The sequence below is a fragment of the Nonomuraea guangzhouensis genome (assembly GCF_019396345.1).
Taxonomy (GTDB): Bacteria; Actinomycetota; Actinomycetes; order Streptosporangiales; family Streptosporangiaceae; genus Nonomuraea; species Nonomuraea guangzhouensis.
Genome location: NZ_JAHKRM010000015.1, coordinates 1 through 51,631, shown reverse-complemented (window position 1 = coordinate 51,631; position 51,631 = coordinate 1). Strand labels below are relative to the sequence as shown.

Below are 51,631 nucleotides of genomic sequence, written 5' to 3'. Positions count from 1 at the left end.
GGCCTGGTAGCCGTCGAGGTTGCCCGCCTCCAGGTAGATCACCGACTGCGACTTGTCGAGGCAGGTAGCGGTCCAGCTCGAACTCGGTCACCTGGCGGCGGAAGTCGCGCCACTCCGAGCGCTTGTTGCGCAGGAAGAAGTCGAAGACGTGCTCGCCCAGCGTCTCGGCGACCAGCTCGCTCCGCTCCATGACCGCGATGGCCTCGTCCAGCGACTGCGGCAGCGGCTGGATGCCCAGGGCGCGACGCTCGGCGCTGGTGAGGGTCCACACGTTGTCCTCGGCGGCGGCCGGGAGCTCGTAGCCCTCCTCGATGCCCTTCAGCCCGGCCGCGAGGATCAGCGCGAAGGCCAGGTAGGGGTTGCAGGCCGAGTCGAGCGAGCGGAACTCGATGCGCGTCGAGCCGCCCTTGTGCGGCTTGTACATCGGCACCCGCACCAGCGCGGACCGGTTGTTGTGCCCCCAGCAGACGTAGGACGGCGCCTCGCCGCCCTGGCCCGCGATGGCCTCCGCGCCGCCCCAGAGCCGCTTGTAGGAGTTGACCCACTGGTTGGTGATGGCGGTGATCTCGGCGGCGTGCTTGAGCAGCCCGGCGATGAACGAGCGGCCGATCTTGGAGAGCTGGTAGTCGGCACCGGCCTCGTAGAAGGCGTTGCGGTCGCCCTCGAACAGCGACATGTGGGTGTGCATGCCGGAGCCGGGGTGCTCGGTGAACGGCTTGGGCATGAAGGACGCCCAGATGCCCTGCTCCAGCGCGACCTCCTTCATCACCAGCCGGAAGGTCATGATGTTGTCGGCCGTGGTGAGCGCGTCGGCGTAGCGCAGGTCGATCTCCTGCTGGCCGGGCGCGCCCTCGTGGTGGCTGAACTCGACCGAGATGCCCATCGACTCCAGCATCATGATCGCCTGGCGCCTGAAGTCGTGGCCCGAGCTGTGCGGGGTGTGGTCGAAGTAGCCGCCGGAGTCGATCGGCTCGGGGCGCTGGCCCGGCTCGGGCCGGTTCTTCAGCAGGAAGAACTCGATCTCCGGGTGCGTGTAGAAGGTGAAGCCCATGTCGGCGCACTTGGCGAGCGTGCGCTTGAGCACCCAGCGCGGGTCGGCGTGCGACGGCGAGCCGTCCGGCATGAGGATGTCGCAGAAGATGCGGCCCGCCCCCGGCGTCTCACTGCGCCACGGCAGGATCTGGAACGTCGCCGGATCCGGCTTGGCGAGCATGTCGGCCTCGTAGACCCGGGCGAAGCCCTCGATGGCCGAGCCGTCGAACCCGATGCCCTCGGCGAAGGCGCCTTCGAGCTCGGCCGGGGCGATGGCCACCGACTTGAGGAAGCCGAGAACGTCGGTGAACCAGAGCCGGATGAACCGGATGTCGCGTTCCTCGAGCGTGCGGAGCACGAACTCCTGCTGGCGGTCCAAAGCATCCCCTAGCGAAGACAGTACTGAGTTCTCTATCAGGATGCCGTGTCCGTGTTTCGCACACGTTACGTGGGGCGTCGGTGCGAGCCTCGCTGACAAAGAGCCCGGCCCGACCTATCGTGATCACGCAGTCAGTCTCGGGGGAGGCATTGGTGGCTATCGACCTGCTCAATCACAAGTTTGATCGGGCTTTCGACCACATCGACGCGGGCGGCGAGGGCGTCATCGAGCGTGAGGACCTGCTGGGGTTGGGTGCACGACTACTGGTGGGATTCGGCGAGTCCCCAACCTCGGTCATCGGCAGCAGTCTCGTCGACGGCTTCGACGGGATCTGGTCGGCCCTGTCCGGCGCGCTCGGCCGGGACGCCGACTCCCGGATCTCGCGGGAGGAGTTCCGTACCGGCATGACGGCGGCGTTCATCGAGGGCGACCACTACGACACGGTGTTCCGGCCCGCCACGGTGGCCGTGGCCGACCTCTGCGACGACGACGGCGACGGGCTGATCGGGCCCCGTGAGTTCCGTACGCTGCTGAGCGCCTTCGGCACCGCCTACGATGACGTGGACGAGGCGTTCGACCGGCTCGACCGGGCCGCCAGGGGCGCGCTGACCGTGGACGAGCTGATCGTGGCCGCCTGGCAGTACTACGTCAGCGACGATCCGAGCGCCGCGGGCAACTGGCTCTTTGGGCCCCTATGAGTACCGATGTGATCACCTCGGTGCGGACGGCGCTGCGGTCCATGCTCCAGTGGAAACCGCTGGCGCCCGGACCGCGCAGAGGGGCGCCCGCCGCCGCCACGCTGCTGGTGCTCACCGAGCGGGTGCCCGCCATGGCGGCGCCGTGCCGCATGCATCCGGCCGTGTACGCGATCGAGGCCGCGGTCATCGACTGGGCGCGGCGGACGGAGCTCCGCGCCGACCCCGGTGTGGGGTTCCACCGCATGGCGGGCCGCGCGTTCGCCGAGTTCGACGCGGCCGCGGCGGCGCTGTTCGCGCAGTGGCTGACCTGGCTGTTCAATCTCGACGACGAGCTCGACGAGGGGCCGTGCCGGCTGGAGGTCTTCCAGGGCCTGCTGGCGGGCGGGGCGGCCCATCCGCTGGAGGCCGCCTTCGCCGACCTGTGGCGGGTGACCAGCGCCCGGATGAGCGATCTGTGGCGGACCAGGTTCGCGGCCAACCTGCGGCGCCAGCACGACGCCTGCCGCGTCGAGGCCGAGAACCGCGCCACCGGCCGCATCCCGACCCTGGAGCAGTATCCGGTGCTCCGCAGGGGGACCGTCGGACCCTACCTCTATGACCTGGTCGAGCCGTGCCTGCGGGTGGAGGTGCCCGCGTGGGTGCACGGCTGCGAGCCGTGGCAGCAGCTCGTCGACGCCTGCATCGACGTCACCGCCTGGTGCAACGACGTGGCGTCCCTGCCCAAGGAGCGGGGCGACGGGCACAATCTCGTCGTGGTCGTGATGCACCAGCTCGGCCTGGACCAGCCGGAGGCCACGGCCTGGGTGCTCGACCGGATCGCCGAGCGCTGCCAGGACATGCACGAGGCCGCCCGGCGCCTGCCGCTCGACACGCTCACGCCCAGGCTGGCGCGCGATGTGAGCAAGGTGGCGTGCGCCTACCTCGCCGCGCCGCGCGCCCACCTCGACTGGCTCCTGGAGTCCACCCGCTACACCTGACGCCGACCGGCCGCGCGCGCCCGGCGGCTCCTGGCAGCCACGGGGCAGGCGCGCCCGCACTTGACGGCTACCGGGCGGCTACCGGGCGGGCGTGCTCGCGGCCAGGGTGTCGCCCGCCGTCGTGCGGCGGTAGACGACCTGCTTGCCGACGCGCATCCCGATCGTCAGCCCGCCGCCGCTGAGCACGCTGAGGTGCTGGCTGACCGCGCCCGGCGTGAGCGACATGCGACCGGCCAGCGCCGAGGTCGTGCTGGGCTCGGCCAGCGCGAGCAGGATCCGCGCCCGGCTGCGCCCGATGAGCGCCGCCAGCGCCTCCGGCGCGGGCGGCGGGCCCTCCTCCCACAGCGTTCCGACGCCCAGCACCGGATAGACCAGCATCGACTGGTACGGAGCCGACATCACGGCCACCGACGGCCAGTAGAACGCGCTCGGCACCAGCACCAGCCCGTCGCCGTGCAGCCCGCCGCTTGAGCACCAGGGCCGGTTGATGTGCAGCCGCTCCCCCGTCCACGCCACCGCCGGATCGAGCCCGGCGAACAGCTCGCGGGCGCCTCCCTGGGCCAGTTGCCGTGACCTGCGCAGCACGTCGCGCTCCAGCAGCCCGTACACGCGGGGCCAGAACTCGGCGAAGCACGTCTCCCAGTAGGCCCGCAGCGCGTCAGCCACCCGGGCCACGCCCGCCGCCGGATCGGCCATGAACCGTTCGATCACTGCCGGGTCCACTCCGCGTACCATGGCCGCCTCCGCGCGGGCCCGTTCCGGCGCGGTCAGCCGTACGCGATCGAGCTCGGCCGCGAAGTCCGGCAGCGGCGTGTCGGGCGGCGGGGTGATGAAGTCCGCCAGATAGCCGCTCGGCGGGACGAGGGCGAACAACTCGGTCAGGTCCAGCCCCGCCAGCCGGGGGCGCACGCACTTGATCCACGGCAGGTGGATCGACTGCCTGGCCGGGTCCTGCAGCGTACGCAGGCTGGCCACCAGCTCCCACATCGGGGAGAACGCGAACCTGATCCGCGCGACGTCCTCCGGCCGCATCACCCAAGTCACCGGCATACGTTTTAGTGTGCCCTAAATCGTTCGCCGCCACCAAAGGCGAAATATCACTCTTTATCCGTGACTAGCACCGTTGTTGAGAAGCCGTCGTTCCTGAGATCCAAGGTGGGCGGGCTGCCCCGGCCGTTCTGGGCCCTGTGGAGCGGCACACTGGTGAACCGCCTGGGCACCATGGTGATGCCGTTCACCGGCGTCTACCTGACGCAGGCCAGAGGCGTGTCGGTGGCGGGCGCGGGGCTCGTGATGGCCGTGTACGGCGCGGGGTCGCTGATCTCGCAGCTGCTCGGCGGGTGGCTGACCGACAGGATCGGGCGGCGGGCCACGCTGTCCGGCGGCATGCTCGCCACCGCGGGCGCGATGCTGGCGCTGGGATACAGCACGTCCCTGGCCGCGATCATCGGCTCGATGTTCGCGCTCGGGCTGGTGATCGACGTTTACCGGCCGGCGTCCAACGCCCTGGTGGCGGACCTGGTCTCGCCGGTGGAGCGGCCCAGGGCGTACGGGCTGCTGTTCTGGGCCATCAACCTCGGCTACGCGGTCGGGATGACGGCGGGCGGGTGGCTGGCCCAGCTCGGGTTCGGCTGGCTGTTCTGGATCGACGCCGTCAGCAGCGTGGTCTTCGCCGTACTGGTCTGGCGGGCGGTCCCCGAGACCCGGGCGCCCGAGAGGACGTCGGCGGGCGGGTTCGGCGTGGTGCTGCGCGACCGGGTGATGGTCGCCTTCACCCTCGTCGTCCTGGGGCAGGCACTGGTCTACCTGCAGACGGTCACCATGCTGCCGGTCGCGATGGTCAAGCAGGCGGGGCTGTCCACCGGCGAGTTCGGGGTGGCGATGGCGCTGAACGGGGTGCTGATCGTCGTGGTGCAGCCGCTGGTGTCCGACTGGTTCGGCCGGCTGGACGCGGCCAGGACGTTCGCGCTCGGCCTGGCCGTCACGGGGGCCGGGTTCGCGCTCACCGCCTTCGTCACCGACGTGGTCTGGCTGAGCGTCACCATCGCCGTCTGGACGGCGGGCGAGATCGTCACGGCCGGCATCGCGGGCACCCTCGTCGCCGCGCTGGCGCCCGCGCATCTGCGGGGGCGGTACTCGGGGCTGTTCGGGTTCGCGTGGTCGGCCGCCGCGGTGCTCGCGCCGCTGGCCGGCGGGGCGCTGCTGGACATCGGCCCCAAGGCCCTGTGGTTCACGGTGGGCGGCATCGGGCTGCTGTCGGCGGTGGCCATGCTGGCGCTCGGCCCGGCGATCAGGCGGCGCGCCCTCGAACCGGTCCTGTGACAGAACGCACTTTTCATCACTTGGACGATAAAAACGCCGTCGTACTAGGCTGACCATGTGGCCCAACTGCGCATTGCCTTGGCACAGACAAACCCAACCGTAGGCGACCTCTCCGCCAACGCCGACCGGCTGCTGACGTGGACGCGCGACGCCGCCGAGCGCGGCGCGCACCTGGTCGTCTTCACCGAGATGTTCCTCACCGGCTATCCGGTGGAGGACCTGGTGCTGCGTACGTCCTTCGTGGATGCCAGCATCAGGACGCTCGGTGAGGTCGCGCTCCGGCTGCGCGAGGAAGGGCTGGGCGACCTGCCCGTGGTCGTCGGCTACGTCGACCGCACGGGGCTCGCGCCGCGCGTCGGCCAGCCCAAGGGCGCCTCACTCGACGCCGCCGCCGTGCTCTACCAGGGCGAGGTGGTCATCCGTACGGCCAAGCACCACCTGCCCAACTACGGCGTGTTCGACGAATACCGCTACTTCGTGCGCGGCGACCGGCTGCCCGTCTTCCGGCTGCACGGGGTGGACGTGGCGATCGCGGTCTGCGAGGACCTGTGGCAGGACGGCGGCCCGGTGGCCGTGGTGGGCCAGGCGGGAGCCGGTCTGCTGGTGGTGCCGAACGCCTCGCCGTACGAGAAGGAGAAGGACGACGTACGCCTGGAGCTGTGCGCGCGCAGAGCGCGTGAGGCCGGGTGCGCGCTCGTCTACGTGAACCAGGTCGGCGGGCAGGACGAGCTGGTCTTCGACGGCGACTCGATCGTGGTGGACGCGGCGGGCGAGCTGGTGGCGCGGGCCGGGCAGTTCCGCGAGGAGCTGCTCGTGGTGGACCTGGACCTCCCGGTCTCCACCGCCGAAACCGGGGCGTTCCCCCACGACGCGGGCGACGGCTCCACGATCACCGTGGACCGCCTGGTGCTGTCGTCCGAGCCGGTCGAGCCGCGCGAGCCGCTGCCCGCGCCGGTGGCCGAGCGACTCGACCTGCACGCGGAGGTCTACTCGGCGCTGGTGCTCGCGGTACGCGACTACGTGGCCAAGAACGGCTTCCAGTCGGTGATCCTGGGCCTGTCCGGCGGCATCGACTCGGCGCTGACCGCGACCATCGCCTCCGACGCGATCGGCCCCGAGCGGGTGCACGTGGTGCTGATGCCCTCGCGCTACTCCTCCGACCACTCCCTCGGCGACGCCGAGGACCTCGTGCGCAGGCAGGGCATCAATGCCCAGGTGGTGCCGATCGCCGACATCGTCGACGCCTTCGAGAAGGAGATCAGCCTGTCCGGGCTGGCCGCCGAGAACCTCCAGGCCCGCGTCCGCGGCATGATCCTCATGGGCCTGTCGAACGAGCACGGCCACCTGGTGCTGACGACCGGCAACAAGAGCGAGCTGGCGACCGGCTACTCCACGCTGTACGGCGACTCGGCGGGCGGCTTCGCGCCGATCAAGGACGTACCGAAGACGATGGTGTGGGAGCTGTCCCGCTGGCGCAACGCCCACGGCGACCCGTCCTTCCGCCTCGACGCCGAGCGGCCCATCCCGGAGAACTCGATCACCAAGGAGCCGAGCGCCGAGCTGCGGCCCGACCAGCGCGACACCGACTCGCTGCCGCCGTACGAGGTGCTGGACCGGCTGCTCGACGACTACGTCGAGAAGGACATGGGCTCGCAGGAGCTCATCGCGGCCGGCCACGACCCGGAGCTGGTGACGCGCATCATCCGGCTGGTCGACCTGGCCGAGTACAAGCGCCGTCAGTACCCGCCGGGCCCGAAGATCACCCCGAAGAACTTCGGCCGGGACCGGCGCCTCCCGATCACCAACCGGTGGCGCGAGACGACCACCTGACGACGCCCATCGGCACCGGCGTCCGGCCGCCGAAACCGTCGGTGCCGTCATCTAGCATCGGCCCCTGAGGAGGTACGTGTGATGACACCCACCCCTGTCGTACGGCTCGGTGAGATCTGCGACGCCACCGAGCGGTTGATCGAAGAGGTGCGGGAGGAGCAGTGGGCCGCCCCCACCCCGTGCACCGAGTGGAGCGTCCGCGACCTGGTCAACCACCTCGTCGCCGGCAACCGCCGGTTCACCGGCGTCCTGCGCGGCGCGGTCCCTCCGGGCAACGCGCCGCGCCCGCCGGTCACCGACGTGCTCGGCGACGATCCGTTGGCCGCCTTCCGTGACTCCAGCCGCGACATGCTGGCGGCGTTCGAGGAGCCCGGTGTGCTGGACAAGAAGGTCAGCATGCCGATCGGCACCGTCCCCGGCATCGTGGCGCTCCAGTTGCGCATCGTCGAAGGGCTCGTGCACGGCTGGGATCTCGCTCGCGCGACGGGCCAGACCGTGCGGTTCCCGGACGATCTCGTCGAGCAGGCATTGGCGTTCACCCGCGACAAGCTCGGGGACATCCCGCCCGACCGGAGCCCGTTCGGGGTCCCGACGCCGGTGCCGGACGACGCTCCGTCGCTCGACCGGCTCGCCGCCTTCCTCGGCCGTCCGGTGACCGCCGCCACGGACTAGCTCGACGGCCCTTCGACCCGTCAGACCTTCAGGCGAAGAGCAGGGTCAAGCCGCCGATCGTGTAGCAGATCATCAGGAGGAAGAGCGGGATCTGCCCCGCCACCGCCCGGTCGGGCCGCAGCAGGCGGACCGACCGGTCATGGGCGGCCACCACGCCCACCACGTGCCCGATCACGATGGCCAGCACCTGGACGGTGGCGATCGTGGCCGGGCTGACGGCGTTCTGGTCCACCGTGGCGTCGAGGCCGAGCGACAGGATGATCGCGCGCTGGCCCTCGATGACGAGCAGCGAGAAGTAGTGCGCGATCAGATAGCCGATCGCGACCGGCACCAGCGAGTGGGCGAATCGGGGCGCCAAGCCCTTGGTCCCGCCGATCAGCCCGGCCAGCCCCAGGCAGACGCCGTACAACACCGCCACCCCGGCGATGGCCACCAGCAGGCCCAGCGTGCCCAGCCCGGCCCGGCCAAGGGGTCCGGACTGCAGGGCGTTCACCCAGGCGGGGGCCGAGGAGAAGCCGTCGTAGCCGGTGCCGCCGAGCAGCACGCAGACGGTGGCCACCAGGCCGGGGGCCGGTTCGAGCGCGTCGAGGCCGTCGAACGGGTTACGCAGCACCAGTCGCCCGTCGGCCCGTCTGCCGAGGGGCGACAGCTGGCCGATGAGGGTCGAGTACACCTCGAACGGGTCGCCTCTGGACAGCCACGCGTGGCCGTACAGCAGGGTTCCGGCCAGTTGCGCCGTGCCGTACAGGACGCAGAAGACCAGCAGCGTGGCCGGTGCGGCGGGCTCGGGCGCGACCAGCTCCATCCAGGTGAAGGCGAGCAGGCCGACGGCGGCGGGCCAGTAACCGAGCCGGAACGGCAGCGGCCGGCGCGGCCGGTCGGGCAGCAGCCGGAACGGGTTGAGCACCCGCCAGACCGGCCCGAACAGCAGCGAAGCAGGCACCAGACCCACCCAGAAGAGCACATACACCAGGTACGGCCCGGCGTTCCCGTCGGCGGGCCCGGCCACGAGCCAGCCCAGCGTGTACGCCACGGCCAGCAGCGTGAACACCCGCAACGGCCCGGCGGGCCACCGCAACGGGATCACCCGCCCCGCCCGATCGCCCCGGAACCGGGAGTCCGCCCAGAGCAGCCCGAGCGCCAGAAAGGACACGACAAGCGCCGCGAACGCCCCGGCATAGGCGTAGAAAAGCGGAATCGGCAGATCACTACGGTCACCAACCCCATGCGCGAGCACACCGGTCACCTGCGCGAACGCCAGCTGAGCCACGCCGGTCATCGCACCGCCACCTGCGTGAGCACGAGCTTGCTCCGGTGCGTCTCCACCTCGAACACGCCGGTCAGGTCCGCGGTGAACCGCACGGTCACCGGCACGCCGGGCCGCAGCTCGGCCTCGATGTCGTACCCGTGCACGTGCACCTCGTCAGCGACGTCACTGGTCACCGTGATGCTCACCGGCCGGCCCTTGGCCACCTCCAGCCACCCCGACGGCGGGCTCACCTTGCCCCCGGCGATGGTGATCTCCGCATTCGGCCGCGCGCTGGGCGATCCCGTGGACACCTCGTGGCTGTTGCCGGGCACGTGATGGGTCTGCGACAGCGGCCCGCACCCCGCCACAAGCGCGCAGACCACCACGACCGCTGCTCGCCTCACGCGCGCACCTCGGCCTGGAGCGGCGCCTCATCCGCCGTACGGCGGCGCCGGGGCGCGAGGACGACCACCGCGCAGAGCACCCAGAACCCGGTGAGCAGCCCGCGACTCCAGCCGGGCCCCAGCGGAATCACCGGGATCAGGTAGACCACCCGGTCGAAAGCATCCACACCGGCCAGCAACCCCAGCACGATCGTGAACCACCCGAAAACCGCCCGCCCCCGCCGCAGCGCCGCGCCAAGACAGAGCCACCAGGCCGCCATGAGCAGCAACGCGAGCGCCGCCAGCAGCGTGCTCTCGGCGGCGGCAGCCAGCACGTCGAGTGCCAGCCCCACGAACCCGCACAGGCTCCCGGCCACGATCAGCCGCTGCCGGTACTCGCTGCGCGCCGCCACCGCCGGGGCCACGCCGTTGCTCGACGGATCGCCCTTGCGTAGCCGTACGGCCTGGCCGGCCCGCCGGCAGAACAGGGCCGCGATCAGCCCGAGCACCACCGAACCGCCCAGGGCGAGCTGGGTCTCCACCTTGCCGAAGCCACTGGCACCGAACCAGTCGCAGCCCGCGGGCAGCCGCGCCTGCGCGGCGCTGTAGTCGGCGCACAGGTAGAGCTTGGTGAGCTTCACGGGCTCGGCCAGCCAGCGGCTGGAGCCACCGGACAGTTCGGGCGCCTTGGCCGCGCAGACCGGCAGCGTCGCGGGCGAGGACCTGCCCACGCCGGCCTGCCAGCAGTTGCCGGTCCCCTGACCGTCCCACCAGACGTCCAAGGCGTTGGGCCGCCGTTCGCCGGTGGGGCTCACTCCGAAGACATTGCCCTCGTAGCGGTTGTAGTTGGACGTGTCGGCCTGCTTGGCCAGGTCGTTCTCGCCCCTGATGAACGCGGGGACGCCGAAGAGCCCGAAGCCCGCGCGGTTGTGGCCCCAGATCTGGTTGTTCCGGAAGACGTTGTAGTTGCCGCCCGCGACCAGGACACCGGTGCCCGGCGGGGCGCCCGTCTGGGAGCAGACCACGCCCTGCTCGTAACCGCGCTGCGCGGGCGGCTTGGCGCAGGTGCCGTTGCGCGTGTACTCGTAGTAGTCCTTGTTGTTGTCGTGGATCTCGTTGCGCTCGAACTTGGCGTGGTTCTGCGGCAGGCCGGGGTGGCTGGGCCAGAGGCTGTCCATCGTGGCGCCGACCATGTTGTCGTAGAACTCGTTGTCGTGCACCCACATCGAGTCGCCCGCGGTGCCCGAGTAGCCGAGCGCGTTGTCGTGGCTCTTGCAGCGGCGGATCTCGATGGCGTAGCGCGGGACCTCGTGCCCTCGGCCGTCGTTGATGTTGGACGCGCTGCCGGGATAGAGGCCGCCGTCGCCGTTGCCGTACGCCTCGCAGTCGGTGTAGAGGCCGTGGTCGCTGGCGAAGGTCAGGAAGCCGTACTCGTCGTTCCAGCGGGTGAGCACCTGGTCGATGACGAAGCCGTCGGTCTCCAGGATGTACAGGGAGTTGAACGTCGTGCGCTGGGCGGTGAGGTTCCTGAAGTAGACGCCGTCGGTACGGTCGGCGCGGATGGCGTTCAGCTTGCGGTACTGGGCGTCGACGATCACGTCGAGGGGAGACGCCCCGGTGCCCTCGATCTGGAGGTCCTTCTTGCCGAGGATGGCGACCAGGTTCTGGTTGTGCGGGCAGCGTTGCTGCTGTTCGAAGGAGAGGATCTGGTAGCCCCAGGTGGACCAGCGGGCCGGGAGGTGGGCGCAGTCGCCGGTCGGGGCGGCCTGGCTGGGCTCTTCCTGGTAGAGGCCGGGGAGCAGGGCGATGGTCATGCCCGGCCGGTCGACCTTGTCGACGGCCTCCTGCAGATCCCTCACCCCTGATTTCTGGCATTTCGCGAAAAGGGAGAGGTTGCGCTGCTTGAGGGGGTCCGGGAAGGCTGCGATTCTTCGGGCGAAGTCGTCCGCGTCTGTCTTACAGACCAGCAGATCGGGCTCCGCCCTGCGTAAGACAGGTAAGCTGCCCGAACCGTCGGGCAGCGTGATCGGGCGCTCCTCGTGGGCCAGCGCGGGGGCGGCGAGCAGGAGCAGCAGGGACGAGCTCAGGGCGACGACGGTGGCGAACCTGCGCATGGGGGGCATGGCCGCGACGCTAGAACACCACTCATGTTCTGCCTAGGGTCAAGATCGAAATGGCCGGGAGAATCTCCCGGCCATCCGCGTCTCAGCCTTGCGGCCCGATCCCGGTCATGGCCGCGTCGACGATCCGTTCGGCCAGGTCGGCAGGCAGATCGCCGGCGGGTGCCCACTTGGTGTTGTGCATCATGGTCCCGGACAGCATTGCCATCGCCAGATCGACGTCGAGGTCCGGCCGCAGCTCGCCCGAGGCGACACCCCGCTCCAGCGTGCTACGCATGGCCTGCTTGCGCGGCTCGACGGCGCGCTTCATGAAGCGCTCCATCAGCCGCGGGTAGCGGTCGGCATCGCTCATCGCGATGTTCATCACGCACCGGGAGCGGGCCTGGCCCGCCTCGCTGCGCATCACATCGAGCAGGATGATCAGGTCGTCGCGCACCGACTCTCCGGCCAGCGGCGGCAGCGGCGCCTTGAGTGTGGCCAGCGCGTCGACGACCAGGTCCTCCTTGTTGGACCAGCGCCGGTAGATGGTCGTCTTGCCGACGCCCGCCCTCGACGCGATCGCCTCGATGGTCAGCTCCGACACGCCCATGCCCTCGGCGATCAGGTCGAGCGTCGCGTCGATGATCGCCTTCTCGGCTTTTTCGCTGCGTGGACGGCCCGCCGGACGGGCCGTCGTGGATTCCTGGATCGTCATCGCGATCTCACACTACCGCTGGTTCTTTCTTTTCCACCTGCTGCACCGGGCGGGCCTTGCCCGGCATCCACTTCAGCACCACCAGCACACCCAGCAGCGCGATCGCCGCGGAGACCAGGGCCGTGATGTGCATGCCGTGGAGGAAGGCGTCGTAAGCGGGCTGGAGCAGCGCCTGCCCCTTCTGGCCGAGCGCGTGCGCGACGCCGACCGTCGCCATGATCGACTCACCGGCGGCGTGCTGGGCACCGGCCGGGAGGCCGGACAGGGCGGGGGCGATCTCGCCCCGGTAGCTGGAGGACAGCACCGAGCCGAGCACGGCCACGCCGAGCGCGCCGGCGATCTGGCGGACGGTGTTGCTCATGGCCGAGCCGACACCGGCCTTCTCCCTGGGCAGCGCCTCCATGATGGCGGTGGTCGCCGGCGGCATGATGTTGGCCATCGCCGCACCCTGCACGAAGAAGATGATCTCGATCAGCACGATCGGCGTGTTCTGGTCCAGGAACGCGTAGCTGGTGAGCACCGCCGTGACCACCAGCATGCTGACCGCGGAGGAGACCTTGCCCCCGAAGCGCTGGTTCACCCGCTGGCTGAGCGGCGCGAAGATGAGCTGCGCCGCGGCGAACGGGATCATCAGCGCGCCTGCCTGGATCGGGCTGAAGCCCAGCACGATCTGCATGTAGAAGGTCAGGAAGAACATCCCGCCCATCATCGCGAAGAAGACGACGCCCATCATGCCGATGGCGGAGGAGAACCGGACGTTGCTGAAGTTACGCACGTCGAAGGCGGGGTGGTCGGTACGCCGCTCCCACCAGACGAAGGCCGCCAGCACCGCCACGCCGAACAGCGTGGGCGTGAGCACCTCGGCGGAGGCCACGGTGGCCAGCTCGCCGCCGCGGATGATGCCGTAGACGATGGCGACCAGGCCGATGATGGACAGCAGCACGCCGATCGGGTCGAGCTTCGACGGCTTGGGGTCACGCGACTCCGGCACGATCGTGCCGATGAGGATCATGCTGACGATCACGATCGGCACGTTGATCAGGAAGACCGAGCCCCACCAGAAGTGCTCGATCAGCAGACCGCCGGTGATCGGGCCGATCGCCACCGCCAAGCCGACGCCACCGGCCCAAACGCCGATGGCCTTGCCCCGCTCACTCGGCGGGAAGACGTTGGAGATGATGGCCAAGGTCGCGGGCATGATGGCCGCGCCCCCGATGCCCATCGCCGCCCTGGCCAGGATCAGCTGCATCGGATCCTGGGCGTAGGCGCTGGCCAGCGAGGCCAGGCCGAACATCAACATGCCGATGAACAGCATCCGCTTGCGGCCCGTGCGGTCACCGATCACGCCGAAGGTGAACAGCAGCCCGGCGAACACCAGCGTGTAGGAGTTGATCGCCCACTCCAGCTCGCTCTGCGTCGCGCCCAGACCCAGATGGGGATCGGCGATGGTCTTCATCGCCACGTTGAGGATCGTGTTGTCGAGCACGACCGCCAGCAGGCTGAACACCAGCACGCCGAGGATGCCCCAGCGGCGTGGATGCCCTGTGTTCGCTTCCATGAAAGCACCTTAATTTCGATACGGACGAGTTTCGCAACGCTACCGTATCGCAAGCTTATTCCGATACGCAACGGTTTCGTTTCGTAAGGGTTAACTCGAGGCGACGACTGGCTCCGTCGGCGCGACCGGCGCGTCGTCAGCCGCCGCCGGCTGTGGCCGCCGCCGCCAGAACGGCAGCGCGACCAGGACCATCGCCACGCCCGCGAGCCCGGCCACCACGAACGCCCAGGCGGGCCCGTGCGCGTCGATGATCGCCCCGGCGATCGGCGCGGAGATCGCGCCACCGACCAGCAGGGCGGTGCCGTGGAAGCCCATCGCCTCACCCCTGGCGCCGGCGGGCACCCAGCGGCTGACGGTGTCGACGGTGGAGGACAGCGAGGGGGCGCAGAGCACCCCGGCGGGCAGCAGGGCCAGGATGAGCCACCGCCAGTCGCCACCGGCGAGCGCGGCCGGCGTGGTCAGCAGGCCCATGCCCGCGATGAGGGCCAGGGGCGAGGCGCCGCGCGACAGCCCACCGTACACGAAGCCGCCCAGCAACGAGTAGACGCACCAGATGCCGACCGCGAGCCCGATCCACGCGGTCTGCCCGGTGTGCTCCATGGTGCCGACCAGGGCGAGCTCGGTCGCGGTGAGCACGAACGTGGCCGAGGCCACCGTGCCCAGCAGCGCGACGAAGGCGGGCGTGAACCATCGCCGCCGCGGCACCCGCGCCGCGGGCGCCCGCAACTCCTCGGCCGACCGGGTCGGCGGATTGAGCACGACCAGCGCCACACCGGAGCCGGTCAGGCCGACCGCGATGATCGTCAGTGTCGGCCCGCTGCCGAGCGTCGTCATCCCGGCCACGGCCAGCGCCGGGCCGGCCATGTAGGAGAGCTCGACCAGCATCGAGTCGAGCGAGAAGCCCGCCCTGCGGTGCTCGACCGGCACGATGGCCGCCAGGCACTGCCTGATCACGCTGAACACCGGCAGCGCCAGCAACCCGGCCACCACCGCCGCCACGACCAGCGCCGCGTAGGGCAGCGCCCACGCGCTCGCCCAGAACGCGGCCTGCGCGCAGGTGGTGATGGTCAGGACCGGCCGCAGGCCGTGCTTGTCGACGAAGCGGCCCGTCAGCGGCGACCCGATGGCCATGCCGACCGTGCTGGCCATGGTGACCAGCCCCGCCCTTCCGAAGCCGAGCTCCAGGCCGTTGACGACGTGCAACGTCAACGCCATCCCCGTCGCGGTGGTCGGGATGCGGGCGATCAGGCCCACCAGGAGTAACGTCCGCACGCCGGGGAGCCGGAACAGCTGTTTGTAAGGGTCGAGTGCCATGTTTATTGCTTACCTCCCGACCCATTGTGACAAGCGGCACCGACAGTTCCGCCACCGGTTTGCCGCGCGTGCCATCATCGGAGTGGTCCGGGTACGCCACTGGGGCGACTCGAGGCTTCATCGGAGGGTTTGTCATGTCCTCTTCCACCACGCTGTACGGCGGCGCCGCCGGGCGCCGGGTCACCGTCCGCGACCTGATCGCGGCCAAGGAGCGCGGAGAGCGGTGGCCCATGATCACCGCCTACGACGCGATGACCGCCCGGGTGTTCGACCAGGCGGGCATCCCGGTCCTGCTGGTCGGCGACTCGGCGGCCATGGTCGTCTACGGCTACGACTCCACGCTGCCGGTCACGGTCGACGACCTGCTGCCGCTGACGGCCGCCGTCGTCCGCGGGTCCGCGCGCGCCCTCGTGGTCGCCGACCTGCCGTTCGGCTCCTACCAGGGCTCACCCCAGCAGGCGCTGGAGACGGCCTCGCGCTTCATGAAGGAGGCGGGCGCGCACGCGGTCAAGCTGGAGGGCGGCCGCCGCGTCCTGCCACAGGTCGAGCTGCTGATCTCGGCGGGCATCCCGGTCATGGCCCACCTCGGCCTCACCCCGCAGTCGGTGAACGTCCTCGGCGGCTACCGCGTCCAGGGCCGCGGGCAGTCGGGCGACGAGCTCATGTCGGACGCCAAGGACCTCGAACGGGCCGGCGCCTTCTCGGTGGTGCTCGAATGCGTGCCCGCCGAGCTGGCCGAACGGGTGACCACCTCGATCGCCATCCCGACGATCGGCATCGGAGCGGGCCCGGCCACGGACGCGCAGGTGCTGGTCTGGCAGGACCTCATGGGGCTCACCCAGCGCCCGGCCAGGTTCGTCAAGCAGTACGCGGATCTGGCCACGGAGATGGACCGCGCCGTACGCGCCTACGCGGCCGACGTGGTCTCGGGGGCCTTCCCGGAAGCCGTCCACACGTATGGATAAGTCTGGACACATCTCGACAAATGGTGAAAACTTTATCAACAGCTTATAGTCGGGCCGACTGAGGTGCCTCATGCCTTTCGTGGGACGAGAGCGCGAACTCCGGCAACTGGCAGACGCACTGAGCCGTCCTCCTCTCGTGCTCCTGATCGAGGGCGAGGCGGGTGTCGGCAAGACCCGGCTGCTGCATGAGCTCACCGGCCACCCGATGCTCGTCGGGAGCTGCCATCCCATGCGGTTCCCGTACGGGCCGGTCGTGGAGGCGTTACGTGACGTCCGGCCCATGCGCGACCTCAACCCGATCACCGGGGCGTTACGCCCGTTCCTGCCGGAGTGCGGCCACCTGCTGCCGCCCACCCCTCCCCCGCTCCAGGACGCGATGGTGGAGCGGCACCGGCTGTTCAGGGCGGTGCTGTCGCTCCTGGGCTCGCTGCGGCCGATCACGCTGGCGGTCGAGGACGTGCACTGGGTCGATCCGGGCACCAGGGAGTTGCTGGCGTTCCTGGCCCGCTGCCTGCCGGACGGGGTCAACCTGGTCGTCACGTACCGCGCGGAGGACCTGTGCCACCCCGTGACCGAGCTGCTCGGGCACCTGCCGCCGCGCATCGACCACGCCGAGATCGCGCTCGGCCCGCTCACCGCCGAGGAGACCGCGCTGCTGGTCAAGCACCTGCTGCCGGGCTCGGCCGACCTGTGGCCGCTCACCGGGGGCGTGCCGCGCGCCGTCGAGGAGCTGACCCGCATGCTGGCCGACGGCCAGGAGCCGGGCACGCCGCCCGCGCTGCGCGACGCCGTGCTGGTGAAGCTGGCCGCGCTGCCGCGCGCGGCACGCCACATCGTGCAGGCGGCGTCACAGGTCGAGCATCCGGTGTGCGAGGACGTGCTGACGGGCGTCGCGGGCGTACCTCCCGAGCAGGGCGAACGCGGCCTGTCCGAGGCGGTGCGGTGCGGCCTGCTGCGCGAGTGGACACCCGGCAGGTACGGCCTTCGCCAGCCGCTGACCAGGCAGGCCGTCTCCGAGACGATCACCCCGGCGGCGGGTCGCCGGCTCCGCCGCAGGATCGCCGGCCCGGCCGAACCCCAGGGCACGCTGTCACCGCGGGAGGAGGAGGTGGCCAGGCTGGCCGCCGACGGCCTCACCAACAAGGAGATCGCCGAGAGCCTGTTCCTGTCGCCGCGCACGGTCGAGGTGCACATCGCCAACGCGCTGCGCAAGCTGGGTCTCACCTCGCGCAGGCAGCTCACCTTAGGCACGACCTAAATCGCCCTACGTAGTCGCATTACGTGTGCTCCACGTATGGCCGCGAGCCCGATTCTGTCTCATGTTTCAGTGATCCCCGTCCAATACCCCAGGAAGGGCTCACACCTGTCATGCGACCACGCACCCTGATGCTCGCATCACTCGTCGGCGCGCTGGCTCTGTCGGCCGCGCCCCTCCCCGTCTCGGCCGCGGCGCCGGAGACCAGCACCTACATCGTCCAGCTCAACCCCAACGTCCGCGCCGCCACGAGCGCCGCCGAGGAGCAGGTCGGCAAGTACGGCGGGCACCTGATCGGCGTCTACGAGTCCGCCTTCAAGGGCTACACCGCCACCCTGACCGCGGAGGCGGCCGAGAAGCTCAGGCAGACCCCGAACGTGCTCACCGTCGAACCGGACGCCGTCGTCACGGCGTTCGCGCAGACGATCCCGACAGGCGTCAGGCGGATCTTCGGCCCGGCCAACCCGAACCTGGACATCGACGGCGTGGACGACGTACAGATCAACACGGACGTGGCCGTCGTGGACACCGGGGTGGACCAAACCCATCCCGACCTGAACGTGGTGGCCCGTGCCAACTGCGTGACCGGCGTCTGCGTCAACAACTCGGGCACCGACGACAACGGCCACGGCTCGCACGTCGCGGGCATCATCGGCGCGCGTGACAACACGATCGGCTCCGTCGGCGTGGCCCCGGCCGCCCGCATCCACGGCGTGAAGGTGCTCAACGCGGCCGGCTCCGGCACCCTGGCGGGCATCGCCGCCGGCCTCAACTGGGTCGTGGCCCGCGCCTCCACCATCGAGGTCATCAACCTGAGCCTCGGCTGCAACGGATGCACGAGCAGCGCGATCAGCACCGCGATCACGAACGCCACCAACGCCGGCATCGTGGTCGTCGTCGCGGCGGGCAACAACCACGCGAACGCCTCGACGTTCTTCCCGGCCAACCACCCTGACGTGGTCACCGTCTCGGCGCTGACCGACAACGACGGACTGGCTGGCGGCGCCGGCGGCAGCACGCTGTCGTGCCGCTCCGAGACCGACCAGGACGACACCTCGGCGTTCTACTCCAACTTCGGCTCGACGATCGAGATCACCGCACCCGGCACCTGCATCTACTCGACGTGGATGGGCGGCGGCTACAACACGATCAGCGGCACCTCGATGGCCAGTCCGCACGTGGCGGGCGCGGCGGGCATCCTCACCGCGGGCACCCGCAAGCCGACGACCCGGGCCGGGGCACTGGCCGTACGGACCAAGCTGATCTCCACCGGCAACTCCGGCTGGACCGACGACTCGGGCGACGGCGTCAAGGAGCCGCTGCTCGACGTACACGACGCGACGCAGTACTGAGTCTCGTGATGAACGACCGGGTGCCCGGCGTGCCGGGCGCCCGGATCGGCGGGTCAGGCCAGCGTGGCGGGGTCGGTGTTCGAGCCGCACACCACCACCGCGACCCGCTCGCCGTCCGCCGGGACGTACGCCCCCGACAGCAGCGCGGCGTACGCGGCCGCGCCCGCGTGTTCGGTGACCATTCGGTGCTCCGACCAGAGGGCGCGGCGAGCGGCCACGATCGCGTCGTCGCTCACCAGCACGCTCTGGACGTCCGCCCGGGAGAGGACGTCGTACGCGATGCCGCCCAGCCGGCTGGCGCCCAGCGCGTCCGCGCCCACACCGCTCACCTCCACCGGCACCGGGTGGCCCGCCCGCAGCGCCTCGTGCAGGGTCGGGCACAACAGGGGTTCGACGGCGACGATCCGCGGCCCGCTCCCGCCGGCGGTGCCGGCGCCCACCGTGACGCCCGCGGCGAACCCGCCGCCGCCGACGGCCACCACCACCGTGTCCACGCCGCCGGTCTGCGCCATCAGCTCCAGCCCCGTGGTCCCCTGTCCCGCCACGACCTCCGGCTGGTCATAGGCGTGCACCTGAAGGGCCCCGGTCTCCGCCGCCCGCTTGCCCGCCGCCTCGGCCGCCTCTGCGTAGATGGCCCCGACCTGGTTGACCTCCGCGCCCAGCGCCCGCAGCCCCGCCACCTTCACCGGGCTGCTCACCTCCGGCACGAAGATCTCCGCCCGGACGCCCAGCGCCTTCGCGGCGTAGGCGACGGCGAGTCCGTGGTTGCCGCCACTGGCCGCGATCACCCCGCTCGGCGGCAGCTCACCGGCCGCCAGGATGCGGTTGAACGCCCCCCGCACCTTGAACGACCCCGAGTGCTGCAGCTGCTCCAGCTTGAGGAACAGCCCGGGAGAGATCTCGAGCACCGGCGTACGCAGCACGTGCCCGCCGATCCGCTCGGCCGCAGTCTTCACGTCGTCGTAGGTCACCGTCATCGTAGGCATTTAGGAAGTTTCCTAAATGCCTAATCACTCTGTCAACGCCTGCGAGATGTCCGCCCACAGGTCCTCGGGGTGCTCGATGCCCACGGCGATGCGTACGGTGCCCTCGCCGATCCCGTGCCGGGCCATCTCTTCGGCGCTGAGCGCGCGGTGCGACGTGGACGCCGGGTGCAGGACGAGCGTCTCGACACCGCCCAGCGAGGGGGCCAGCAGCGCCAGCCGGATCGAGCTCATGAACTTCTCCCCCGCGGCGCGGCCACCGACCAGGTCGAAGGAGAAAACGCCGCCGAAGTCGGGCAGGAGCTTGGCCGCCAGCTCGTACGAGGGATGCGACGGCAGCCCCGGCCAGTGCACGGCGGCGACCGCCGGATGCTCGGCGAGCCGGGTGGCGAGCAGGCGGGCGTTGGCGCAGTGGCGTTCCATGCGCAGGGCCAGCGTCTGGATCCCGCGCAGCGTGAGCCAGGCGGCGAACGGGTCCGCCGAGGCGCCCAGCTCGATCGCGAAGTGCCACGCCTTCTTGTACAGCTCGTCGGCGGCGAAGACCGCGATGCCACCCACCACGTCCGTGTGCCCGGACAGGTACTTGGTCGTGGAGTGGACGACGACGTCGGCGCCGTGTTCGAGGGGGCGGCACAGCATGGGCGTGGCGAAGGTGTTGTCCACGACCGACACGAGGCCGAGCTCCCGGGCGACGGCGCACATCCCGGGCAGGTCGGCGACCTGGGCGATGGGGTTGGCGATGGTCTCCAGGTAGACCAGCCTGGTCTCGGGGCGCACGGCGGCGCGCAGGGCCTCGGGGTCGTCCTCGGGCACGTAGCTGACCTCGATGCCGAACCTGCCGACCAGCTCGTTGATCATCGCTGCCGTGCCGCCGTACAGGGCCTTCTGGGCGATCAGGTGATCGCCGGGCTTGAGCAGGCCGAGCAGGACGGTGTTGATGGCGCCCATGCCGGAGCCGGTGGCCAGGGCGGCGACGCCGCCTTCCAGGCCGGAGACGGCCAGTTCCAGCGAGCGGACGGTGGGGTTGGTGTAGCGCCCGTACACGAACGGGCCGTCGGGGCGGCCCATCGCGTCGGCCATCACCTCCGGGTCGTCGAAGACGAAGCCGGAGGTCTGGTAGATGGGCATGGTGATCGGACGGCTGCCCTCGATGGGTGGCTGGGGCAGGTGCACGGCTCGGGTCTCGGGGTGCAGTTCGCTCATGTCCCTCAGGATGTACTGAGAACTGGCTCATTGTCAGATCCAATGGTGGATAATTGGTCCATGAATGGGGCCAATCTCGATGATCTCGTCGACCTGCTGGGCCGCTGGGCGTCCGGACGCGGGCCCCTCTACCTGCTGCTCACCGGCCGTCTGCGGGCGCTCATCGACGACGGCGTGCTGCCGCCCGGCGAGCAACTGCCGCCCGACCGGGTGCTGGCGAGGCGGCTGGCGGTCGGCCGGGGCACCGTGGTCGCCGCCTACGACCTGCTCCAGCAGGAGGGCCGGGTGGTGCGCCGCCAGGGCAGCGGCACCCGCGTCGCGCTCTGCGACCTGCCTTCCACCCGCTCCACGGACGGCGTCGTCGCGAACCCGCTGCTCATGCACATCCTCAATCCCCCGGACGGCGTCCAGCTGCTGACCTGCGCGGCCCCCGACGTCCCACCGTACGCGCTGGTCGAGGCCTACCAGGAGGCGGCCACCCGCCTCATCGGCCTGCGTGACCTGGGCTACCAACCGGCCGGGAGCCCCGTCCTGCGCGAGGCCGTCGCCGCCTACTACCGCGACCGCGGCGTGCCCACCACCGCCGCGGAGATCCTGGTGACGAACGGCGCGCAGCAGGCGCTGACGCTGCTCGCCCAGCTGCTGGTGTCGCCGGGCGACACCGTGCTGACCGGATCGCCGACGTACCCGGGCGCGCTGGAGGTGTTCAGGCACGCCGCCGCGTCCGTCCGGCCGGTGGTGCTGGCCCCGATCCCGGCCGAGGCGATGCGCGAACGGCCGGCCCTCGTGTACGCCGTGCCGACCGCCGGCAACCCGAGCGGTGCGACCATGGCATCGGCCGATCGGCGGCGCCTGGCCGAGCTCGCCGCCGAGCACGACGTGCCGGTGATCGACGACGAGGTCTGCGCCGAGCTCAGCTTCTCGGGCGTGACCCCGCCGCCGCTGGCCGCCTACTGCTCCGCCGAACAGGTGATCACGATCGCCTCGCTGAGCAAGCTGGTCTGGGGCGGGCTGCGGGTGGGCTGGATCCGGGCGTCCGCGCCGCTGGTGTCGCGGCTGGCCCGGCTGCGGGCCGTACACGATCTGGGGGGTGAGATTCTCGGGCAGTTCGCCGCCGCCACGCTGCTCGGGCGGCTCGACGAGATCAGGCGGGCGCGCGTACGGACGCTGCGGGCGCGTCACGACCACCTCTGCGCCGAGTTGCGCGAACACCTGCCCACGTGGGAGTTCGAGCCCGCGCTCGGCGGCCAGACGATCTGGGTACGGCTGCCGCGCGGGGAGGTCGACTCCTTCGCCCAGGTGGCGCTCAGGCACGGGGTCGCGGTGCCGCCGGGGCGCTCGTTCGACCCGCTCGGCGGGCACGCCGAGTACATGCGGCTGCACTTCCTGTTCCCTGAGGAGGAGCTGTCGCAGGCGGTCGCCGCCCTGGCGCGGGCCTGGCGTTCCTATGACGGCGCCCGCGAGCCCGCCGCCGCCCGCCACACGCTGATCGTCTGAGCCCGTCTCCGCCGTCAGCTGACAACGGGGTGGTCGGGTCCGCACCTGCGGAAGAGTAGACGTATGAACGTGACGTTCGTGCTCGTGCACAGCCCGTCGGTGGGGCCTTCGACCTGGACGCCGGTGGCCCGGGCCCTGGAGCGGCGGGGATACGCCGCTGTGGTGCCCGACCTGACCGAGGTGGCGCGGCGCGGCTCTCCCTACTGGCCACGGGTGGTGGAGGCGGTGCGCGCGGCGGCGCCCGAGACGCCGATCGTGCTGGTCCCGCACAGCAACGCGGGGTTCTTCGTGCCGGTGATCAAGGAGGGGCTGGGCGATCGGGTGGTGGCGTGCGTGTTCGCCGACGCGGCTCTGCCGCCCCGTGACGGGTTGGTGCGGGCGGCGCAGGAGGAGTTCCTGCCGTTCCTGCGTGAGCTGGCGGACGATGACGGCGTGCTGCCGCGCTGGACCGACTGGTGGAGCGACGACGACGTGGCCGCCCTGCTGCCGGACCCGCGGGTCCGGGCCGTGGTGGTCGAGGACCAGCCACGCCTGCCGCTCGGCTACTACACCGACCCCGTTCCCGTCCCCGCCGGGTGGGACGAGGTCAGGTGCGCCTACCTCTGGTACGGCCCGCCCTACGACAAGATCGCCGAGGAGGCGCAGGGGCGGGGCTGGCCCGTGCTGCGGACCCCCGGCCAGCACCTTCAGCAGGTCGTCGATCCCGAGGGGGTGACCGACGCGCTGCTGAAGCTCTCCCGGAAGTCGTGAATTCTTCACTGGGGCCCACCCCCATATCCCGAAATAGTCGTACGCATGACAGCGATTCGGGTGGAAGGGCTCAGGAAGAGCTACGGGGACTTCGCGGCGGTGAAGGGCATCTCGTTCGAGGTGGCCGACGGGGAGATCTTCGCGCTCCTGGGCCGGAACGGCGCGGGCAAGACCACGACGATCGAGCTGCTGGCCGGGTTCCAGCAGCCGGACGGGGGCTCCTGCCAGGTGCTCGGCCTCGACCCGGCGCGGGACCGGGCGGCCGTCAGGCGGCGCACCGGCATCATGCTGCAGGAGGCCGGGTTCTTCCAGGACCTGACGGTGGCGCGGACCGTCGACACCTGGTGTGACTTCACCGCCGCGCCACGGCCCCGCGACGAGGCGCTGGAGCTGGCGGGCCTGCTGCCGAAGGCGGGCACCCGGGTGCGCCAGCTCTCCGGCGGCGAGAAACGGCGGCTCGACCTGGCGCTGGCCCTGCTGGGCCGGCCCGACGTCCTGTTCCTGGACGAGCCGACCACCGGGATGGATCCCGAGGCCCGCAGGAACACCTGGGACGTCGTACGCGAGCTGGCCGGGCAGGGCACCACGATCCTGCTGACCACCCACTACCTGGAAGAGGCGCAGCGGCTGGCCGGCTCGATGGCCATCATGGACGCGGGCGAGATCGTCGCGTCCGGCGGGATGGCGGAGACCCTCGCCGCGCGGAGCGGGCGGGTGGCGTTCCGGCTGCCGCCGGGGACTTCACCGGCCGACCTACCGCTCCCGGTGACCCTGGAGGGTGAGACGGCCGTGTGCCGGGCGGCGGACCCCGACCTGGCCGCGCAGACGCTGCTGAGCTGGGCGGCCGAACGCGGCCTGCGGCTGGCGGGCCTGGAGGTCCGCACCGCCACCCTCGAAGACCTCTTCCTCGACCTGTCCGGGAGCCACCGATGAGCTACGCCGCCACCTACCGGCTCGGTACCAGCCTGTTCTGGCGGGACCGGGCGATGCTGTTCGCCTCGGTGATCACGCCCGTGGGGCTGAGCGTCGGCCTGCCGGTGCTCATGCGGCACGTGACGGCCGACGGGGTGGCCAACGCCACCCAGCTGTCCCAGAGCATGGCCTCGGTCCTGCTGTCGCTCACCGCGTTCATGAACGTCGCCGTGGCGCTGACGACCCGCCGCGACCAGCTGGTGCTCAAGCGGCTGCGCGCCACCGGCCTGACCGACGGGCAGATCCTCGCCGGCCAGATCGCCAGCACCGCCACGCAGACCATGCTCCTGATCGCGCTGTGCACGGTGGCGGTGCGTCTGCTCGCCGACGTGCCGTTCCCGGCGAACCCGCTGGTCTTCGCCGGTGCCGTTGTCGCCGGTTCCGTCGTCCTGGCCACGCTCGGCGTCGCCTACACCGCCGTGATCCCGCGTACCGAACTGGCCGCCGCCGCCACGATGCCCTTCTTCCTGCTGGCCGCGATCGCTACCGGCGTGATGGGACCGATCCGCGACGTCCTGCCCGCCTGGGTGGGATCCGTACTCGACCTGCTGCCCACCTCCGCCGTGGTGCACGCCGTCAGAACCGGCGAGGTGGCGCTGCCCGCGCTGAACCTGGCCGTGTGGGCGGTCGTCGGCGTCGTGGCGATCCGGCTCTGGTTCCGGTGGGAACCCCGGCGGTCATAATGGGCCGGTCATGAACTCGTCCTCCGCGCAGCGGCTCGCCCGCGTCCTGATCACGACCGTCTCGGTCGCGTACTCGCTGATCGGGCTCATCTACTTCGCCAGCGGCCCACGCAACGGGTTCGTGGCGAGCGCGGCCGTGATCGGCGTGATCGTGACCCATTACCTCAACATGCGGGCGGGGTTGCGGGGCGAGCGGCCACCCCGCTTCCCGCTCACGCTGGTGCTGCAGGCGGCCGCCACGTACGTGCCCGACTATCTGCTGCCGTCCGGCTGGTCGGCCGTGTCGGCGCCGATGCTGGCCGGAGCCCTGCTGGTCTTCCTGCCGCTGCGCTGGAGCGGTCCGCTGGTCGGCGCGATGACGCTGTGGACCGGCGGCTCGATCTTCCTCTGGTCCGCCAACCCGGTGATCGCCCTGTTCTACGGCCTGTCCGTGGCCACCACCGGCACGATGATCTACGCCATGGTCCGGTTCGTGCGCGTGACCGTCGATCTCGAACACGCCCGCGCCGAGCTCGCCGAGGCCGCCGTGCTCAAGGAACGGCTGCGCATCTCCCGCGACCTGCACGACGGGCTCGGCCGCAGCCTGACGGCGATCGCCCTCAAGGGCGACCTGGCCGGCCGCCTGATGGACCGCGACCCCGCCGCGGCGCGCGGCGAGGTGGGCGAGCTGGTGCAGGTGGCCAGGGAGGCGGCGCAGGACGTGCGGCAGGTGGCGCGGGGGTATCGGGAGTTGTCGCTGGCGAGTGAGGTGGATCGGGCGGTGGCGCTGCTGGAGTCGTCGGGGGTGGGTTGCCAGGCGCACCTGGCCGATGCCGCGCTGTCGAGGCAGTCGGAGGCGGCGTTGGCGTGGGGCGTGCGGGAGGCGGTGACCAACGTCCTGCGGCACAGTCGCGCCACCACCTGCACGATCAGCACGTCCCTGAAGGAGGGCAGGCTCCGGCTGGAAGTGGTCAACGACGGAGCCCCAGACGCCTACGACCCCGGCGGCGGGCTGACGGGGCTGGCGGAGCGGGCCGCCCAGGCGGGCGGGACGGGCGCCGCCGCCGCGGCCGGCACCGGCGGGGTCCGCCCAGGCGGGCGCGACCCCCGCCGCCGCGACCGGCACCGGCGGGTTCCGCCTGACGATGGAGGTGCCCGCGTGATCCGGGTCCTGCTGGCCGAGGACATGCACATGATCAGGGCGGCCCTCACGGCCCTGCTCCGCCTGGAGCCGGACATCGAGGTGGCGGCCGAGGTGACGCGAGGCGACGAGATCGTGCCCGCCGCGCTGAAGACCCGCCCCGACGTGGCGATAGTGGACATCGACCTGCCGGTGATCGACGGCATCACCGCCGCCGCCGAGCTCCGCGAACGCCTCCCGTCGTGCCGCGTCCTGGTTCTCACGGCGATGGGGCAGCCCGGCCAGGTACGCCGGGCGCTCGCGGCGGGCATCGAGGCGTTCCTGGTCAAGGACGCGCCCGGCGACCGCCTCGCCGACGCCATCAGACGCACCGCCGCCGGGCTCCGGGTGCTGGACGCGGAGCTGGTGGCATCGGCGATGGAGTACGGCGAGAGCCCCCTCACCCAGCGGGAGAGCACTGTACTGAGGGAGGCCGCCCGGGGCGCGTCGGCCGAGGAGATCGCCGCCCGCCTCCACCTGTCGGCGGGCACCGTCCGCAACTACCTCACGGGGGCGATCACGAAGACGGGTGCCCGCAACAAGATCGACGCCATCCGCATCGCCGAAGACGCGGGCTGGCTCCTTTGACCGCCTTTTGGGCGGTCAGACGTCGGTGACGCGTACTCCGGCGTGGGCCTTGTAACGGCGGTTGATGGAGATCAGGTTCGCCGTCAGCGCCTCGACCTGGAAGGCGTTGCGCAGCCGGCCGCCGTAGACCCCGCGCACCCCGGGGATGACCGCCGCGAGTGCCTGCACCGTGTCGGTGGCCTCGCGGTCGTCACCGAGCACCAGAACGTCCAGATCGACCTTGTCCACCGCCGGATCCATCAGCACCACGGCCGACACGTGGTGGAACGCGGCCACCACCCGGCTGTCCGGCAGCACCGCCGCGGCCTGCTGGGCGGCACTCCCCTCCTCGACGGGCAGCGCGTAGGCGCCCTGCTTGTCGAAGCCCAGCGGATTGACGCAGTCGACCACGATCTTGCCGGCCAGCTCGGTACGCAGCGACTCCAGCAGCGCCTTGTGCCCGTCGTACGGCACCGCGACGATCACCAGATCGGCCTCGGTGGCGACCACCGCGTTCTCGGCCCCCCGGGCACCGGAGCCGATCGACTCGGCCGCCTCCTGAGCGCGCCCCGCACTCCGCGAACCGATCAGCACCGGGTGCCCGGCCAGCGCGAACCGCCGCGCCAGCCCCTTCCCCTGGTCTCCGGTCCCGCCCAGAATCCCGATCGAAATGCCGTTCACAGTCATTCCGCATTCTTATCAGCCCGTTTCACGGCTGAGAACGCCGGGGCTGGTGCGTGGACCCGCTTCGTGGTACGGATCCGGCGAGATCACTTCCGTACCAGGGAGGTCTTCCTTGCGTTTATCCATCGCCCTCTTGAGCATCGCCGTTCTCCTGACTCCCACGGCCGCGACGGCCCACGCCGCCGAGCCGCCCCCGCCGGCCGTACGGGACTTCGGCAACGGTCCCGAGCGGAACGAGCAGGCGGCGGACGTGTCCGCCGAGACGCTCCGCGCCGCTACTGAGGAGCCGTTCCACGAGCGGAACCGCGGCTACCCCCGGCAGAACCAGCTCCCGATCCCCGCCGAGAACCCCGCCGACGCCTCCATCAAGCTCGGCCTCGTGCCGTACCACGGCATCGCGCCCAGACTGAACGACCTGCAGCAGCGGAGCAAACGGGTGAGCGCGGAGATCATCGGCCGCTCGTACCAGGGCCGCGACCTCTACCTCGTCACCGTCACCGCACCGGAGAGCCGCGAGGAGGCGCGCGAGCAGAGCAGGATCCGTGACCGCATCGAGCACGATTCGGCAGCGGCGGCCCGCGACCGTGGGCTGCCCAGGAAGTACAAGGCGCCGCTGTTCGTCAACAACAACATCCACGGCAACGAGTGGGAGGGCACCGACGCCACTCTGCGGGTGATCGAGGAGCTCGCCACCAGCGCGGATCCCGCGGTCGCCGACCTGCTCAGCCGCACGCGGTTGTACTTCAACGTCACCGCCAACCCCGACGGCCGCGTCAACGGGGTGCGCGTCAACGGCGCGGGCTTCGACCTCAACCGCGACTTCGTCACCGCCTCGCAGTCCGAGGTACGCGCGATGCGCCAGGTGATGATCGACACCCAGCCGGTCACCATGATCGACCTGCACGGCTACGTCAACGGCACGCTCATCGAGCCCACGACGCCGCCGCACGGAGCCAACTACGAGTACGACCTGTTCATCAAGAACACCTACGCCAACGGGCTCGGCATGGAGGCCGCCATCAAGGCCCTGGGGCACACGCCCGAGGCCGACGGCGTGTACCCGCCGCAGATCCCGTTCCGCGACTCCGCCGAAGGCTGGGACGACTGGCCACCGATCTTCAGCCCGCAGTACGCGCCGTTCCATGGCGCGGTCGCTTCGCACACCGTCGAGATCCCGCTGCGCGTCAACGGCTCCGACTACACCAATCTGCCCGTCGACGAGCTGCGCCGCCGCTCCGGGATCAACACCGCCATCGCCGCCGCCGCGATCCGGGCGACGTACGGCTTCGTGCGGGCCAGGCACGACCAGCTGATCGCCGACCAGATCGAGGTCTTCCGCCGGGGCGCCGCGGGCGAGCCGTCCAGGACCGTGCCGCTCGGCATCGTGCCCGGCTTCGGCCCCGAGGACGTGTACAACACCACCTTCCCCCGGGCGTACGTGATCCCGGCGGGCGGCGGGCAGCGTTCCGCGACGGCCGCGGCCCGGCTGGTGGACCACCTCATCGCGAACGACGTCGAGGTGGGGCGGGCCAAGGGCTCGTTCCGGGCGGGTGGCAGGACGTATCCGGCGGGCTCGTACGTCGTCGACATGCGCCAGCCCAAGCGCGGCCTGGCCAACGTGATGCTGGAGGCGGGCGCCGACATCTCCCCCAGGGTCGATGCCATGTACGACATCTCCGGCTGGAGCCACGCCCTGCTCTGGGGCGCCACCGTGGACGGCGTCACCTCCCTCCAGGCGCGTGCTTTTGAGCCGGTCAAGGCCGCCGCACCGACGGGCTCGGTCCCTAGGGGCCACGGCGCGCTCGCGCTGAAGGTGATCGACGCCAAGGAGGTCATGGCGTTGAACGCGCTGCTGGCCCAGGGGGTGACGGTGACCTGGGTTCATGACGGCACCGTGATCGTGCCGGCCGCCGCCCGGCAGGTCGCGCGCACGGTCTCCGACCACTACGGCGTGGCGTTCACCCCGGCAGGCTCTGTTGGGGGTACGCCGCTCACCCAGGTGCGGATCGCGGCGGCCACCTCGGCGGACGAGCTGTTCACCCTGCGCGAGCTGGGCTTCCCCGTCACCCCGATCTCCACGGCCACCCTCAACGGCGGCTTCGACTGGAGCGGGACCGACGTCCTGTTCGTCTCCAGCGGGCTGAGCTACACGGCGCTCAACCCGGCGGCCAAGGCAGCACTCGACGCATTCCTCACCTCGGGCGGCGTGGTCACCCGAGGCAGCACCGGCGCCGCCTTCAACACGGCCGCCGGACTGCTCACCGCGACCTCCGTCGCCGGACGCGGCGACGCCAACGGCGTCGCTCGCGTGGTCTCCTCAACCGGTCCGGTGGGCAGCGGCTCGCCCGGCTACTCGTTCGTGTACTCGCCGCGCTGGTTCACCGGGCTCGGCCCCGAGGTCACGGTCGAGCAGGCGTACGCGACCGAAGGCCCGCTGGTCTCCGGCCACTGGCGCCCCAACCCCGACGGGACCGGCGGCCAGGACGCGGCCAGAGGCCAGGCGGCCGTGGTCAGCGGCCGTGACGAGAGGGGCGCGGCCGTGGTGCTGTTCGGCACCGAACCGATGTTCCGCAACCACCCCAAGGGCCTGTTCCCGCAGGTAGCTAGGGCCCTGTACTGGTCGACGTCCGTCACGGGCGCGGCCGTCACCACACCCTGATCCCTCTCAGGCCGCCACACGAAGCGAGCCCACAGCGACCTGTGGGCTCGCCCGTGGCCGGGGCTCCTAGGTTGTCCCGTTCTTCAACGACCGCTTTCCCGGCGTTGTCCGGCCGGTTAGTTTCGATCATTAGATCTGGCATCTCATCGGACCTGCTCGAGGGCGCGATTCATCCCGCCCGCGACGCAGTCCATGCAGCGGAGGAATCCCCCTGATGCGAGTTGTCCCCCTGTTGACCGCGACGGTCGCCATCCTGGCCGGCTTGGCCGTACCGGCTACGGCACAGAGCAAGCCGACTGACACCACCCACACGCGGCCCATCGAGGTCCGCCGCGACCGCCCGGACCCGCGGCTGCCCGTCGTCGTGCGGAAGTCCGGCGAGGCACTCATCGACCTGAACGTATCCGCGCCAGGCACGGACTGGGCGTCGAAGGGCGCCGAATCGGCGGTCGTGTCCGTCTCGGTCGACAACCGATACGTCACCGACCTCGTGGTCTCCGGCAGCCAGCGCCTCCACCGGCAGCTCGCCCTGGGCCGACTCACCGCAGGTGTGCACCAGCTACGTCTGCACTTCGCCGCCGAGCGCTCCGCCGCACCGAGCAAATCCGTCGTGGTGGACACGCTGAAGGTCTCGACGCACGCGCAGGGCACCCCCGACAACCTGGTACTGCGCTACGCACCCGTCGTCTACGGCCGCAACCTCGCCGCCCTTGGCACCCCGTACCAGAACGCGACCACCGACACCCCGCTCATCGCCTGGCACGACTCGGTACCGGCCGCCACCCCCGGCCACACGAAGCTCACGTACTCGGTGGTGTGGAGCAACGAGGACGGCGGCACGAACACACCAGCGCTGATGGCCCGCTGGGGCCGCACGACCGACATCGAGTGGATCTACAGCGTCGAAGTAGACGCGAACGGCGACCGCGTCGAGGGCAGCGACACCTACCAGGCCCCCGACCACCAGACCCTGCACTTCACCGGCAAGTACGAGAACGACCACGCCCTCCTGCAGACCTGCACGTCGAACAACAACATGTGCGACACCGTGGACGACCCCATGCGGTTCTTCCTGTCGTACCTGCCGACGCTCCCGGCCGGCGAGGCCCGCGAGTACCTCATGGACGCCAACCCGTGGACGTACGAGATCATGGCCAAGGAGATGCTCCGCGAGAGCAAGATCGAGGCCCCCTCGGCCACCACACCGACCACGCCCGAGGTGAGCGACCAGCGCAACTACCTGTACGCGGTGGTCAAGAAGACCACGCAGCCGGCGAACGCGGGGTCGTCCTGGGTCGGGGTCGCGCTCGGCGTACGTCTGGTCAGCGGTGAGACCGTCTATCTGTCGAACCATGTGGACCCGACCTGGTCCATCCAGCGCGACGACCCGGCGGCGACCACGGTCGAACTGCCCGCGGGCACGACGGCTGACGACATCGCCGAGGTGACCGCCCACCGCGTCGTGGTCGGCACCGACACGGGCGCCACTGTGCATGTCACGGCGATCAAGCGCGGCTTCCTCCTGGGCCAGAACTACCTCCCCCAGCAGTCGTTCCTGACCTGGAACGGCGACGTCACCCTCAACAGCACCACCACCTCAGCCGTCCTCTGGCACCGCTGACCCCACTTGCGTGGCGGGCGCCGGTCGGCGCCCGCCACGTCAGTAATGGGCGATCGTTTTGGTTCCACGCCTCGTCTCCTCAGTGGAGGAGACCGAGCAACAAGGCGTTCCACTGCGCATCCGCCTGCTTGTCCGGCCATCGATCGCTTTCGTCGACGATCCGCTTGTCCGGCCCGCTTCGGGTACGCCGAATGAACCGCTGCCCGCCCGCCTGACACAGCACGTAGAACGGGCTGCTGCACTCGCACGTCCACGCGACGACCCGCACATCATGGCCATATGGCACGTTCCATATCAGCTTCTCGGCATGCGACCGCGCCGGGTACGGGTGCCGGCTGATGCATTGCGGAGGAAACCACGCTGGATCATCCATCCAGGACACTCCAAAGCACCTCACTTCGCGCCCTCACCTCCTTACCGCACAGGCAGATGTACCGCTTTTCGTGGACATCTCCGCCCACACCACCCGCCGCCGGTAGCCCTCATCGCGCACGCCCCATCTCGCCGCGACCGCTTCCACCAGCCACAGCCCTCGCCCGCCACACTCCTCGGCGTCGGCCTTATGCACCTCGGGAACGGTCACCGCTGACCCGTCGTCGATCACCTCGATGTAGGCCATCACGGCATCCAAGGAGGAGACCTCCACCGTGACGAACCCGCCGGGCTCGCCGGATGCGGTGTGCGCCACGGCGTTCGTCACCAACTCGCTGACCGCCAGCCGGACATCACTCACATCCTCGTGCCCCGCGACGATCAAGACCTCAGCCACACACCGGCGAGCCACCGATACCGAACTCTTCACCCCCGGCAACACGATCTCGGCCAGGAACAGCCCGCTCATTGCGCAAGCTCCCAGGTTCGACCAGACACGTTCACGTCGAGCTCGCCCACCTCTCCGAGTCGGCCCTGGCCGCTCGAAATGGTGATGAACAGCTCCCCGCCGCGTAGTAACTGAACCAGGGCGGGCACCCTCTTTTGACGCATAACACAGGCCGACCCCTCCAAACAGAGGGATTCATCTCGATCCCGAATGGGCCGCGTCCGGCTATGCCTCATCGCTCCAACCGCCCATCACCTACAGGAACCAATAGGGGCATTCACGCCGTATAAGCACAATGCCCGGGTCTGCGAAATTGCATCTTTCGTACTGCACCTGCCGGTACTCGACCAACAGCCTTAAACGCCCCGGCTCGTAGCCGTCCAGACGCGTCACGATGTCGTACGACCAGTTCAGGGGCTTGCCTCGCCGCAGATCTACCGCCATGTGCTCGCCCATGGCCAGGAGGCGCCAACCGCATGAATGAAGGAACCCGCCCGACCTATGGCCATAACATCATATAGATCACGTACGAAGAGAACTGTGCAGATTGCACCATTTCACGCATCCGCCTTTCCGTACGCAGTCATCATGGCCCTACTCTGCGCTACCCGTCAATGCACTGTGCACTTTCTAAGTGATTGAAACAATTGATGGGTCCGCCCATCGCCTACCTGGCACACTGGCCTCCATGCCATCGACCTACAGTCCGACAGTGAGATTGCGGCGACTTTCGCGCGAATTGCGCAGAATGCGAGAAGAAAAAGGATTGACCCCCGAGGCCGCCGCCGCTCAACTCGGCTGGAGCCGAAGCAAGGTAAGCCGCATCGAAACCGGCCGTACGATGGCAAGTCGTTCCGACGTTGCCGCCGTCTGCGATCTGTACGGAGCCAATTCGTCGGAGCGCGCCGGCCTGATACAGCTCGCCAGCGAGGTACGCCAGCGCGGATGGTGGACCGCCTATGCCGACGTGTTCACCGGCTCCTACATCGGGCTGGAAGACGAGGCGGCTCTGATTCGCCAGTGGGAAGTCCAACTCATCCCAGGTCTCCTGCAAACCGAAGACTATGCCCGAACCGTGATCTCTATGCATCGCCCCGAGGGCGACGCGCAGCGCCGTGTCATGGCGCGTATGGCGCGACGTACGCTGCTCAGTCAGCCGAACGCACCGAGCCTCAACGCCATCCTGGATGAAGCTGTCCTCCGCCGCCCGATCGGCGGCCGTCGAGTGATGCACGAACAACTGGAAGCGTTGCTGATAGCGGCCAGGCGGACCAACATAACAATCCAGGTCCTTCCCTACCACACAGGGGAACACGCAGGACTGGAAGGAGCCTTCACCATCCTCAGCTTCTCCGACGAGAACGACCCCAACGTTGCCTACGTGGAGAGCACGGCCGGCGACATCTACGTCGAGAGCACAGAGCAAGTCGAACGATGTACGCTCATATTCGAGCGGATCCGCGGTGCGGCCCTGTCCCCGGAAGACTCCCTGCGGCTCATCTCTGAAACCAAGGAGGATCTATCGGATGATTGATCTCTCACAGGCCGATTGGCACAAGAGCAGCCACAGCGGCAGCGGCAACAACTGCGTTGAGGTGGCTCACAGCCTTCCGAACGTTGTCGCGGTTCGGGACAGCAAGGATCGCAGCGGACCGGCGCTGATCTTCACTCCCGGTGAGTGGCGCGCCTTTCTGGCAGGCGCCAAGGACGGGGAGTTCGACCTGGCCTGAACCCGGCATGGGTTCAGGGAGCTCTGAGGTGAACGTCTGCGTCATGGGTAAGACGCGTTCGTAGCCGAGGGCGGAGCCTCGATCATTGCGCCTGCTTCGCCGCATCCGCTTCCACGATTTACGGCCCTCGATGGAAGGTAGGCAATGGCCGAGACGTGGACGGGCTCCACAGTGCCGCGTCGCCAGTTCGCCCTTACCTGCGCGACCTGCGTAACGGCTTGTACCTAACGGCCGGGGCGGCGGCGTTGAGCCTGGAATGGTCGGAAGCGAAGATATGGAAAATCGGAGGGTTCATGCAGCCTTGGGCGGCACGTTCAGCATGCTGGAGTTCCCACACACCAAGGATCCAGACATTGTTTACCTAGCGCTGGCGACAGGTGATCTGATACTGGAACTTGTGCTCACCTGAATCCTTCTGGATCGTCCCGACTTAAAAGACCTTTGACGCCGGGCTTCGATCTCGCCTGCTACCGCACCGCCGTCCGGCAGGCCCTGCCGCACGCGACCATCGTGGTCGACCACTTCCACCTCATCGCCCTGGCCAACAAAACACTCACCGCCGTCCGTCAGCGCGTCACCCGCCAGCAGCGAGGCCGCCGAGTCTGCGCCGCCGACCCCGAACGGGCCAACCGCCGCCGCCTGCTCCGTGCCCGCGAGAACCTGACCGAACAGGCCTTCACCCGCATGTGGAACGCCCTGACCGACCAAGAACCCACCGGACAGATCCTCACCGCCTGGATCGCCAAAGAAGAACTACGCTCCCTGCTGGCCTGCGCCCGCCAGCAGCAGCCCCGCTCGGTGATCTTTCACCGGCTGTTCCGGTTCTCCACCTGGTGCGCCACCTCCAACATCCCTGAGCTGATCACCCTGGCCCAGACGATCGACGCTTGGTGGCCCGAAACTGGCCTTCATCACCACAGGCGTCACCAACGCCCGCACCGAAGGAACCAACCGCCTCATCAAAGATGCCGCCCACGTGGCGTTTGGCTTCCGCCACCTCACCAACCAACGCCGACACGTACGGTTGGCCTGCACACATCAAAACGATCAACCCAGCGACTAGGGTGACTACCCCCTTCAAAATCGAAGAACCGCCTTGACCCCGCGAAAAATCCATCGATTAGACCAGCATGCCCGACCGACGACATCTTGCATTTGTCCAGCTCAAAGCAATTGTAGGTTTCCTACAACATGCCCTACAGCTTGACGGTAACGGAGGCGTACGTCAGCGCCTGAAGCGGCTCCCATCCCCGGTCCGCTCGATCCACCCGAACCGACGAAAGCCCCTCCTACGTCACTGAGACTCCAGCCAATACCTTCGAGCTGATCTGCTGCATCGGCTGGGCTGGAGCTGGCAGGTGCCGACCCGGCGGGCAGTCGAGCGCGACGAAGCAGCGATCACCGCCTGGCGCAACGATGTCTGGCCGGAGGGAAAAGAGCCGCGGCGGACCTGGACGCCTGGCTCTGTTTCCAAGACGAGGCCGGTCAAGGCCTGAGACCCCCGAAAGGCCGCAGCTGGGGGGCGTGGGGTGACGCCGGTGGTCACGGTGTCGGGCAGCGGGTCGGGTACGGTGATGATCGCCGGGTTGATCGCCACCAAGCCCGGCCGCACGCCTCGGCTGATCTACCGGATCCGGCTGCGGCGAGGCCGCAAAGGCGAGCGCAAGTCCTTCTCCGAGACCGACTACGCAGCCCTGCTCGATGCCGCCCACCAGCAACTGGGCGGCCCGATCATGCTCGCCTGGGACAACTTGAACACCCACCTCAGCGCGCGGATGCGGGACCTGGTCGAGCGCCGTGCCTGGCTGACGGTCATCCAGTTACCCGCCTACGCCCCCGAGCTCAACCCGGTCGAGGCGGTCTGGGCCCATCTGAAACGGTCCTTGGCCAACCTGGCCAAGAAGACCCCGAACGAACTCGCCCGGCTGATCAAGACCCGGCTGAAGAAGATGCAGTACCGACCCCAGCTGATCAGCGGATTCATCGCCAAGACCGGCCTCGACCTCAAGCCCCCATAACCAGCGTTTAAAGCTCTCTATCTACACTGACCATAAATCGACACCTGAGTTTATAGGTGTAGCGTTAGGGATCGGTGAAGTTCGTCGTCCGACATCTCACGCATTAGCCATTTCCAGACAACTTTGACACTTTCCCGGCTTAGCAAAAAAGCATCACGACAAGCACGTATGAAGAGGCCAGGCCTGAGCGACACGTACCAGTGATCGTTTCGCGCTATGACACAGACCCCAGCGACGGAAAGCCCCTCGGCGATCATGCGCGCCATTTCATCCACTTCATCGTCATATCTCGACCTCGAAGCGATTTCCACTCCGTAAGACGCGTAGAACTCGGCACAGAATTTCTTTGCGGCGTAAATAGGCGTACATCGCATCCACCATTCAGCCTCCGAAAAATCCGGAAAGGAATCGCGAACCAGAACTCTTTTGAGCACTTCGTCTGACATCGCGATCGACTTTCTAAGCCCGCTAGCACGCCCGTGATCTACGGGATCCAGTTCTGGAAGCGTGGTGCCAAGCAGCGACCTAAGCGACAGATCGTTGAAGTAGTCCTCAACGTCCCATGGGTATCCCCAAATACAGTCCTCCGCAAATGAATGCCAGCGCGCTACAGCCTCGGCAGGCAGCATCGAGGTCCGCCATCCCCTGCGAAAGAAGGCTTCCGAGAAGCGCTCATCGAAATTCTGGATCTCATCGCCTACTTTCGGCTTCAATATAGGCTGCTGGATTATCCGGACGGAAGAAGTTCGTAATCTTTCCGTTTTGCATTATCCCTAGTCTACCTGTTGCAGTGTCAAGTCGCAGGATTGCCCCATCGGATGAACGCACTACTTCTCTCACGCCTTCGCCTCTAGCGCCACACATCAAGGTGCAAGCATCTTGCTCATAGCGGGCGAAGCCTGGAGCGTCTGCGTATTCCGGCATATCAGCAAATTCGCCAGGGCGCTTACCAATTCCTAGCACATGCTTGTCATACTTTTCGTCGATCTTAGCAAGATCCCAACCGCATTTTGAATTGTGAACCAGGACCGGCGTTGTTCCAGCGAGAACATAGTAAGTGTGAAGGTCATCGACTGTCAGATTGTGGACACGTTGGTCACCAATGCTCCATCTCGCGATGGCTGAGACTTGCACATGGGTGCCTGCACTTGTTTGAAGCCATTGCTTCGCTTGCAGCGAACCGGCCTGTATCCAGGCATGAACTGCTGGCACCCAGAAGGGGTGGGTATCGGTAGCGGTAACGACGCCTTCGCTGCCACCTTGGCCAGCCTCAGCGGAGACGGTTATTTTGGCGAGGTTCTTACTACCCTTAGTGGTGATGATGTTTGTAACTGGCCTAGAGCCGGTTCTACCTGTCTCGGGATCTGAGGCTAAGACCTTATCGCCAGCCTTGATGTCTTCAATGGACTTCTTGGTTCCGTCTGCCATAAGGACTTTGGTTCCGGGAATGAAACTGCTACATGGTGACCCAATCCTGACTCGCCCCTTCCCTACCTTCCTTGGCCCTACAACGTCCAGCGGATTGTGGATGTTGCCATTCAATATGGCGTCGGCCGGACTGATACCAGCCTTATCCATCAGCCGGTCGATCTCCTTTGCCTTCTCGCACATCTCCTTTGTGCTGCTCTTACCGCAGTACAAGCTTTCCTGGAATCCAGGTTTTCTGTTCTTCTCAGCTTCTTTCGCCGCTCTTCTCTCAGCCAAGCCTTTCTTGTCTCGTGCCAGCGCAGAAAGCGCCTGATCCTTCTCGCGCCGACGGAAATTATTCGCCGCTTTGCGCTCACCGGCCATATACTGCTTGGTGATCTTTTTACGCTGCTTCTCGGACTTCTTGCCCCAGTTCTTGTCATGCCACGGTCGTGGTTCATCGCCGTCTGGGTCCGAGAAGTTGAGAGGGTTATTGGCAGCGTAACTGTAGGGGTTGGCCCATTCCGGCTTCTTCAAGCTGAGAACTGGATCGGTGCTGATGAATTTGGCGATGGCGGGGTCGTAGTAGCGGGCGCCGAGGTAGTCCAGACCGGTGGAGGCATCTTCGATCTTGCCAAGGAAGCCGCGGTCGGTGAAGGGCAAGTCGTCGCCGCCGCGGCGCTGGCCGTAGGGCAGGTACCGTTCGCGGTTGATGGTGCCGGTGGTGGCGTTGATGGCCAGTTGGGTGCTGCCGTGCTGGCCTGCCAGCAGCCAGGTGACGCCGGTGGCGTCGCGCATGGCGATCGGGGAACCGTCGCTGGCGCTGTAGTAGCGCTTGCCCGCGACCAGGCCGCCAGACAGGCGCAGTTCCATCGAGCCGAGGTAGAGGGTGGCGCTGCCGTCGGGGTCGCGGCGGATCAGCCGCTGGCCTGCGGCGTCATAGACCATGCTGGTTTGCTTGCCGTCGACGGTGGCCTGGGCAAGCTGGCCGAGTTGGTCGAAGTCGAAGGTGGCCTGCTTGCCGGCCACGGTGCGAGCTGACAACTGCCCGGCGTTGTCGTAGGCGTAGGTGTCGGTGCCGGTGGGGCGAGCGATGGAGGTGACGGCGTTGGGCCGGACCGCGTTGGCGCCGGGGGCGGGATAGGCGTAGGTGGCGGTCTGGCCGTTGTCGGTCAGGCTGGTGAGGTTGCCGACCTTGTCGTAGGAGTACGCCTGGCTGTAGGGGTCGAGGCCCTTGGCGTCGCCTGTCCCGGTGCACGAGGAAGCGGTGGTGGTGTAGGCGGTCTTCAACCGCAGCAGACCGTCATAGGTGAAGCATTCGGACTGGCCATCGGTGGTACCGGGGATGGCCGAGGCGGCGTCCAGGACGCGGGTGATGGTGCCCGCGACGTTGTAGCTGTAGCGATCATCTTGGACGGTGTCGGGGGCGGTCGTGTCGGCCTTGGTCTGAGTGGAGACCCGAGACAGCCAGTCGGTGGTGGTGTCACGTTCGAGGGTGCGTTTGACCTGACCGGCGGCGCCGAGCGAGCGGGTGGCGAGTTTGCCGGTGGGGGTGAAGGCGGTGTCCTTGACGTAGGTGAAACCACCCAGGTCGGAGGTCAATCCCTTGGCGAAGCCGAGGTCGGTATAGGCGTAGGTGAGCTTCTCGGCGGCCAGCCCGCCGGCCTCGGGCAGGCTCTGCTCGCGCAGGTTGCCAGCCGGGTCGTAGGCGGAGGTGAAGGTGTAGTCGCGGCCGAGGTTGCCTTCGCTGGCTGGGATGGTGAGTTTGGTGGCGGTGGGCCGGTAGTCGCTGTCGTAGGCGGTGACGGTCTGGGTGTAAGGCTGGCCGCCCGTGTAGCGGGTGGCGGCGCCGGGCTGGCCCTTGGCGACGGTGTCGTAGCTGAATTCGGCGAGTTTGGTGCCGGTGGACACCTCGCCGGCCCATTGGATGGTTGGTCGGCCCAGGTCGTCGTAACTGTTGGAGGTCTTCTGGTTCTTGCCGTTGATGCTGTAACTGAGTCGGCCGGCCAGGTCGTAGCCGTAGCTGGAGGCGCCGGCGTCCGGGTCGGTGGCGGCGGTGCGCCGGTTCAGCCAGTCGAAGGTGTAGGTGCGGACGTTGCCGTTCGCGTCCGTCATCTTCGTGAGGTTGCCGTGCAGGTCGTAGCCGTAGCTGGAGTCCTGGTGGACAGTGGCGTCGGCCCACTCCTCGACCTTGACGGCGCGGTCGAAGACGTCGGTGACGGTGGCGGTCTTGCCGCCGACCGGAGGTGTCACCTCGGTGCGGTCGGCGCCGGGGTAGGCAGTGCTGGTGCGCCGCAGCTCAGTGTCGAGGTGGTAGGCGATCGAGGCGACCGGGCGTTCCTGATCGTCATAGACGCTCTTGGTCCACTGCGGCAAGCTGGCCGTCGCGGGGTTGAGCAGCCCGCTGCCCGGTTGTCCGGTGTTGTGCACCGGCTCGGAAACCGCGGCGGTCAGACCGCGCGCGTCGTAGGTGGTGGCGGTGACGATCCGGCCGCCGGACGGCGAGTCGGTCTGCGCCTCGCGGGCCCGGCCTAAACCGTCCTCGTAGCTGATGGCACTGGTGTACTTCGTACCGGTCAGCAGCTGCTTGATCGTGGTCTTGATCGGCGCGGTGGGCTGGCCCAGCCAGCCGTTCCAGGCGATGTCGTAGGCCACCGTCGTGCTGGGAGTGCCGCCGGTACGCGGCTGGCCGGGCTTCCATAACGCGGTGGTACGGCCGAGCGCGTCGTAGTCGATCTCGGTGGTCTTGCCGTTGGCGTCGGTGACCGCGACCGCTTCGCCCAGCACGTGTGACAGGCGGGCGGTGACGGTGTGGCCGAGCGAGTTGGTCGTCGTGACGCCGGTGGCGGGCCAGCCGACGGGCGGGGTGTAGGTGGTTGAAGTGGTCTTGCCGAGGGGGTCGACGCTGGTCAGCTGGCGGCCGTACTCGTCATAGGTGGCTTTGGCGGTGGAGATGGTGGAGGCGTTGGCGTAGGAGCGGACCTCGGTCGGGTTGCCGTCACTCGGCTTGTTGGCGGCCGGATCGGTGCCCAGGTCGTACAGGGTGATCGTCTTGCCGATCAACGCGCCCGCCACGCAGTCGTCACCAGACCGCTCCTCCACCACCGACGGGAAGTCCAGCAGCCACTGACCGGCGTCGGCGTTGCGCGCGTACGTAGTCGTGGTGCACGTGTTGTCGGTGGTGACGCCGTCCTGGCCGTAGTCGTTGACCTTGTTCGGCAGACCGTCGGCGTTGTAGCCGGTCTTCTCGTCGGTGTAGCGCCAGGCGCCGCCGGTTATCTTGTCGCGGGAGCGCTCGCGGGTCTGCAGCACCAACCCCGGATCCATGGTGCCGGGCCCGTTGCCGGTGGTCTGGATCGTGTACTCATACCGGGTGGAATCGACCTCGGTATAGGCGCGCGGGCTGAGCGTGGTCATCTTCCATGACTGCTCCTGCAGCACGTTGCCCTGCAGGATCGGCTTGTCCACCACGGTGCCGCCATCGAAGTCGGTGACTGTCTCGCCAGTACCGCCCAGGTAGGTGCGGGTGCTGACGGTGTAGGCCGACGGGTCGCTGCCTGCCCCGTCGATGGTGCGGACCTGAGCGTAGCCACGCCACTCCGAGGCGGGTGGCGCCTGGCCAGGCTCGGCGAACTGCACCGGCTTGGTCCAGCGAGGTTTGCCGAGGAACTCGTACTGATGCACCATGTCGGGCGAAGCGCCGACCATGTCGCGTTCGACGACCTTGACCGCGAGCTGCTTGAAGAAGCGCGACCAGCTCTCATAACCGGAGTCAGGGTCGCTGCCCATGTCGACGTCGTAGCAGTCGCCGGTCTTGTCGGTGAAGTAGTTGGAGCCGTCACGGCCCTTGCCGCCACCGCACGGATCGGCCTGCCCGTAGGTGACCTCGGTACGGCCGCCCATCCCGTTGCCGATGGCGGCGATGCGCGGCACCATCCGCCACGACAGCAGGTCGGTCCAATCCGACATCGAGTCGTAGTCCATCTTCCCGGCCAGCATCACCGCGTCGAAGTCCAGCGGCGGCAACGTCACCTGTTGGGTGGTGGCCAGCCCGGTCTGCTGAACGGTGTCCAGCCACAGCGCCGGATCATCGGCCGGTCCGAAGTCGGTGCGCTGGTAGATCCACGTCTGCGCCAGGTCCAGCCGATCCACCGGATCCCACCCGTTGGAGGTGGGGTTGAGCGACTCGGTCAGGACCGAGGTGAGTTTGCGGGTGGAGAAGAAGCCGATCGCGCTGTTGTTGCAGTTGGCTGCCTGCGTGCACTGCAGGTCAGTCGGTACGTCGACGCCGCCGCGATCGGTGGTGGTGAAGGTGGTACGCGCTGTGGGTACGCTGCCGGGCACTTGGGTGTTGTGGCCCCACTGCACCTTGGCCAGCGTGCCGCCGCGGTCATAGGGCAGCACCCGATACAGCTCGTGCGCGCATGAGGGCAGGCAGAAGTAGTTGGTCTCCCGGTTGTAGGAGTAGTCGAGCACGTTCTCGTTGGAGTCGATCTCCTGATCCAGGTTCCACCGCCACACACCCGTACAGGTCGGCGGAATGTCGTTGTTCAGGTAGCGGTCGTAGCACGGCTCGCCCGAGTCGTTGCCCACGTACGGCACCTGCCACTGGGCGTCCTTGGTGTAGCCGAACCGCCACACCGTGCCGTCCTGGCTGGTGACCTTCCAATACGGCTGGCTGTCGGCTCCCCCGGCGACCTGCTCGATCTTCCAGCCGAAGTCCGGAACCGTCTTCCACCCGCCCGCGGTACGGTCCTTAACGATCTGCGCCGAACGGCCACCCGCCGACAGCACCAACTCCGACTGCGACTTGTCATTGGTCGAGGAATCGTCGTCGGTCTCGTCCGGCGACTCCCAGCACAACGCCTCCCCGCCGATCCCCTTCTCCTCGGCGGTCCAGATCAACTCCGCGGTGTTGTCGTCGTAGAAGTTGTCGACGTAACAGCGGCGGTAACGCCGCTCGATGAACCCGGCACTCAGATCCCAGCCCGCACCCACCACGCTGGACTGGTTGTTGGACCACTGCCCCTGCCCATCCACCGAAGATGCGTCGTACTGCAACGACAGGTCCGGCCCATCACCGCCCACCGACGGCGCCTCCGGCAACGGCACGTCATAGTCGAACCCACCACCCGAGGTGCCCGCCTGCCACGTCCCCGATGGCTTCAGATCGGTCGCGCCCCAGTTACCGTTCGGCCCCGTCATGCCGACTGACAGCAGATACACCGAACCAGCCTGGAGCTGCGCCGCCAGCCGATCACGCGCCACCTGCGCCGCCCAAGCCTTGCGGTCCTTGCCCGGAGTTGTCGGCTTGACCGCCGCCGCGACGGCGCCAGCCGGCGCCGCTTCCAACTCGGCAACCAGCCGTCCCGCCTTCACATCGTTCCTGGACGGCACCACCACCGGGCGCACCACACACGCCTTCGGCCGCGGCACTTCGACCGCACACGCAGGCACCCGCACCAGCCGCAACCGGGTGGCGAAGTCCCCGCCGAAAGCGTCCCGGAAGCCCGCGTAGGAGAACTCCGCCTGTAGCTTCCCGGCCCTCGTCACGCCATCCGCGCGCATCAGCCGAGCGGCGATGCCGACCCCGCCAAGCGCGCGGGCCGCCTCGGGCGCTAAGGTCTCCACCTTGACCTTGCCTACATCAATGCCCTTGACCTGGCCTACCTTCACCGGCAGCGTCCCAGCGTCGGCCAATTTGCCGACCTCGGGGACACTCACCTCCGTGCTACCGGCCTTCGGCCACACCGGCTTGCGCCGTTCCACCTTCGGCGCCGTCTCCTCGGCCCCCTTGGGAACCTCGCGTTTCGGTACAGGACGGCCGTCCACCGACTGTTCCGGATCCGGCACGGCTGCGGCAGCGCGCTCAACCAGCCGATCCGGCACCCCGACACTCGAAATCAGCACCATCGCCGAAAGCCCGACGATCAACGCCGCGAACCACATCCGTAAACGTCGAGCTCGCATACCGCACCCCTTCAAGGCACGCTTACGCAGACCCCCGGCAAGGAGGCCTCGGCGCACCTAAAGCAGATATAAGAACGATCACTCGGAATGTGATCGACAAACCAAGATCGGTCAACTCCGGGAGCGTCACTTACCCGACACCGCCAGTCAGAACCAGTTAGACACGCATTCCATGTTGACTGGTCAACGCAAATGTTATGGAAGGCGCTTTCCCGAAGAAAAACGCTCATGTGATCTACGTCACATGCACTTCGCGAAGGCGGTCGAGGGCGACCGAAAGAGCGGGACGATCTTTCACGGCCAGCACCGGGGAGCTCGTCAGCCTCTTCCGCGCCCACATGAGGCGCTATTGGAGCCGTCCCGACATCGCCTACCTGTCCGTCACTGACGTCGACGCCCTGCCGTACGCACTGGTATGGCGCAGCGAGTCGGAAAACGACCCCATCCGGGCCCTCGCCCAGACTGTGCGAGACCTCGGCCCTATGGAGGCAGCACAATGATCCTGTCCGGTAATTCCGTAAACGACTTGATCCTTTGGGTCGTAGGGCGCGCTGCCCGCCACCTGGAGCAGTCGTCGAAGCTGTCACAGACTGCCTTGAGCCGGTGCCGGCCTTCTCAGGAGGCGCGGTTCTGCTGGGGGGTCTTCTTCCGCCGATGGCGGCGCGGGCTGGAGCCGCGCGGGTTCTGCACCGGCCCCCTGGGAATGACGTCGAAGGCCCACCAGCCGTCGCCGCAGATGGCCTCGCCGCCGTACCAGCCCCAAAGGAAGAAGATCAGACCGAACACGAGTCCGAGGCTCGCCATCCCGACGAAGAAGTCGACGAATCCGGACAGTTCGAGAGCGCTGAGCGCCAGGATCGCGATGATGAGGTCCCTGGTGGGCATGTAGTGATGCGGCGCGCCAACGGGCCGCTCCTCGGCGCTCCACCCCCAGGGGATCCGTCGGCGCAGCCGCCCGGCCGGCCACAGCCGGGTGCCGTCGGGGAGGGTCACCACTGCCCGGCGGAACGGCCACGGGCCGACTCGGACCAAGACCTTGCCACCCAGGGCCCGGTCGGCCCAGTAGGGCATCCGGTCCAGAGCCGGGTGCCAGTAGACCCGCTGCACAAAGCCTCGCGCGTCGCCGGGCGGGACCAGGCGCAGGTAGCCGGTATACCACCGGGCCAGACTCGATCCGTACGTGACCAGCAACGGCATGGCCCGCCACGAGGCCTCCGGCATCCTCTTGGCCCGCACATTGAGCGCCAGGCGGGCACCGACGAGCACCCCCAGGAAGACGTAGGTCGCGAGCAGGGCCAGGAGATAGCGGCTCTGCCAGTCCCCAGGGGGCGGGAACGCCTCCTCCTCGGCGGGGAACACCAGGCCACCCGGGTTGCCGGGGTCGTAGCGGACGGCTACCGCGGAATCGAGGGCCAAGCGGCCACCGACCTGGACGATGGTGACGTGCTCGACGCCCTGGGAGTCGGTCCACGTCAGGCCCACAGCCTCGGGGCCGTCGCTGTCGTCGTCGTGGACGTGGCTCACGTACGCGGTGGCACGTACCGTAGCGCGCGCATCTTGCGCCGCGACGTCCGCGCATCGCACGCCAAGGATGGCCACGGCCACCAGCATGCCTAGCGTCAGCCCCGTCAACGACACCACGTTCGTGCGTAAGACAGGGCGCTCCCCTGACCTCAACACGGTCACCCCCGTTGTCCAGGTACCCGGCCAACGCCCCGGGATCTCCAAAAAGTTCCCTGATCTGTAGCGCGTCGATCCTGCGTGACCACAGCCGAGCACGTGCGTTCCAGGACTATGTGTCGCGGGAGGGGACGGCTTGCTGGACGATGAGGGCGGCGGTGAAGCACACGGCTCCCGCGACTGCCATTCCCGATGAAGGGCCAAGAGCCGCCATCACCCCGGTGGCAGCGGCCAGCGTGAGAGTCTCAAGGCTCATCCGCGTCGTACTGAACAGCGCGGCGCCCGCCCCTCCACGCTGGGAGGGCACATAGGTGAGCGCCTGCCCGTCCGGCACGCCTTCAGTCAGCCCAAGACACAACCCGACGACCCCGGCCGCGACGAGAAGAGCGGCAGGATGGTCGGTCACCTGGAGGACGACGGCCGTGACAGTGCAGGCGAACAGGGCGGTCGTCACCAATTGCCGTGCCAGCCGGCGCGCGAGCCGAGCCGCAAGGAGCGGAAGGACCGTTGATGGCACGGTCAGCAGGCTGAGCATGATCGCCGCCTCACCCGGACCCATCTTCTGGACAGCGCCGAGCTGCGGAAGCACAGTCAATCCCACCACGAGCATCCCCATGAAGGCACCTGTCGCCACGGCGTACGCGCGATAGGCGGGGATCCGCAACAAATCCACCGGGATCGCCGGATCAGCCGCGCGCCGCTCCACCCGAACGAGCCCGGTGACGCTGACCACCGCGACCAGGACGAGCCCACCCGGCCCCCACCACGGGACGCCGGCCCCAAGACCCAGCCCGAGCGCGGTCACCACGGCGGCGATGCTCACCCCGAACAGGACAGCACCGGCAAGGTCAAAGTCATCGGACACGCCGGGGCTACGAAGACCCGGAAGCCCAAGCGTGACCAAGGCCGCGACGGCGGCGACAGCCCCCGGCACGACGAAAACGAGAGACCACCCTCCGACGGCCATCAGGGCCTGGGCAACGATCGGCCCCAGCGCCAGGCTGCTGCCCAGCACGGCGCCCGCATAGCCGTACACCCGGCGCCGCTCCTCCGGCGGGTACACAGCCAAGACCATCGACGACCCACCGGCGGCGCACATGGCCGCCCCGACGCCGCCGACCGCGCGAAGGGCTACTAGAGACGACAGGTCCGGAGCAAAGGCGGACAAGACCCCGGTGGCCGCGACGACGACGTTGCCGACGGCGAAGAACCGGGTGCGGGCGCTACGATCCGCCGTCACCCCCGCCAGCAGCAGGGCCGCGGCGAAGAGCCCGTTGTAGGCCAGAACGATCCACGGACCCAGGCCACCCGCACCGGGCAGCCGCGCGGTCACCTCGGGGACAGCCGCCGTCGCACCGGTGATGGCGAGCGGGAACACCGCGGTAGAGATGAGGTCAGCGACAAGAACCCGCCGACGTTGACGAGAAGACAAGGCGAACATGAGTGCGCTCCGAAACAAGGGAAATCCGAGCGCCACAAAGGCGCTCCTGGCCACGAGGTCAGGAGCGACGGCGAGAACTGGGGTTATGCGCCGTCGCTCTCAGCGACGGCGCACCTTGTCTGTCTTCGGCATCAGCACAAGCTAGCAGCAGCCGTTCATGAAGAAGTAACCAGGTCATGAGCGGCCTCGGCGAAGGCGCGGACCCGGGCGGTGGCGCCATCGGCCCGCCACAGCAACCCCCATAGCAGCGGCGGGGCATCGCTGATGAGGACGTAGGCGACGTCGGGGCGCGCGTAGTAGCGCCTGGCCTGGGCTCCGACGGGGAAAGCGCCGTGCCCGGCGCCGATGAGGGTGAGCATCTCGTTGAACGTCGAGGCCGCGGGTCCCGGCTCGATCGGTCGTCCGTTGGGAGTGGTACGCGGAGTACGGTCCTGCCGCAACGAGACCGGCAGGGTGTCCGGCAGCTGAAGCAGCTTCACCCTGGCCAGATCGTCGAGCGAGACCGACGTACGGCGGGCGAACGCGTGCTGGGCCGGCACAGCCAGCATGCGCGCCTCGGACACCAGCACCGGACCGGTGACGATACCCGGCTCCTCGATGGGGAACGTCCCCAGCGCAAGGTCGATCTGGCCGTCACGCAGCCAGGGCATGAGATCGACCATCTGCGCTTCACGAAGCTGAACCTCACAGTCCGGCAAACGCCGACGGAACACCTCGGCGGCCCCGGCGAGCAGCTGCCCGCCCGCCGCACCGACGAAGGCCACCCGCAAGGTGCCGGTCAGACCGCGACCGGCGTCGATCGCCCGCGCGAACGCGGCGGCGATCTGGTCCCAGGCGGGCCGAACCTCCTCATATAGCTGCTGTCCCGCCCTGGTCAGCTCCACCCGACGGCTGGTACGGGTGAACAACGGCACCCCGGCCCGGCGCTCCAGCTTGGCGATCGTCTGACTGATCCGGGCGGTCGACACACGCAGCCGCTCAGCGGTACGGCCGAAGTGCAGTTCCTCGGCCAAGGTCAGGAACGCGTCCAGTTCATGCCGCTCGAGCATCTCACCCCCAGATCGTTAACCCCAGCTTCACGATCCTTCCACAAGACCGCGTTGATCGGCCCCTCGCGCCAGACGAAAGTGGTCCGCACCAACCACCTCCTCTCCTCTCTGAGCCGCATGGGAGCAAGCCATGTACGTCACCGCTGAACGCGCCCTCTCCGCCCTGCCGAACGACGCGAACGCCCTCGTCCGGGAACTGCGGGACCGCGCCGAGATCCTGGATGCGTTGTACCGTTTCGGCCTGGGCCAGGACCTCAAGGACAAGGCCCTGTTCGCCTCTGCCTTCGCCGCCGAAGCGGAACTCGACTTCCGCCCCGCCGCCGCCAAGTGGGGCGGCCGGCCACCGGTGATGTCGGGACGGGACACGATCGCCGACACCATCCTGACCATGTTCACCGGCCGGGTGGACACCACCCACCAGGTCACCAACCCCCGCATCACCATAGACGGGGACACCGCGCGACTGACCGCCCTGGTGGAGGCCCAGCACCTGCTCGCCGCCGACCACGCCGTCTTCGCCCTGCTGAAGAACCCGTACGACGCCGACCTGGTCCGCGACGGCGAGCGCTGGCTCATCCGCCGCCTCCGCATCGACAACGCCTGGTACACCGGCGACCCCACCGCGATCTTCGGCGTCTGACGAACACCCCTGCCACCGAGATCGGAGAAAAATGAGCAACAAGCTGAACGACCTGCGCAATCTCGTCCGAGGACGCATCCTGCTCCCCGGAGACGACGGCTTCGACAAGGCCCGGCGCCCCTGGAACCTGGCCGTCGAACAGTCGGTTCCCGCCGTGGTGGAAGCGGCCGACGCCGCCGACGTCGCGACCGTGGTCCGCTATGCCCACGCCCGCGGCCTGGCTGTCGCGGCCCAGCCCAACGGCCACGGCGCCACCCCGGACCTCGACGGCGCCATCCTGCTGCGCACCCGGCGGCTGAACACCCTGGAGATCGACCCCGCCGCCCGGCATGCCCGCATCGGCGCGGGCGTGTCCTCGGGCAGCCTCCAAGCCGCCGCCGCGTCGCATGGCCTGACCGGCCTGCCCGGCAGCTCCCCGGTCGTCAGCGTCGCCGGCGTCGCTCTCGGCGGCGGACTGAGCTGGTTCGGCCGCAAACACGGCTGGGTCGCCGACCACGTCACCGCCTTCGACATCGTGGACGCGGAAGGCCGGCAGCGACGGCTCACCGCCGACGCCGAGCCCGACCTGTTCTGGGCCCTGCGCGGCGGTGGCGGCTCCTTCGCCATCGTCACCGCCCTCGAACTCGCCCTCCACCCCGCTCCGCACCTGTACGGAGGGCGCATGTCGTGGCCCGCCCAACACGCCCCGGACGTGATGGACGCCTACCGCCAGATCACCGCCACCGCCCCCGACGACCTCACCCTCTGGCTGGACCTGCTGCACTTCCCCGGCTCCGCACCCATGATCGCCATCGACGCCACCTACCTCGGCCACGCCGCCACGGCCCGCACCCTGCTCAGCCCCCTGGACCACCTGCCCCGCCCCTTCACCGACAGCAGACGCCCCATGCAGGTCACCGAACTTGGCACCATTACCGCCGAACCCACCGACCCCGGCGCGGGCTCCTCACGCGGCGAACTGCTCACCGAGCTGGATGACAGGGTGGCGAAGACCCTCCTGGCCGACCCCATCGCCCCGCTGATGAGCGTGCAGATACGCCACCTCGGCGGCGCTTTCGCCCGCCCGTCCGAGACTCCCCATGGCCCGCTGACCGAGCCCTACGCGCTCTACCTGTTCGGCGTGCCAACCGACCCGGCGACCGCCGAGGCCGTCACCGCCAGACAACGCGCACTCACCGACGCCCTCCCCGTCAGAGGACGCAAACCCTTCACCTTCCTCAGCCCTGGCGAGACACCGGCCGACGCCTTCACGCCAGCGGCATTGGATCGCTTGCGCGGCCTCAAACGCCACCACGACCCGCACAACACCCTCCGCGCCAACTTCCCCATCCTCAGCTGAACGCGTCCGTCCCTTCCTCCATCTCCGGTGAGACGCCATCGACACCCTCAGCGCCACCGCTCGACGGACCGGCGAGCGGCGAGCGGCGAGGGCGAGGGCGACGGGCTCCATCCCCTGAGATTGCCCACTTCTCTCCTACAGCATCAGCGGTTTGAACCCTCTCCGGCAATTCCGTAAACCACTTGATCCTGTGGGTCGTATGTAGTTATCCCATACGTCGACGCCAAGTCGATTAGAATCGAGGAGATTTCACTGGAAAGCGACCACGAAATGGCTGCGATTACACACTCGCTAGTGACGTAGAGGGGAGAAGCCCACGGCGACTCATCCATATTCCCCTCGGCGAGATCCGGAAACGCAGAGATAACGGCCCGGTAGAAATCCTTAATAGCTGGGCTCGCTTCGACGACACCCGTAAGCCCGTCCGTCAACTGGTCATAAACCTGAGCGGCCTCGTCCGGGGGTAGGAATCGGCCACTGAAACCAAAAAGCAAGATCAAAACTCACCGTAATGACGCTCCAAGTAACGCACGGGCGCGCGGTGGCGCATCAGCTGCGAACGACCGTGGAAACCCACGGCGTTACATCTTTCGCGACATCTGACGCCGTTCTGCCGGCCACGACCCGATGCTCTGGTATGCCTGGGTGCCGATACTCCACTCGAGCCGCTCATCTGAATCCAGAGCCACAACGACGTACCACTGGTTTCCAAACCCCTGCGGCTCGATCGTGAGAAATGAGTTTTCAGGATAACTCAACTCATCGATCAACTCGAAGAGCAGGTCTTCCGAGATCCCGCCATGCGACTCGCCGCTCTCCGTTTCCACGGTGTACGTACTTGATTGCATATCACCTCCAGCATTCACGTCCCGCCGTTTTGGTCGCCATCGCCGTCCACGACGTTGCCGACGGCGATGGACCAGCGCGGACGGTACGGTCCGCTGTCGCGCCCGCCATCAGTAAGGCTGCGGCGAAGGCCATTGCAGGCGAGGACGATCCACAGGCCCAGGGCACCCCCACCGGGCAGCTGCGCGGTCACATTGGGAACCGCTGCTGTCGCGCCGCTGACTCCAATCATGCACCCGATGGTTCCACCAACCCGCCCGCCCAACCACCGCATATACCCAGCTCAGCTAACGAATGGCGGCTGCCGTATTAGGCTGGTGATCATGAATCGCCTGAACTTCGAGTTCGAGTACGCCAACGGCATCACCCATGCCCGGCTGATCTCCGAGTTCGGGCAAGGCGTCATCGAACGCCACTGGACTGGCCTCTACGAGCTCGACTATCCCGACGACCCGCAACACCATCCCCTCTTCCGCTTTGGCGTGAACAATAACAACCAGGAAGAAGTCGCGGTCTATCTCGGTCTGGCCTGGGCGTTCACCGCCGGACGACATCGGTTCGCCGTCCCAACCTGGGCACGCGATGAGGCGATCCGTCACCTGCGGCGGCACGACTACGACTTCATCTCCTGGGAATACGAGATCGATGCCGAGCGACCGGACTGGCCGACCCGCGACCGTGGATTCGTGGTCCCCCGCGTCATGCTGCCCACTCGGCCGGCTCCCACCGCCTGGCAACGTGCGCATCGGCACGAGGCCGGCCTATTCCCAGCCCGCGAACTGCGTGAACTGACAGCCTTGACCACCGCCACACTGATGGACGTCGACGGCAACGTGAACCTTTTCGCACTCGCCGACATTGACCACAAAGACCGACTGCTTGAGTCACTGCGCGGACAGTCGCAACCCGAACTGGCGACCCTGCTCACCCCAGGTGACATCTGATCCGAAAATCAGACATTCGCAAGGCAGGCGGCAGCGAACCTCGGGCCTGTCCAGTAAACGGTGTAACTCGATCTTGAATTAGTTCTATGGGGTGGTCGGGTTCAGGCGGCCTTCGAAGGTGATGGCGAAGGCGTTGAGAGCGGCTTTCCAGCGGGTGATCCAGCGTTTG

General features: G+C 68.5%; 43 protein-coding genes. 23 read left to right on the top strand and 20 right to left on the bottom strand.

The annotated features are described in order from the left end of the window. Nucleotides 1-1,411, bottom strand: a 1,411-nt coding sequence (gene glnA / locus KME78_RS29560) for a type I glutamate--ammonia ligase (protein ID WP_246652065.1), incomplete at its 3' end; no start/stop codon positions are given. Between the two features lie 152 nt (nucleotides 1,412-1,563). Here glnA and KME78_RS29555 point away from each other — a divergent pair. Next, entirely contained in the window at nucleotides 1,564-2,109 is a 546-nt protein-coding gene (locus KME78_RS29555; protein ID WP_219532669.1) for an EF-hand domain-containing protein, read from the top strand. Then, nucleotides 2,106-3,086 (top strand): terpene synthase family protein, encoded by a 981-nt coding sequence (locus KME78_RS29550; RefSeq protein ID WP_219532668.1) that lies wholly within the window; start codon nucleotides 2,106-2,108, stop codon nucleotides 3,084-3,086. Before KME78_RS29555 ends, KME78_RS29550 begins: the two co-directional genes overlap by 4 nt. Before the next feature lie 78 nt (nucleotides 3,087-3,164). Here the strand turns inward: KME78_RS29550 and KME78_RS29545 are convergent, their stop codons facing one another. After that, nucleotides 3,165-4,136 (bottom strand): DUF5937 family protein, encoded by a 972-nt coding sequence (locus KME78_RS29545; protein ID WP_219532667.1) that lies wholly within the window; start codon nucleotides 4,134-4,136, stop codon nucleotides 3,165-3,167. Between the two features lie 60 nt (nucleotides 4,137-4,196). Between KME78_RS29545 and KME78_RS29540 the strand changes: the two genes are divergently transcribed. From KME78_RS29540 to KME78_RS29530, 3 genes are all read left to right on the top strand, one after another. Further along, nucleotides 4,197-5,408 carry an MDR family MFS transporter gene (locus tag KME78_RS29540; RefSeq protein WP_219532666.1) on the top strand — a complete coding sequence of 404 codons (1,212 nt, stop codon included), beginning with the start codon at nucleotides 4,197-4,199 and terminating at the stop codon, nucleotides 5,406-5,408. A gap of 57 nt (nucleotides 5,409-5,465) precedes the next feature. Then, the gene (locus KME78_RS29535; protein ID WP_219532665.1) at nucleotides 5,466-7,238 is read left to right on the top strand and encodes an NAD+ synthase; all 1,773 of its coding nucleotides are present in this window, start codon (nucleotides 5,466-5,468) and stop codon (nucleotides 7,236-7,238) included. Between the two features lie 81 nt (nucleotides 7,239-7,319). After that, nucleotides 7,320-7,910 carry a TIGR03086 family metal-binding protein gene (locus tag KME78_RS29530; protein ID WP_219532664.1) on the top strand — a complete coding sequence of 197 codons (591 nt, stop codon included), beginning with the start codon at nucleotides 7,320-7,322 and terminating at the stop codon, nucleotides 7,908-7,910. A gap of 28 nt (nucleotides 7,911-7,938) precedes the next feature. Here KME78_RS29530 and KME78_RS29525 read toward each other — a convergent pair whose 3' ends face one another. The 6 genes from KME78_RS29525 to KME78_RS29500 form a co-directional block, all read right to left on the bottom strand. Continuing rightward, nucleotides 7,939-9,189, bottom strand: a complete 1,251-nt coding sequence (locus KME78_RS29525; RefSeq protein WP_219532663.1) for a hypothetical protein — start codon at nucleotides 9,187-9,189, stop codon at nucleotides 7,939-7,941. Beyond that, on the bottom strand, nucleotides 9,186-9,563 hold the full coding sequence (locus KME78_RS29520; RefSeq protein WP_219532662.1) for a cupredoxin domain-containing protein: 378 nt from the start codon (nucleotides 9,561-9,563) through the stop codon (nucleotides 9,186-9,188). The genes KME78_RS29525 and KME78_RS29520 overlap by 4 nt, the downstream gene beginning before the upstream one ends. Beyond that, nucleotides 9,560-11,665 (bottom strand): right-handed parallel beta-helix repeat-containing protein, encoded by a 2,106-nt coding sequence (locus KME78_RS29515; RefSeq protein ID WP_219532661.1) that lies wholly within the window; start codon nucleotides 11,663-11,665, stop codon nucleotides 9,560-9,562. The genes KME78_RS29520 and KME78_RS29515 overlap by 4 nt, the downstream gene beginning before the upstream one ends. Before the next feature lie 82 nt (nucleotides 11,666-11,747). After that, the gene (locus KME78_RS29510) at nucleotides 11,748-12,356 is read right to left on the bottom strand and encodes a TetR/AcrR family transcriptional regulator (RefSeq protein ID WP_219532660.1); all 609 of its coding nucleotides are present in this window, start codon (nucleotides 12,354-12,356) and stop codon (nucleotides 11,748-11,750) included. A gap of 7 nt (nucleotides 12,357-12,363) precedes the next feature. Beyond that, complete coding sequence (locus KME78_RS29505; protein WP_219532659.1) at nucleotides 12,364-13,914, bottom strand: MFS transporter; 1,551 nt, start codon at nucleotides 13,912-13,914, stop codon at nucleotides 12,364-12,366. A 90-nt stretch (nucleotides 13,915-14,004) separates the two neighbouring features. Then, the gene (locus tag KME78_RS29500) at nucleotides 14,005-15,228 is read right to left on the bottom strand and encodes an MFS transporter (RefSeq protein ID WP_219532658.1); all 1,224 of its coding nucleotides are present in this window, start codon (nucleotides 15,226-15,228) and stop codon (nucleotides 14,005-14,007) included. Between the two features lie 134 nt (nucleotides 15,229-15,362). Between KME78_RS29500 and panB the strand changes: the two genes are divergently transcribed. The 3 genes from panB to KME78_RS29485 all read left to right on the top strand — a co-directional run bounded on the left by panB (nucleotide 15,363) and on the right by KME78_RS29485 (nucleotide 18,800). Then, a complete protein-coding gene (gene panB, locus KME78_RS29495) occupies nucleotides 15,363-16,193 on the top strand; it encodes a 3-methyl-2-oxobutanoate hydroxymethyltransferase (RefSeq protein ID WP_219532657.1) in 831 nt (276 codons plus the stop codon). 70 nt (nucleotides 16,194-16,263) lie between these two features. Next, on the top strand, nucleotides 16,264-17,451 hold the full coding sequence (locus KME78_RS29490) for a helix-turn-helix transcriptional regulator (protein WP_219532656.1): 1,188 nt from the start codon (nucleotides 16,264-16,266) through the stop codon (nucleotides 17,449-17,451). Between the two features lie 110 nt (nucleotides 17,452-17,561). Beyond that, complete coding sequence (locus KME78_RS29485) at nucleotides 17,562-18,800, top strand: S8 family serine peptidase (protein ID WP_219532655.1); 1,239 nt, start codon at nucleotides 17,562-17,564, stop codon at nucleotides 18,798-18,800. 53 nt (nucleotides 18,801-18,853) lie between these two features. On the opposite strand, the gene KME78_RS29480 is transcribed toward KME78_RS29485, so the two are convergent. Both KME78_RS29480 and KME78_RS29475 read right to left on the bottom strand, forming a co-directional pair. Next, nucleotides 18,854-19,777 carry a serine/threonine dehydratase gene (locus tag KME78_RS29480; RefSeq protein ID WP_219532890.1) on the bottom strand — a complete coding sequence of 308 codons (924 nt, stop codon included), beginning with the start codon at nucleotides 19,775-19,777 and terminating at the stop codon, nucleotides 18,854-18,856. Nucleotides 19,778-19,810: 33 nt separating this feature from the next. After that, entirely contained in the window at nucleotides 19,811-20,986 is a 1,176-nt protein-coding gene (locus KME78_RS29475; protein WP_219532654.1) for a trans-sulfuration enzyme family protein, read from the bottom strand. A 60-nt stretch (nucleotides 20,987-21,046) separates the two neighbouring features. Between KME78_RS29475 and KME78_RS29470 the strand changes: the two genes are divergently transcribed. From KME78_RS29470 to KME78_RS68535, 5 genes are all read left to right on the top strand, one after another. After that, the gene (locus tag KME78_RS29470) at nucleotides 21,047-22,483 is read left to right on the top strand and encodes an aminotransferase-like domain-containing protein (protein WP_219532653.1); all 1,437 of its coding nucleotides are present in this window, start codon (nucleotides 21,047-21,049) and stop codon (nucleotides 22,481-22,483) included. Nucleotides 22,484-22,546: 63 nt separating this feature from the next. Beyond that, on the top strand, nucleotides 22,547-23,233 hold the full coding sequence (locus KME78_RS29465) for a lipase family protein (RefSeq protein ID WP_219532652.1): 687 nt from the start codon (nucleotides 22,547-22,549) through the stop codon (nucleotides 23,231-23,233). A 45-nt stretch (nucleotides 23,234-23,278) separates the two neighbouring features. After that, on the top strand, nucleotides 23,279-24,166 hold the full coding sequence (locus KME78_RS29460; RefSeq protein WP_219532651.1) for an ABC transporter ATP-binding protein: 888 nt from the start codon (nucleotides 23,279-23,281) through the stop codon (nucleotides 24,164-24,166). Beyond that, nucleotides 24,163-24,888 (top strand): ABC transporter permease, encoded by a 726-nt coding sequence (locus KME78_RS29455; RefSeq protein ID WP_219532650.1) that lies wholly within the window; start codon nucleotides 24,163-24,165, stop codon nucleotides 24,886-24,888. Before KME78_RS29460 ends, KME78_RS29455 begins: the two co-directional genes overlap by 4 nt. Nucleotides 24,889-24,898: 10 nt before the next feature. After that, entirely contained in the window at nucleotides 24,899-26,635 is a 1,737-nt protein-coding gene (locus KME78_RS68535; protein ID WP_219532649.1) for a helix-turn-helix transcriptional regulator, read from the top strand. Nucleotides 26,636-26,650: 15 nt separating this feature from the next. On the opposite strand, the gene npdG is transcribed toward KME78_RS68535, so the two are convergent. Beyond that, complete coding sequence (gene npdG / locus KME78_RS29445; protein WP_219532648.1) at nucleotides 26,651-27,301, bottom strand: NADPH-dependent F420 reductase; 651 nt, start codon at nucleotides 27,299-27,301, stop codon at nucleotides 26,651-26,653. A 109-nt stretch (nucleotides 27,302-27,410) separates the two neighbouring features. On the opposite strand from npdG, the gene KME78_RS29440 reads away from it, so the two are divergent. Both KME78_RS29440 and KME78_RS29435 read left to right on the top strand, forming a co-directional pair. Beyond that, nucleotides 27,411-29,957 (top strand): M14 family zinc carboxypeptidase, encoded by a 2,547-nt coding sequence (locus tag KME78_RS29440; RefSeq protein WP_246652064.1) that lies wholly within the window; start codon nucleotides 27,411-27,413, stop codon nucleotides 29,955-29,957. A 214-nt stretch (nucleotides 29,958-30,171) separates the two neighbouring features. After that, on the top strand, nucleotides 30,172-31,578 hold the full coding sequence (locus KME78_RS29435) for a hypothetical protein (protein ID WP_219532646.1): 1,407 nt from the start codon (nucleotides 30,172-30,174) through the stop codon (nucleotides 31,576-31,578). A 79-nt stretch (nucleotides 31,579-31,657) separates the two neighbouring features. On the opposite strand, the gene KME78_RS29430 is transcribed toward KME78_RS29435, so the two are convergent. Next, nucleotides 31,658-31,951: a hypothetical protein gene (locus KME78_RS29430; protein ID WP_219532645.1), complete on the bottom strand. Its 294-nt coding sequence runs from the start codon at nucleotides 31,949-31,951 to the stop codon at nucleotides 31,658-31,660. A 33-nt stretch (nucleotides 31,952-31,984) separates the two neighbouring features. Beyond that, entirely contained in the window at nucleotides 31,985-32,419 is a 435-nt protein-coding gene (locus KME78_RS29425; RefSeq protein WP_219532644.1) for an ATP-binding protein, read from the bottom strand. 667 nt (nucleotides 32,420-33,086) lie between these two features. Between KME78_RS29425 and KME78_RS29420 the strand changes: the two genes are divergently transcribed. The 5 genes from KME78_RS29420 to KME78_RS29400 all read left to right on the top strand — a co-directional run bounded on the left by KME78_RS29420 (nucleotide 33,087) and on the right by KME78_RS29400 (nucleotide 36,146). Then, nucleotides 33,087-33,932 (top strand): helix-turn-helix domain-containing protein, encoded by an 846-nt coding sequence (locus KME78_RS29420; protein WP_219532643.1) that lies wholly within the window; start codon nucleotides 33,087-33,089, stop codon nucleotides 33,930-33,932. Continuing rightward, nucleotides 33,925-34,128, top strand: coding sequence for a DUF397 domain-containing protein (locus KME78_RS29415; RefSeq protein ID WP_219532642.1), 204 nt, complete (start codon nucleotides 33,925-33,927; stop codon nucleotides 34,126-34,128). Before KME78_RS29420 ends, KME78_RS29415 begins: the two co-directional genes overlap by 8 nt. A 441-nt stretch (nucleotides 34,129-34,569) precedes the next feature. Beyond that, nucleotides 34,570-35,196: a transposase gene (locus KME78_RS29410; protein WP_219532641.1), complete on the top strand. Its 627-nt coding sequence runs from the start codon at nucleotides 34,570-34,572 to the stop codon at nucleotides 35,194-35,196. Between the two features lie 260 nt (nucleotides 35,197-35,456). Beyond that, on the top strand, nucleotides 35,457-35,624 hold the full coding sequence (locus KME78_RS68105; protein WP_372454971.1) for a helix-turn-helix domain-containing protein: 168 nt from the start codon (nucleotides 35,457-35,459) through the stop codon (nucleotides 35,622-35,624). A gap of 33 nt (nucleotides 35,625-35,657) precedes the next feature. Continuing rightward, the gene (locus tag KME78_RS29400; RefSeq protein WP_219532639.1) at nucleotides 35,658-36,146 is read left to right on the top strand and encodes a transposase; all 489 of its coding nucleotides are present in this window, start codon (nucleotides 35,658-35,660) and stop codon (nucleotides 36,144-36,146) included. 50 nt (nucleotides 36,147-36,196) lie between these two features. Here KME78_RS29400 and KME78_RS29395 read toward each other — a convergent pair whose 3' ends face one another. The 5 genes from KME78_RS29395 to KME78_RS29375 form a co-directional block, all read right to left on the bottom strand. Then, the gene (locus KME78_RS29395) at nucleotides 36,197-36,859 is read right to left on the bottom strand and encodes a hypothetical protein (RefSeq protein WP_219532638.1); all 663 of its coding nucleotides are present in this window, start codon (nucleotides 36,857-36,859) and stop codon (nucleotides 36,197-36,199) included. Then, nucleotides 36,837-43,523 carry a polymorphic toxin-type HINT domain-containing protein gene (locus KME78_RS66385; RefSeq protein WP_219532637.1) on the bottom strand — a complete coding sequence of 2,229 codons (6,687 nt, stop codon included), beginning with the start codon at nucleotides 43,521-43,523 and terminating at the stop codon, nucleotides 36,837-36,839. Before KME78_RS66385 ends, KME78_RS29395 begins: the two co-directional genes overlap by 23 nt. Before the next feature lie 615 nt (nucleotides 43,524-44,138). Beyond that, the gene (locus KME78_RS29385; protein WP_219532636.1) at nucleotides 44,139-45,155 is read right to left on the bottom strand and encodes a hypothetical protein; all 1,017 of its coding nucleotides are present in this window, start codon (nucleotides 45,153-45,155) and stop codon (nucleotides 44,139-44,141) included. A gap of 160 nt (nucleotides 45,156-45,315) precedes the next feature. Next, nucleotides 45,316-46,680 (bottom strand): MFS transporter, encoded by a 1,365-nt coding sequence (locus KME78_RS29380; RefSeq protein WP_308127180.1) that lies wholly within the window; start codon nucleotides 46,678-46,680, stop codon nucleotides 45,316-45,318. 119 nt (nucleotides 46,681-46,799) lie between these two features. Next, nucleotides 46,800-47,693 (bottom strand): LysR family transcriptional regulator, encoded by an 894-nt coding sequence (locus tag KME78_RS29375; protein ID WP_219532635.1) that lies wholly within the window; start codon nucleotides 47,691-47,693, stop codon nucleotides 46,800-46,802. 130 nt (nucleotides 47,694-47,823) lie between these two features. Here KME78_RS29375 and KME78_RS29370 point away from each other — a divergent pair, with 130 nt between their 5' ends. Both KME78_RS29370 and KME78_RS29365 read left to right on the top strand, forming a co-directional pair. Continuing rightward, nucleotides 47,824-48,333 carry a nuclear transport factor 2 family protein gene (locus tag KME78_RS29370; RefSeq protein WP_219532634.1) on the top strand — a complete coding sequence of 170 codons (510 nt, stop codon included), beginning with the start codon at nucleotides 47,824-47,826 and terminating at the stop codon, nucleotides 48,331-48,333. 31 nt (nucleotides 48,334-48,364) lie between these two features. Beyond that, nucleotides 48,365-49,672, top strand: a complete 1,308-nt coding sequence (locus tag KME78_RS29365; protein WP_219532633.1) for an FAD-binding oxidoreductase — start codon at nucleotides 48,365-48,367, stop codon at nucleotides 49,670-49,672. Between the two features lie 581 nt (nucleotides 49,673-50,253). Here the strand turns inward: KME78_RS29365 and KME78_RS29360 are convergent. Together KME78_RS29360 and KME78_RS29355 are read right to left on the bottom strand one after the other, a co-directional pair. After that, complete coding sequence (locus KME78_RS29360) at nucleotides 50,254-50,499, bottom strand: hypothetical protein (RefSeq protein WP_219532632.1); 246 nt, start codon at nucleotides 50,497-50,499, stop codon at nucleotides 50,254-50,256. Between the two features lie 35 nt (nucleotides 50,500-50,534). After that, nucleotides 50,535-50,750 carry a hypothetical protein gene (locus tag KME78_RS29355; protein WP_219532631.1) on the bottom strand — a complete coding sequence of 72 codons (216 nt, stop codon included), beginning with the start codon at nucleotides 50,748-50,750 and terminating at the stop codon, nucleotides 50,535-50,537. 91 nt (nucleotides 50,751-50,841) lie between these two features. Here KME78_RS29355 and KME78_RS29350 point away from each other — a divergent pair, with 91 nt between their 5' ends. Beyond that, on the top strand, nucleotides 50,842-51,462 hold the full coding sequence (locus KME78_RS29350; RefSeq protein WP_219532630.1) for a hypothetical protein: 621 nt from the start codon (nucleotides 50,842-50,844) through the stop codon (nucleotides 51,460-51,462). Nucleotides 51,463-51,631: the final 169 nt, after the last annotated feature.

What these genes read in the sequence shown, in the direction of transcription:
- panB (WP_219532657.1), top strand. Translation starts at nt 15,363, where the DNA reads ATGTCCTCTTCCACCACGCTGTACGGCGGCGCCGCCGGGCGCCGGGTC.
- KME78_RS29435 (WP_219532646.1), top strand. Translation starts at nt 30,172, where the DNA reads ATGCGAGTTGTCCCCCTGTTGACCGCGACGGTCGCCATCCTGGCCGGC.
- KME78_RS29525 (WP_219532663.1), bottom strand. Translation starts at nt 9,189, where the DNA reads ATGACCGGCGTGGCTCAGCTGGCGTTCGCGCAGGTGACCGGTGTGCTC.
- KME78_RS29375 (WP_219532635.1), bottom strand. Translation starts at nt 47,693, where the DNA reads ATGCTCGAGCGGCATGAACTGGACGCGTTCCTGACCTTGGCCGAGGAA.
- KME78_RS29485 (WP_219532655.1), top strand. Translation starts at nt 17,562, where the DNA reads ATGCGACCACGCACCCTGATGCTCGCATCACTCGTCGGCGCGCTGGCT.
- KME78_RS29500 (WP_219532658.1), bottom strand. Translation starts at nt 15,228, where the DNA reads ATGGCACTCGACCCTTACAAACAGCTGTTCCGGCTCCCCGGCGTGCGG.
- KME78_RS29545 (WP_219532667.1), bottom strand. Translation starts at nt 4,136, where the DNA reads ATGCCGGTGACTTGGGTGATGCGGCCGGAGGACGTCGCGCGGATCAGG.
- KME78_RS29490 (WP_219532656.1), top strand. Translation starts at nt 16,264, where the DNA reads ATGCCTTTCGTGGGACGAGAGCGCGAACTCCGGCAACTGGCAGACGCA.
- KME78_RS29370 (WP_219532634.1), top strand. Translation starts at nt 47,824, where the DNA reads ATGTACGTCACCGCTGAACGCGCCCTCTCCGCCCTGCCGAACGACGCG.
- KME78_RS29355 (WP_219532631.1), bottom strand. Translation starts at nt 50,750, where the DNA reads ATGATTGGAGTCAGCGGCGCGACAGCAGCGGTTCCCAATGTGACCGCG.
- npdG (WP_219532648.1), bottom strand. Translation starts at nt 27,301, where the DNA reads ATGACTGTGAACGGCATTTCGATCGGGATTCTGGGCGGGACCGGAGAC.
- KME78_RS29415 (WP_219532642.1), top strand. Translation starts at nt 33,925, where the DNA reads ATGATTGATCTCTCACAGGCCGATTGGCACAAGAGCAGCCACAGCGGC.
- KME78_RS29510 (WP_219532660.1), bottom strand. Translation starts at nt 12,356, where the DNA reads ATGACGATCCAGGAATCCACGACGGCCCGTCCGGCGGGCCGTCCACGC.
- KME78_RS29530 (WP_219532664.1), top strand. Translation starts at nt 7,320, where the DNA reads ATGACACCCACCCCTGTCGTACGGCTCGGTGAGATCTGCGACGCCACC.
- KME78_RS29420 (WP_219532643.1), top strand. Translation starts at nt 33,087, where the DNA reads ATGCCATCGACCTACAGTCCGACAGTGAGATTGCGGCGACTTTCGCGC.
- KME78_RS29460 (WP_219532651.1), top strand. Translation starts at nt 23,279, where the DNA reads ATGACAGCGATTCGGGTGGAAGGGCTCAGGAAGAGCTACGGGGACTTC.
- KME78_RS29430 (WP_219532645.1), bottom strand. Translation starts at nt 31,951, where the DNA reads ATGGATGATCCAGCGTGGTTTCCTCCGCAATGCATCAGCCGGCACCCG.
- KME78_RS66385 (WP_219532637.1), bottom strand. Translation starts at nt 43,523, where the DNA reads ATGCGAGCTCGACGTTTACGGATGTGGTTCGCGGCGTTGATCGTCGGG.
- KME78_RS29455 (WP_219532650.1), top strand. Translation starts at nt 24,163, where the DNA reads ATGAGCTACGCCGCCACCTACCGGCTCGGTACCAGCCTGTTCTGGCGG.
- KME78_RS29480 (WP_219532890.1), bottom strand. Translation starts at nt 19,777, where the DNA reads ATGACGGTGACCTACGACGACGTGAAGACTGCGGCCGAGCGGATCGGC.
- KME78_RS29465 (WP_219532652.1), top strand. Translation starts at nt 22,547, where the DNA reads ATGAACGTGACGTTCGTGCTCGTGCACAGCCCGTCGGTGGGGCCTTCG.
- KME78_RS29425 (WP_219532644.1), bottom strand. Translation starts at nt 32,419, where the DNA reads ATGAGCGGGCTGTTCCTGGCCGAGATCGTGTTGCCGGGGGTGAAGAGT.
- KME78_RS29475 (WP_219532654.1), bottom strand. Translation starts at nt 20,986, where the DNA reads ATGAGCGAACTGCACCCCGAGACCCGAGCCGTGCACCTGCCCCAGCCA.
- KME78_RS29505 (WP_219532659.1), bottom strand. Translation starts at nt 13,914, where the DNA reads ATGGAAGCGAACACAGGGCATCCACGCCGCTGGGGCATCCTCGGCGTG.
- KME78_RS29365 (WP_219532633.1), top strand. Translation starts at nt 48,365, where the DNA reads ATGAGCAACAAGCTGAACGACCTGCGCAATCTCGTCCGAGGACGCATC.
- KME78_RS68535 (WP_219532649.1), top strand. Translation starts at nt 24,899, where the DNA reads ATGAACTCGTCCTCCGCGCAGCGGCTCGCCCGCGTCCTGATCACGACC.
- KME78_RS29515 (WP_219532661.1), bottom strand. Translation starts at nt 11,665, where the DNA reads ATGCCCCCCATGCGCAGGTTCGCCACCGTCGTCGCCCTGAGCTCGTCC.
- KME78_RS29550 (WP_219532668.1), top strand. Translation starts at nt 2,106, where the DNA reads ATGAGTACCGATGTGATCACCTCGGTGCGGACGGCGCTGCGGTCCATG.
- KME78_RS29470 (WP_219532653.1), top strand. Translation starts at nt 21,047, where the DNA reads ATGAATGGGGCCAATCTCGATGATCTCGTCGACCTGCTGGGCCGCTGG.
- KME78_RS29350 (WP_219532630.1), top strand. Translation starts at nt 50,842, where the DNA reads ATGAATCGCCTGAACTTCGAGTTCGAGTACGCCAACGGCATCACCCAT.